Raw genomic sequence first — 55,291 nt, 5'->3', positions numbered from 1 at the left:
CCTGTTAACGGACACAGCACAATCTGCAACTGAACTAACCTCTGGCAACACTGTCATTAAACTGTAAGCATCTCGCCCTAAGAAGTAGCTTTGCTCTCTTAGGGCATCTTCTTGGATAAGAGGACATTATGGCTAGAGTAATCGAACTCACCGATCTCACTTTCAAATGGCACCCAGAACAAGCCCCCACACTCGATATTCCTTCACTCACTATAGAACAGGGTGAACATCTATTCTTAAAAGGACCAAGTGGCTGCGGGAAATCGACCTTATTGGGGCTACTCACTGGTATCAATACAGCAACCTCAGGCAATGTTGTCGCTCTGGGACAGTCACTACAATCCTTATCTGCCAGTGCTAGAGATAAATTTAGGGCGGATCATATAGGCTATATATTCCAACAGTTTAACCTGCTGCCGTATCTCTCTGTCATTGATAACGTCACTTTACCTTGCCGGTTTTCTCAAGTCAGAAAAAACAAGGTAGCGGGCCCTTTAGAGCAAGAAGCCAAGCGGCTGCTCGAACACTTAAGGCTGCCTTCACACCTTCTCAACAAACCGGTGATTGAGCTCAGTATTGGTCAACAACAACGTGTGGCCGCCGCACGTGCCTTAATTGGTCAGCCTGAATTTCTTATTGCCGATGAGCCAACTTCGGCTTTGGATCACGATAACCGAGAAGCTTTTATCGAATTACTTATGGAACAAGCCAACCAAGCTCATTCCACGCTGATCTTTGTCAGCCACGACCCGACGCTCGAATCCCTATTTACGCGAAGCGAAAATTTACTGGATATCAACCAAGCGAGAGCATTATGAGTATTACATTGAAACTAGCTTGGAAAAGTCTTCTCAACCGAAAAACCACCGCATTGTTAACCGTTATGACAGTGGCGATTTCGGTTATTCTTCTCATGGGTGTTGAACGTATTCGAACTCAAGCAAAAAGCAGCTTTGCCAACACGATTTCAGGCACAGACCTCATCGTCGGTGGTCGTTCTGGCCAAGTGAACCTGCTGCTCTACTCTGTCTTTCGTATTGGTAATGCCACCAATAATATCGATTGGAAAAGCTATGAAGAGTTTAGCCAACATCGCGCTGTTGACTGGGCAATTCCCATTTCTCTTGGAGACTCACACAAAGGTTTTCGAGTCATGGGAACTAATCACAGCTATTTCGAGCACTACCAATATGGACAGAAGCAACATTTAAGCTTCTCTTCAGGCCATGAATTTAATGGGCTATTTGAAACCGTGCTGGGCTCCGATGTTGCCAAATCCCTAGGCTATGATATTGGCAGTGAAATCATTATTGCGCACGGCATCAGCGATGTCGGCTTTAGCCGTCATGAAAACCTCCCTTTCAAAGTGGTCGGCATACTCGCCCCTACAGGGACACCAGTCGATAAAACCGTTCATGTTTCTCTTGAAGCAATTGAAGCGATACATGTTGGTTGGGAATCTGGTGCAAATCTGGGTAACACACCAAGCAAAGAACAGCTGGAACAGATTGACTTCCAACCTAAGCAAATCACGGCCATGTTGATAGGTCTTAAGAGCAAGATTCAGACCTTCGCTCTACAAAGACAGATTAATACCTATAAGCAAGAGCCACTAAGCGCCATTCTTCCAGGTGTCGCCTTGCATGAATTATGGGGCATGATGAGCGTGGCTGAACAAGCGTTGCTTATCGTCTCTATTTTTGTTGTCGTCGCAGGTTTGATGGGAATGCTCTCGAGCTTACTGACTAGTTTACAAGAGAGACGAAGAGAGATGGCGATACTACGTGCCATGGGAGCTAGACCACGACACGTGTTCACCTTGTTGGTCAGTGAGGCCACCGTTCTAACTTCTGTCGGTATCATTTGCGGTATTGGTGGCATGTATGCCATGCTAGCGGTCGCTGCGCCAATCATCACTGCAAACTACGGTATCAATATTGCGCTAACCGCAATTACTGCTCATGAGTGGATGTTGCTAGGGTTTGTTCAAATCGCAGGAATGATCATTGGATTCTTCCCTGCACTGCGCGCGTACCGACAATCATTAAGCGATGGCATGACCATCCGAATTTAGCGAGATTGACATGAAAATACTGCCTAAACTCGTTGGCATTCTATTATTAACGATAAGCATGCTAATGCCACATATGGCGTTAGCACAGGATGAATCTGATCTATTAAAACTCGATTGGATCGATTTGATCCCCGAGAAAGAACGCAACCAGTTTGATGCGATGGGCATGCCTGCCATTGATCACTCTGGCGGTGTAATGGAGCAATCAAAATTGGGCTCTGTCCGACAAGAGCTTAATGGCAGTATGGTCAAGATCCCTGGCTTTGTTATTCCACTTGAAGGCGATGAAGACATGGTGACTGAATTTCTATTGGTTCCTTACTTTGGCGCCTGTATTCACGTACCACCACCGCCACCAAACCAAATCATTTATGTAAAGTTTAAAGAAGGTGCACCTGTACATCGTTTGTGGGATGTTATTTACGTGGTAGGAACATTGAAGACGGAAACCATCAATTCTGAGCTCGCTGAAACTGCCTATCTGATTGATGGAATCCGTATTGAAGATTATGACGATGGTTAGAATGCACGCTGAATAGCGTAGAGGCGTTAAAAGTAAACATTTCGTTAACAGTGCTAGCTTGTCATATTGCCAATCAATCTTCTACTTAGCTGATGAAAGTAGATAGATAAGCTAGCACTCCGAGATAAACACATAGCAATAATGCTACCGAAACGTGTTTTTTAACTCTATTCTCTCCTGAGTGACTCATAAAGCCCTCCTTAGTTACACCTCAAATTTAACAAAAATTTATCATTTATCCCAGCATTTTTTACAATATGATGGCCGTTATTGTTAATTCGGAAAATAGCTCACATAAATAGAACTAGTCAGCACCATAAAATATCGCTAAATTGATGATCAATCGTACAATTTTACTGCCTATCTTGAATTCGTTTTTATGAGCAAATTACCTGTCGATCAGCAATCACAAACTACCGAGCCAAACACGCAGAACGAACAGGCTCACAAAAAAAGCCACCATATGAAGGACAGTGGCAGCAGAATACGTGCTATTGCTCAAGCACATAGTTTGGACGCATTGATTGCAGAGGAAACCCCAAGTAAAAGCCTATTTGAACGCGCCATGTTGCGCGAAAAGCAGAGTAAAGAGCAGCGACAAAAGAACTTAGAACAAATTGTGAAAGCCGCGCTGACATCGTGCAAGAATGAAGTGGCAGGAGAGCCAGACTTTGACTGGCTGGTGCGTTATTTCGACATGGCTAAGGAAATTCACAACAGCTCAATGCAAAAGCTATGGGCACAGGTGCTAAAACGGGAGGTGACCAATCCTGGTTCAACTTCAATGAAAGCTCTAAAAACCCTTAGAGACATGACGCCAAAAGAAGCACAAACTCTACAACGCGCAGCTTCTTTGGCTTGCAGTTTTGGTACCGATACTAGCCGAAAACTACTACTTGGTATTCGCCATCAGGCAGGGTTATTTAGCTTTTCTAAACGCGAAAGCCTTGATGAACTAAGCCTAGGTGAATTTCAATTTCCCTATTCCAGCCTGTTATTACTTGTTGAGCTAGGCATCCTGCTCGCCACCGAATTAGAGTCCGGTGAAATCACCAAAGAGCCCGCACTTAAGCTCAGTTATCAAGGTAAAGAAATGACGTTGCAGCCAAAGCATAAAGGCATCACGTTAACCTACTACCGATTTACCCCAACAGGTAACGAGTTGTGCCAATTGCTTGGAAACCGTAGCAATAACCAGTACCGCGATAAACTGCTAGAGTTACTGAATAGAAAGTTCATTGTGAAGGGTGACACGGCCAACTCGTTTCATCATACGGTTTAGCGAATGATACTTCGCTCAGTCAGTGCCTGAATACACTGTTCAACCAGTTCCTCAACTTTATATGCGTCGGCATTTAAATGAATTTCGGGTTCGATGGGTTGTTCATATTCAGAATCTATCCCGGTGAAATTCTTGATTTCTCCCGCTCGTGCTTTCTTGTATAACCCTTTAGGATCCCGCGCTTCACAAACCGCCAAGCTCGCATCAACAAAGACTTCCAAGAATTCACCTTGAGGTAATAGCTCACGCACTAAAGCTCGCTCTTCTCGGTGAGGAGAGATAAAGGCTGAGAGAACGATAAGACCCGCGTCCGCCATCAATTTTGTTAGCTCACCAACTCTTCGAATGTTCTCTCGTCTATCTTGCTGAGAAAAGCCTAGGTCTCGACAGAGCCCGTGTCGCACATTATCGCCATCTAGCAAATAGGTGTGATAACCGCGTTGCGTAAGTTCAGTTTCCAGAGCGCCTGCCACCGTTGATTTTCCAGCACCGGAAAGCCCCGTAAACCACAACACTACTGGCTGCTGATTTTTTAAGGTTGCACGCTCTGACTTGGTTACCTGGTGCTGATGCCAAATAACGTTTTCATCTTTGTTTATTTCGGCGCTTGCCAGTGCACTATTTGACATAGTAAGTCCTTGTAAAAATACTTAAAACGGGAAGAAATAGGGAATAAGTGCCAATACCAAAACGGAATAGACAATAGAGATAGGTATCCCAATTCTCATGTAATCTTTCAGTTGGTAATTACCAACGCTATAAACCAGTAGATTAGTCTGATAACCATAAGGGGAGATAAAACTCGCGCTCGCACCAAACAGCACAGCCATTATGAAGGGCATGGGATCAACGCCGTAGCCGACTGCCATACTGTAGCCAATGGGAAACGCCAATGCGGCGGCAGCATTGTTGGTCACCAATTCGGTTAGGATAAGTGTCACCAAGTAAGTGGCCACTAACGCTCCAAATACGCCCCAACCATTGAATAGCTCGATAAACATCGCCCCCATGCGCTCAGAGAGGCCAGTAGATATCATCAACTGCGCGATAGACAACGCCGAACCAACAATCACCACAATGTCGACCGGAAAGCGACGCCTTAGCTCGCCGATATTAACGATGCCAAAGGCCAGAACCGCAATTAGATACAGTGCTAGCCCCTTAATTATGGGGAGAATGTGAGTGAGTGCTAACGCAATCACAGCAACAAAACCAAGCAGCACGTAACTCGATTTAGCAAAATCAAGTTTGGCACTGGAATCTAAGTCATTGACCAGCACAAACTCTTTTCGATGTTGGCGACGAGCCTGTTCGAACCCTTTACCAGGCGCCAACACCAATGTATCTCCGGCCTGTAAGATAATATTGCCGAGACCACCTTCCAGTCGTTCATGACCACGCCGAATCGCCACCACAACCGCATCAAAACGGTCACGAAAATGGCTCGATTTAAGCGTGTTATTACAGAAGGTCGCCGATGAGCTGACCACCACTTCCAATAGGTTCTGTCCGTTGAGATGGTGCTGTCCGAAAAACGTCAAACCCTGAATTTCTTGAAGAGTAGCAACACTTTCCACATCACCACAAAACAGCAGACGATCCTTAGCTTGAAGGACAAAGTTAGGGTCCACTGAAGCCAGAGTTTCACCATCTCGTACCACTTCAGCCAAAAACAACTTTCGTAACGCCCTGAGATTGTTCTCTGCAATGCTTCGTCCCACTAGTGGTGAGCCAGGCTCCACTCGAGCTTCCAAAAAGTAGGGCAAATCATCTTGATTCGCATCATCATAATTAGGCAGAAGATAACTCAATGGAATCAGTACCAGTACTCCACCGACTAAGACACTAAGTCCTATCCAAGTGGGTGCGAAAAAGTCCAAACTTGGTAAGCCCACATCTTCAACGAAGCTATTGATTATAAGGTTGGTAGAAGTACCAATTAGCGTCAGTGTGCCTCCAAGGATAGCCGTATAAGATAAAGGAATAAGCAGCTTTGAAGGGGCATGACGCTGGTTGCGCTTAATAGCGCCAATTAATGACACAACAACAGCGGTATTGTTGGTAAAAGAAGAGAGCAAAGCAGTAGAAACCCCAAGCTTTGCCACTACAGAGCCTAAACGGCCTGTCGCAATGGAACGACTAACCCAACTGATCAATCGAGTTTTTTCTAACGCCGCAGACGAGAGAATCAGTAGCACCAAAGTTAATAGCGACGAATTAGTAAAATTGGTCGCTATCGCATTAAGCTCTAACATACCGGAAATAAACGCGATAAACGCAGCACCAGCAAAGATAAGGCTCGGTTTTATCTGGGTCGCGATCAAGCAAGCAATGATAGACATCAACAGTGCTAGCACTACTCCTTGTTCCCACATATCCTTCTCCCTACTGCTTAATGCTACGTTACATTGATTTCACGTCACAATGGTTCCAACTAACTAAGATGTTAGATATTGGCATCCCACTCAGGGAAGTGCTTCATAATGAGTGCTTTCAGTTCTTTCTCAAATGCCCCCATGCGCTCTTGAGGTGAACGTTGTTCTTCAGCTAATGCCTCACGAACCAAGCCTGCACCTACTGTGACATTAGTGAGTCGATCGATAACAATAAAACCACCCGTATCTTGCACCGCATCATAACTATCTACCGCAACCGACTCTGTAAGTGACCACTCACATAAACCAATACCGTTGAGAGGCAAAGCGTCAGTATCAAAAGACTTAAGTGTATTAATGTCATATTGATGACGAACACCTTCTAGCTGGCCCTGAGTTTTCTTACCTGCAATCTTGATGTCATAGCTTTTACCTGCAGCCAAAGGCTCATCAGTCATCCAAACCACATCAGCAAGCAGACGATTTGACGACACCACTTTCGCGTCTTGTTTCACAATCAAGTCACCGCGACTAATATCGATCTCATCACTTAAAGTCAGCGTTACTGCTTGACCAGCAAATGCGCGAGGCAAATCACCATCGAACGTCACAATACGTTCTACACGTGATGTTTTCCCAGAAGGTAGTGCTTTGATTTCATCGCCAACCTGTATTTCGCCTGAACCAATGGTGCCAGCAAAACCGCGAAAATCGAGGTTAGGTCTATTCACATATTGCACTGGGAATCGGAAATCTCCATTCTGCTTCTCTTGGTCGATATCGACTTTTTCTAGCAGATCAAGCAGTGGCTCTCCTTGATACCAATCCATGTTGTTGCTCAAGTCGACCACGTTATCGCCTTCTAGAGCAGAGATAGGAATCATCTGGATATTGATGTCTTTGCCTAAGTTTTCCGAAAACGTTAGGTATTCATCACGAATTGCTTCGTAACGCTGTTGAGAGAAGTCCACTAGGTCCATTTTATTCACCGCGACGATAAAGTGCTTAAGACCCAACAAGCTCGAAATAAACGAATGACGACGCGTCTGATCCAATACTCCTTTTCGAGCATCGATCAAGATAACCGCAAGATCACAGGTCGACGCACCGGTCGCCATGTTACGAGTGTATTGTTCGTGCCCTGGCGTATCGGCAATAATGAATTTTCGTTTCTGGGTTGAGAAATAACGGTAAGCCACATCGATGGTAATACCTTGTTCGCGCTCTGCTTGCAGACCATCAACCAATAAGGCTAAATCAGGCTTCTCACCCGTTGTTCCCACTCGTTGACTATCAGAGTGAACGGCCGCCAATTGATCTTCATAGATTTGCTTAGAGTCGTGGAGTAAACGGCCAATTAAGGTACTCTTGCCATCATCAACCGAACCGCATGTCAGGAATCGGAGTAAAGATTTGTGTTGATGCTGATTCAGGTAGCCTTCAATACCTAGTTCAGCAAGTTGTGCTTCTACTGCGCTATTCATAATCTGTTCCTTCGATCCTTAAAAGTAGCCTTGACGTTTCTTAAGCTCCATCGATCCTGACTGATCGTGGTCGATCGCTCGTCCTTGTCGCTCACTGGATGTAGCCACTAACATTTCTTCTATGATGCCTGTCAGTGTGTTCGCTTCCGATTCAACGGCACCCGTTAATGGATAGCAACCTAATGTTCTAAAGCGTACGCTCTTATGTTCCACAGTCTCATCAGAACCAATCTCCATGCGATCATCATCAACCATGATCAGCATGCCATCACGCTCGACAACGGGACGTGGGGCTGCAAGATAAAGTGGAACGATTTCGATATTCTCTAAGTAGATGTATTGCCAAATATCAAGCTCAGTCCAGTTAGACAATGGGAATACACGAATGCTTTCCCCTTTATTGATTTGACCGTTGTAGGTTTTCCACAGCTCTGGACGTTGGTTTTTTGGGTCCCAAGTATGGTTCTTATCACGGAAAGAGTAGACTCGCTCCTTAGCTCTCGACTTCTCCTCATCACGTCTTGCACCACCAAACGCTGCATCAAAACCATATTTATTTAACGCTTGCTTAAGTCCCTGCGTTTTCATGATATCGGTGTGCTTTGAAGATCCGTGTACAAATGGACTACACCCCATCGCAAGCCCTTCTGGATTCTTGTGAACCAAAAGCTCAAATCCATATTTCTCTGCAGTGCGATCGCGAAATTCGATCATTTCTTTGAATTTCCAATCGGTATCAACATGCAGCAAGGGAAATGGGATTTTTCCGGGATAAAACGCTTTGCGCGCTAAGTGCAACATGACAGAGGAATCTTTACCGATGGAGTACATCATCACCGGGTTATCAAATTCGGCCGCCACTTCTCGGATGATATGGATGCTTTCGGCTTCCAATTGTTTTAGGTGTGTGAGTCTTTCTTGGTCCATGTATTGTGCTTCCTTTTTCTATGTCAGCCACCCAGTGACTAACACAAGACTGATTCAGTAATAGCTATAATTAGGCACGCTGCCTTTCGACCCGCTGTTGTGGCTTCATCTCATCATGGTCTTGGCCAAACCACGAAAGTTCATCAGCAAGAGATACGACTTCTCCCACAACAATAAGTGCCGGAGATTCAGCGTGTTGTGCTAATTCCGGTAAATTCGATAAGGTGCCACGTAATACTCTCTGTGAACGCTGAGTCCCACGTTCGATAATCGCTACTGGAACAGTTTTACTACGACCGTGCGCCAGTAGTTGTTGCTGTATGTAGTCGGACTTCATTAACCCCATATAGATGACAAGTGTTTGATTACCTCTAGAGAGCGTTGACCAATCCATATCATCAGCGTCAGGCTTTAAATGTCCTGTGACGAACAGTGCAGATTGTGCGTAATCACGATGAGTAAGTGGGATGCCTGCGTAAGCTGTTGCGCCAGCGGCTGCGGTAATACCAGGAATGACTTGGAATTGAATACCTGCTGCTGCAAGCACTTGAAGCTCTTCACCGCCACGGCCAAATACAAAGGGATCGCCACCTTTAATACGTGCGACTTTATGCCCACTTTGTGCAAACTCTACCAATAATTGATTGGTCTTCTCTTGCGGAACACTGTGGTGACCAGCACGCTTGCCTACACAAACCAAAATGGTACTTTCCGGCACCAACTCCATGATGTCATCAGAAACCAGGTAGTCGTAAAGCACCACATCCGCTTGTTGAAGTAGATTAAGAGCCTTCAGGGTGAGTAACTCAGGATCGCCGGGACCTGCACCAATTAGCGCAACTTCACCCGCCCGTAATACTGAACTTGGCAACTTGGGCTTATGATAACTGCTCACCAAAGTTGGTGTGGCTACCTTGCCCTTTGGTAGTGGTTGAGACGAATCCATAATAACAATCCTTCGCTAGTCGAATGATGGCATTATGACCACTCCTCTATATTACCTGAAATTCTAAAATTTCATTTTTTATTCCAAAAGTCACTAAGAAGATTTTATTAGCGCAGAACAATGTGAATTTTTGATCCATCTTCCGCCCGATTTTGACGAATGGAACTAGGCTTGAAACAAAAGTTGCGAGATGTGTATCAGATTGCACTTGAGTGTGCATTTAAGATCACACTTTTTATGTATACGTAAACTTTCTTACACAACAAATTGCTACACTTAGCAAGTTTAAAATCAATTACCCCTACAAAGGATATGAAGATGAAAGTGGCAGTGAAACCTATTTCAATTGCAGTTCTTGGTGGCATGCTAGCGATGGCGGGCCCAGCAATGGCAGATGAAATTAAGCTCCGAATTATCGAAACAACTGACATTCACACCAATGTCATGGACTATGACTATTACAAAGATAAGCCAACTCAGAAGATTGGTTTAGCTCGAGCTGCCACACTAGTAAAAGAAGCGCGTAATGAAGTAACGAACAGTGTTCTCGTTGATAACGGTGACCTTATTCAAGGTAGTCCGATGGGCGATTATATGGCGTCTAAGGGCATCAAGCCTGGTGAAACACATCCAGTCTATAAAGCGATGAATCAATTGGACTACGATGTGGGTAACATCGGTAACCACGAGTTTAACTACGGTCTAGAGTTTTTAGCGACAACATTGGAAGGTGCTAACTTCCCGTACGTCAGCGCTAACGTATTTGATAAGAAAACGGGCGAACACTACTTCAAGCCTTATTTAATCAAAACACACACCTTCAAAGACACTGATGGCAATGCTCACGAAGTTAAAGTTGGTTATATCGGCTTTGTTCCACCACAAATCATGGTATGGGATAAGAAGAACTTAGAAGGTAAAGTTTTCGCCAAAGACATTAAAGAAACCGCTGAAAAGCTCGTCCCTCAAATGAAAAAGGAAGGCGCAGACATTATTGTTGCGATTCCTCACTCTGGCGTATCAAGTGACCCTTACAAAGCTGGCGCAGAAAACTCGACCTATTACTTATCTGAAGTAGACGGTATTGATGCCATTGCATTTGGTCACTCTCATGCCGTATTCCCTGGTAAAGGTTTTGACAATATTCAAGGCGTTGATAACCAAAAAGGTACAATTAACGGTGTTGCAGCGGTTATGCCTGGCCGTTGGGGTAGCCACGTCGGTGTGATGGATCTTGTGTTAGAACAAGACGGCGATAGCTGGAAAGTCGCGGAAGCGCAAACAGAAGCACGCCCTATTTTCGACGCTACCAATAAGAAACCACTTGTTGACGCTGATAAAGGCATCGTCAGCGCAGTCAAAGAAGATCACAATGCAACACGCGACTTCGTTAATCAACCTATTGGTAAAGCGAATGACGTGATGTACAGCTTCCTTGCTCTAGTTCAGGATGATCCTACGGTTCAAATCGTCAACTTAGCGCAAAAAGACTATGTAGAAACCATGATTCAAGGTGATCCGGACCTAGATGGTTTACCGGTACTTTCTGCTGCAGCTCCATTTAAAGCCGGTGGTCGTAAAAATGACCCAGCAAACTTCACTGAAGTAGAGTCAGGTCAGCTTACATTCCGTAACGCAGCCGACCTTTATCTCTATCCAAATACACTAGTTGCTCTGAAAGTAACCGGTAAAGAAGTCAAAGAGTGGCTTGAGTGCTCTGCTGGCCAATTCAAGCAAATTGATGTGACATCAAGCCAACCTCAATCGCTTATCGATTGGGATGGTTTCCGCACTTATAACTTTGATGTTATGGACGGGGTAAACTACCAGATCGATGTCAGTAAGCCTGCTCGTTATGATGGTAACTGCAAACTACTTGATGGTAACAGTGAGCGAATCGTAGATCTTACCTACAAAGGTAAACCAATCGACATGAAACAAACCTTTATCATTGCGACTAATAACTACCGTGCATACAGCAACAAGTTCCCAGGTACAGGCAGTGACTTTATTGCGTTTGATTCACCGGATGAAAACCGTACTATCGTGGCCAACTACATCTCTAAAGTTAGCCAAGAAAAAGGTGAAGTCACACCAAGCGCAGATAACAACTGGCGTTTTGCTCCTATCAAAGCGGATGTTGCATTAGATGTTCGTTTTGAAACATCACCATCGAATAAAGCGGCACAGTTCATCAAGGACAAAGGTCAATATCCAATGAAGAAAGTCGCTACCGATGATGTCGGTTTCGCGGTTTACCAAATCGATCTACAAAAATAATTAAGTTAATCGATAATAAGCCACGCATAATGCGTGGCTTTTTTTTTGCTGTCCGTTTAGTCTAAGAAAAAACAGTGACAAGTGAGAACTATGATTAATTGGAACACTAAAACCTTTACCCAGCTAACCACACTTGAGTTGTATGAACTGTTGAAGCTTCGAGTCGACGTGTTTGTCGTAGAGCAAACCTGCCCTTACCCTGAGTTGGATAATCATGACCAAGTTAACGGAGTTCATCATTTAATGGGCTATGATGGCGACACTCTTGTCGCATGTGCAAGACTATTACCCAAAGGCACTACTTACGACTATGTGAGTATCGGTAGAGTCGCAACTAAAGCATCACATAGAGGTGGCGGACTTGGTCATGATCTCATTGTTCAAGCTAAACTGGAGTGCCAGCGCCTTTGGCCTAATGAAACCATAAAGATTGGCGCACAATCTCATCTACAAAAATATTATTCGCGACACGGTTTTGAAGCTTGCTCTGAAGAGTATATGGAAGACGATATCCCCCATATAGATATGAAACTTCTAAAATAAACAAAGGGGCCAATATAGGCCCCTTTGTTTATTGAATTGCTCTTAATTACTTCGTTGTCACTTACTACGACCGAAGCCTCCATCTGATAGTCTAAAGAACATGATGGACTGATCGCCACGTTCAATTTGTAGAATATCTAGATTACCTTCTGGGCTGAATTTGAACCGAATCAACTGACCTTGCTTAATACGACTTAACGGTTTGTCGCTTCCTTCTATTCTTGCTAACGAATTCAGGTCGGCCATAGATAACTGGTTTTTACGAAACACCTGCGCCAGTGTGTCACCTTTTTTGACGGTATACTCACGCCAATTGGTTTCTACTAACTGCTCAGACTGTACGCTGGAGGGTTGTTCGCTAAGAGACTCGGTATTAACACTTACAGCGATTCGCTGATTGGCCTGAGTCGCTTGAGCGGGTTCGTTCTTTTTGGTTGGGATGAGTAGTAATACCACCAATAGAGGAATTAGAACGCTTAATAGACGTCGATGAAGACGTGGAAGTCTCATCCAGAACGCCTTAATTTTTGACGTCCATTGTGAAACATCAGGCTTATTTATTTTCTTTAAGCTCGAAAAGTCGAGAGCCTGCCATTTGTCCTTTAGCACTTGAACGTGGTCAACTTTTTGCTTCTTTCTTTGACGACGATTCATTACATTCCGTCTCCTAATAAACAACCGCTTCAGTTTAAAAAAACCTGCGTTTAGAGTATAGGAAAATCGCAGGAATTACCTTTTATAGCAGTCAAATGTCACAACTTTAACAACGAAAACGAATTAATTAGTAAAAGTTGGTTAGAGCGTTTCGGTTTCACACTAGAACTGGTATCCTTTCACCTTCATTCGAATAGCAAGAGAGACCGTCATGTCTGACGTGAAATTAGAAACTGTAGAACAGAAAGCAAGCTATGGTATTGGTCTACAAATGGGCCAACAACTTGCAGGTAGCGGCCTTGAAGGCCTAAACGTAGACGCAATCGCTAAAGGCATTGCAACTGCGCTAACTGGTGACATGCCAGAAATCGAAATCGACGCAATCAATGCAGCTCTTCAAGAGCTTCACACTCGTGCAGAATCAGCTCGTCAAGAAGCGGCGAAAGCAGCGGCAGCAGACGGCGAAGCTTTCCTAAAAGACAACGCTCTACGTTCAGAAGTAACTGTTCTTGAGTCTGGTCTTCAATACGAAGTAATTACTGAAGGTACTGGCGCAGTACCAACCGCAGAAAACACAGTACGTGTTCACTATCACGGTGAACTAACAGACGGTACTGTCTTCGACAGCTCAGTATCTCGCGGTCAGCCTGCAGAGTTCCCTGTGACTGGCGTAATCAAAGGTTGGGTTGAAGCACTTCAACTAATGCCTGTAGGTTCTAAGTGGAAACTATACATTCCTCAAGACCTAGCATACGGTGAGCGTGGCGCTGGTGCTGCTATCCCTCCATTTGCTGCTCTTGTATTTGAAGTAGAGCTTCTAGACATCCTAGCGTAATGTCACATTTAAATTGAATCTAAAAGCAGCGCTATTAAGCGCTGCTTTTTTTTACGCTATGCTTTAACTATCAATAATTAATAGGACAAAGCATGACTAAAAGTGTGATTTTAACCTTAGCGATAACTACCACCTTCTCATTTAATAGCTACGCCGAATTCGATATATCTGGCGTTAGTTCTGACTCTGCAAATAGTCTATTAAGTAGCGCCTCTCAATTGGCTCAAACCAACTCACCAGTTGTCGACAACTTAGTTAAAGAACTGTCGATTTCCCCACAACAGGCAGCAACAGGCGCCGGTGCACTGCTTTCTCTAGCTAAAAATCAGTTAGGCTCAGGACAAGGGAGTGAATTGAATTCACTAATTCCAGGGCTAAGTTCACTCACAAATAGTGGTTTACTCAGTTCAGTAGAGAACATGGAAAGTGTTAAAAATGCCTTTGCATCAGTTGGATTGGACCCTGCTTTGATCTCCCAATTCACGCCAGTGATATTGGATTATCTGGGCACACAAGGCGCGAGCAGTGGCTTAATGAACTCGTTGAGTGGCTTATGGCAGGAATAGGCAACATTGCTACGCGATGTTCTATCGATAGCAAATTCTATAGATACAAAAAAGCCGAGCATAAATGCTCGGCTTTTCAGTTCTTACGAACCTACTGATTACTCAGCAGCAGCTTCTTCAGATGCTTCTGGGCGATCTACAAGCTCAATGTAAGCCATTGGAGCTTTATCACCAGCACGGAAGCCAGCTTTTAGGATACGAGTGTAACCGCCCTGACGAGCAGCAAAACGTGGACCTAGTTCGTTGAATAGTTTCGCAACTACTTCGTTATCACGAGTACGTGCAAATGCTAGACGACGGTTAGCAACACTGTCAGTCTTAGCTAGTGTAATCAAAGGCTCAACTACGCGACGTAGCTCTTTTGCTTTAGGCAATGTAGTCTTGATTACTTCATGACGTACAAGAGAGCTAGCCATATTGCTGAACATCGCTTTGCGATGGCTGCTGTTGCGGTTGAGTTGACGACCACTCTTACGATGGCGCATGACCTAATCCTTCTAACTAGTATCGATTAATCTTCAGCGATAGACGCTGGTGGCCAATTTTCTAGGCGCATGCCTAGAGAAAGACCACGTGATGCAAGTACGTCTTTAATCTCAGTAAGAGATTTTTTACCAAGGTTTGGCGTTTTAAGTAGCTCAACCTCAGTACGCTGTACAAGATCACCGATGTAGTGAATCGCTTCTGCTTTTAGACAGTTAGCAGAGCGAACTGTTAGTTCAAGATCGTCTACAGGACGCAGTAGAATAGGATCGAACTCCGGCTTCTCTTCCTTCTCCTCAGGAACACGTACATCACGAAGATCTACGAATGCATCCAATTGCTCAGCTAGGATAGTAGCTGCGCGACGGATAGCTTCCTCAGGTTCTAGAGTACCGTTCGTTTCCATATCGATAACAAGCTTGTCTAAGTCAGTACGCTGCTCAACACGTGCCGCTTCTACAGCGTAGGCAATTTTGTCTACTGGGCTGTAAGTTGCGTCAACAAGCAAACGACCGATTGGACGCTCATCTTCTTCAGTATGGATACGAGCTGAAGCTGGAACGTAACCACGACCACGTTCAACTTTGATTCGCATAGAAATCTCAGCGTTGTCATCCGTTAGGTGACAAATAACGTGTTCTGGGTTAGCGATCTCTACATCACCATCATGGGTGATGTCACCTGCAACAACAGGGCCTGAGCCTGATTTGTTCAGTGTAATAAACACTTCATCTTTGCCTTCCGCGACGCGAACAGCTAGGCCTTTCAAGTTTAGAAGTATCTCAAGGATATCCTCTTGAACGCCTTCTTTAGTGCTGTACTCGTGCAGAACGCCTTCGATTTCAACTTCTGTCACTGCACAACCTGGCATAGACGAAAGTAAAATACGGCGAAGTGCATTACCTAGAGTGTGACCAAAGCCACGCTCTAATGGCTCAAGAGTTACTTTTGCGTGTGTCGTGCTGATCTGTTCGATGTCAACAAGACGTGGCTTAAGAAATTCTGTTACAGAACCCTGCATTGTGTCCTCTCTTTAGTTTAAACCTTACTTAGAGTAAAGCTCGACGATCAAGTGTTCGTTAATGTCAGCAGATAGATCTGAACGCTCAGGCATACGCTTGAATGTACCTTCCATCTTGCCAGCATCTACTTCAATCCAAGTTGGTTTTTCACGTTGTTCAGCAACTTCTAGAGCCGCTTTAATACGAGCTTGCTGTTTAGCTTTCTCGCGGATAGAAACAACGTCGTTAGCCGCAACTTTGAAAGAAGGAACGTTTACAACTTTACCGTTAACTAGGATAGCTTTGTGGCTAACTAGCTGACGTGCTTCTGCGCGAGTTGCGCCAAAGCCCATGCGGTAAACTACGTTATCTAGACGACCTTCAAGAAGCTGAAGTAGGTTTTCACCAGTGTTGCCTTTAAGGCGAGCTGCTTCTTTGTAGTAGTTACGGAATTGTTTTTCTAGAACGCCGTAGATACGACGAACTTTTTGCTTCTCACGAAGCTGAACGCCATACTCAGATAGACGACCGCGACGAGCGCCGTGTACACCTGGTGCGTTATCAATTTTACACTTGGTATCGATCGCGCGTACACCAGACTTAAGGAATAAGTCAGTACCTTCGCGACGGCTAAGCTTCAGCTTAGGACCCAAATATCTTGCCATGATTCTTCTCCAATTATCCTAGAAACGTTATACGCGACGTTTCTTAGGTGGACGACAACCGTTATGAGGGATTGGTGTCGCGTCAACGATGTTCGTGATGCGGAAACCAGCAGCGTTCAGTGCGCGAACAGTAGATTCACGACCTGGACCTGGACCCTTAACCATAACTTCCAAGTTCTTAAGACCGTATTCTTTAGCCATTTCAGCACAACGCTCAGCAGCAACCTGTGCAGCGAACGGAGTAGACTTACGAGAACCGCGGAAACCTGAACCACCTGCAGTAGCCCATGCTAGAGCATTACCTTGACGGTCAGTAATAGTTACGATTGTGTTATTGAAAGAAGCATGGATGTGCGCAACGCCATCTGCAACTTGCTTGCGTACGCGCTTACGAGCGCGAGTTGGTTGTTTAGCCATTGTACTCTACCTTCCCGATTATTTCTTGATCGGCTTACGCGGACCCTTACGGGTGCGAGCGTTGGTTTTAGTACGCTGTCCACGTAGTGGTAGACTGCGACGATGACGAAGACCACGGTAACAGCCAAGGTCCATAAGACGCTTGATGTTCATTGATACTTCACGACGTAGATCACCTTCTACAGTGTACTTAGCTACACCATCACGCAGTTGATCGATCTGCTCTTCAGTTAGTTCACTGATCTTAACATCTTCAGCAATACCCACTTCAGCTAGGATAGCTTGAGAGCGAGTTTTACCGATGCCGTAGATCGCAGTTAGTGCGATTACAGCGTGTTTTTGATCAGGAATGTTAATGCCTGCTATACGGGCCATTATTCACTCCTAGTGTTTCTTAAAAAGAATAGCCGCAGCAAAGCCCGTTATGGATACGCTGCGGAGTGCTACTTCTTTTGCACGCAAAAGGTAGGCCGAGGAATATACTCGACCATACCTTTAATTTCAAGTAAAAATTTCTGCTTAATTAGCCTTGGCGCTGTTTGTGCTTTGGCTCACTGCAGATAACACGCACAACACCGTTGCGCTTGATAACTTTGCAGTTACGGCAGATTTTTTTAACGGAAGCACGAACTTTCATTGCTAAACTCCGTAAATGAAATCTGAGACTACCGCCGGATTAACGGCCGTAACCTTTCAGATTTGCTTTTTTCAACACAGAATCATACTGTTGTGACATCAGATGAGTCTGTACCTGTGCCATAAAGTCCATAATTACTACCACTACGATTAGTAGTGAAGTACCGCCGAAGTAGAAACGAACGTTCCACGCGACCATCATGAACTCGGGAATCAGACAGATAAAGGTAATATATAGAGCACCTGCAAGGGTAAGTCTAGTCATTACTTTATCAATATACTTAGCTGTCTGCTCACCTGGGCGGATGCCGGGTACGAACGCACCAGACTTCTTCAAGTTATCTGCTGTTTCACGCGGGTTGAATACCAACGCCGTGTAGAAGAAACAGAAGAATATAATCGCTGCAGCATAAAGCATTACATACAACGGTTGACCTGGGCTAAGAGCCAATGACACGTCAGTTAACCAACCGAACGCGCTGCTCTCACCATTTTGGCCAAACCACTGAGCCAATGTTCCTGGGAACAGGATAATACTTGATGCAAAGATTGCTGGAATAACACCTGCCATATTGATTTTCAACGGTAGGTGCGTGCTTTGTGCAGCAAACACTTTACGGCCTTGTTGGCGTTTTGCATAGTTAACGACGATACGACGTTGACCACGCTCCATAAAGACCACAAAGTAAATAACTGCGAAAGCAAGTACAGCAATCAACAGCAGAAGAAGTACGTGCAGTTCACCTTGACGCGCTTGCTCGATTGTTTGACCGATTGCCGAAGGCAATCCAGCAACAATACCTGCAAAGATCAGAATGGAAATACCATTACCGATTCCACGCTCTGTAATTTGTTCACCTAACCACATTAAGAACATGGTACCAGTTACTAAACTTACGGTAGCAATTAGCGTAAACATGGTTTGGTTGATAACAACCAGATTATTGACCATGTTTGGAAGGCCAGTTGCGATACCTATTGCCTGGAATGTTGCAAGTACAAGCGTACCATAACGCGTATATTGGCTAATCTTACGACGCCCTGCCTCACCCTCTTTCTTGAGTTCGGCTAACGCTGGATGAACTACAGTTAGCAACTGGACAACAATCGAAGCCGAAATATACGGCATGATGCCCAGTGCTAAAATAGATGCACGCTCTAATGCACCACCGGAGAACATGTTAAACATTTCTACGATGGTACCTTTTTGCTGTTCGAACAAATCGGCAAGTACAGCCGCGTCAATACCAGGAATCGGCACAAAAGAGCCAGCGCGGAACACTAAAAGTGCACCAATTACAAATAAAAGGCGCGACTTGAGTTCGTTTAAGCCGCTCTTAGCACTACTAAAATCTTGTCCTGGTTTCTTAGCCATCTGTACCTCGTCCCTCGAGATTAATCCTCGATTTTACCGCCTGCAGCTTCGATTGCAGCTTTAGCGCCTTTAGTCACGCGTAGACCTTTAACAGTCACAGCTTTGTTGATTTCACCTGAAAGAACAACTTTTACAAATTCGATGTTCTTAGTGATAACGTTAGCTGCTTTAAGGCTGTTTAGGTCAACAACATCACCAGTTACTTTCGCTAGCTCAGCTAGACGAACTTCAGCAGACACTAGGCTCTTACGAGAAGTGAAACCGAACTTAGGTAGACGCTGTTTCAAAGGCATTTGACCGCCTTCGAAGCCTGGACGAACACTGCCGCCAGAGCGTGATTTTTGGCCTTTGTGACCACGGCCACCAGTTTTACCTAGGCCAGAACCGATACCACGACCTACGCGCTTCTTAGAAGGCTTAGAACCCGCAGCCGGTGATAGAGTATTCAAACGCATTCTGATTACTCCTCAACTTTAACCATGTAGTAAACCTTGTTGATCATACCGCGTACGCACGGAGTATCTTCAAGTTCTACTGTGTGGTTGATTTTACGAAGGCCAAGACCCTTTAGACACGCTTTGTGCTTAGGTAGGCGACCAATTGAGCTCTTAGTTTGAGTTACTTTGATAGTTGCCATGGTGTTCTTACTCCGAAATAGCTTCAACAGTTAGACCACGTTTAGCAGCAACCATTTCTGGTGACTTCATGCTGTCTAGAGCGTCGATCGTTGCACGAACGATGTTGATAGGGTTCGTAGAACCGTATGCTTTAGATAGTACGTTGTGTACACCTGCAACTTCTAGTACTGCACGCATCGCACCACCTGCGATAACACCCGTACCTTCTGCTGCTGGCTGCATGTAAACTTTAGAGCCAGAGTGGCGACCTTTCACCGGGTGGTGAAGAGTGCCTTCGTTAAGCGCTACAGTAACCATGTTACGACGCGCTTTTTCCATTGCTTTTTGAATCGCAGCAGGTACTTCACGGGCTTTACCGTAACCGAAACCTACACGACCGTTACCGTCACCAACTACTGTTAGTGCAGTGAAGCTCATGATTCGACCACCTTTAACCGTCTTAGAAACACGGTTAACTGCGATTAGCTTTTCTTGCAAATCACTAGCTTGTTGTTGTTCTTTAGCCATCTTCCAACCCTACCTTAGAATTTCAGACCAGCTTCGCGAGCAGATTCTGCTAGCGCCGCTACTCGACCGTGGTATTGGAAACCAGAACGATCGAATGCAACAGCAGATACGCCTTTCTCAAGCGCGCGCTCAGCAACAGCTTTACCTACTGCTTTAGCTGCATCGATGTTACCAGTACTCTTAACTTCTTCACGAATTGCTTTTTCTACCGTAGAAGCGGCTGCGATTACTTCAGAGCCGTTCGCTGCGATTACTTGAGCGTAAACGTGACGAGGAGTACGGTGTACTACTAGGCGAGTTGCACCCAGTTCTGCAATCTTACGACGTGCACGTGTAGCACGACGGATGCGAGATGCTTTCTTATCCATAGTGTTACCTTACTTCTTCTTAGCTTCTTTAGTACGCACATTTTCATCTGCGTAACGAACACCTTTACCTTTATAAGGCTCAGGCTCACGGTAAGAACGAATGTCAGCCGCTACTTGACCAACAAGTTGCTTGTCACAACCAGTGATCACGATTTCAGTTTGGCTTGGACATTCAGCTTTAATACCCGCTGGCAACTCGTGCTCAACTGGGTGAGAGAAGCCTAGTGTTAGACCTACAGCGTTGCCTTTGATAGCAGCACGGTAACCTACACCTTTAAGAGTTAGCTTCTTAGTAAAGCCTTCAGTAACACCAACAACCATGTTGTTTACTAGTGCACGAGCAGTACCTGCTTGTGCCCATGCGTTAGCAACACCGTCGCGTGGACCGAAAGTAAGGTTGTTCTCTTCTTGCGCAATAACTACAGCGTTGTTTAGAACGCGAGTTAGTTCGCCTTTAGCGCCTTTAACGGTAATTTCTTGACCGTCAAGTTTCACCTCTACGCCAGCTGGAATAGCGACAGGTGCCTTAGCAACACGAGACATAATCTACTCCTATTAAGCTACGTAACAGATGATTTCACCGCCAAGACCTGCTTTACGCGCAGCGCGGTCTGACATCAGACCCTTGGAAGTAGAAACAACAGCAATACCCAAACCGCCCATCACAGTTGGTAGCGAGTCTTTGTTTTTATAGACACGCAGACCAGGACGTGAAACACGTTTGATTTGCTCAATTACAGGTTTTGCTTGGAAGTACTTAAGTGTAACTTCTAGCTCTGGTTTTGCTTCGCCTTCAACAGCGAAGTCAACGATGTAGCCTTCAGCTTTCAGTAGTGCAGCAATTGCAACTTTAAGCTTTGAAGAAGGCATTTTTACAGCAACTTTGTTTGCTGCCTGACCGTTACGAACGCGGGTCAGCATATCCGAAATCGGATCTTGCATGCTCATAAGATTTACTCCAAATGATTAAGTGGCAATTACCAGCTAGCCTTACGAAGTCCAGGAATCTCGCCTTTCATGCAAGCTTCGCGAACTTTGATACGGCTTAGACCGAACTTACGTAGGTAACCGTGTGGACGACCAGTTTGGTTGCAACGGTTGCGCTGACGTGAAGCACTTGAATCACGTGGAAGAGACTGCAGTTTAAGAACCGCATTCCAACGATCTTCTTCAGATGCGTTTACATCGCTAATGATAGCTTTAAGAGCTGAACGCTTTTCAGCAAATTTAGCTACTAGCTTCGCGCGTTTTACTTCGCGCGCTTTCATTGATTGTTTAGCCATAACAGTAACCCTTCACCTTACTTACGGAATGGGAAGTTAAAGGCAGCCAGCAGAGCTCGGCCTTCCTCATCGTTTGCAGCAGACGTCGTAATAGTGATGTCTAGGCCGCGAACACGGTCTACTTTATCGTAGTCGATTTCCGGGAAGATGATTTGCTCGCGAACGCCCATGCTGTAGTTACCGCGTCCGTCAAAAGACTTAGCGCTAACGCCACGGAAGTCACGTACACGTGGAAGTGCGATAGAGATTAAACGCTCTAAAAATTCCCACATACGTTCGCCACGCAAGGTTACTTTACAACCAATTGGGTAGCCTTCACGAATTTTGAAACCTGCAACAGATTTACGCGCTTTAGTGATAAGTGGCTTTTGACCAGAGATCGTTGCCATATCAGATGCTGCGTTTTCTAGCAGTTTCTTATCGTTGATTGCTTCACCAACGCCCATGTTTAGGGTGATTTTCTCAATCCTAGGGACTTGCATGACGCTTGAGTAGTTGAATTGTTTGGTCAATTCAGCAACTACAGACGACTTGTAGTAATCATGCAGTTTCGCCATAGTAGAACTCCAAATTACTTTCTAATTAGTTAGAAACAGTTTCGCCGTTAGACTTGAAGAAACGAACTTTCTTGCCATCTTCGATACGGAAACCGATGCGGTCAGCTTTACCAGTAGCCGCGTTAAAGACTGCAACGTTAGAAGCATCAATAGCTGCTTCTTGTTCAACGATGCCACCTTGTTGACCAAGAGCCGGTACAGGCTTCTGGTGCTTCTTAACAAGGTTGATACCTTCAACGATAACTTTACCGGTTGCTAGAACCTTAGTTACTTTACCTTTCTTGCCTTTATCTTTACCAGCAAGAACGATTACTTCGTCATTACGACGGATTTTAGCTGCCATGTTGACGCTCCTTACAGAACTTCAGGTGCTAGTGACACAATTTTCATGAATTTCGCGTTACGAAGTTCACGAGTCACAGGACCAAAGATACGTGTGCCGACTGGTTGCTCAGTAGTGTCGTTTAACAATACACAAGCATTACGGTCGAAGCGAATGACAGAACCGTCTGGACGACGAACGCCTTTACGGGTGCGAACAACTACCGCCTTCAGAACATCACCTTTTTTAACTTTACCGCGAGGAATTGCTTCTTTCACAGTAACTTTGATGATGTCGCCGATGTGTGCATAACGACGGTGTGAGCCACCCAGAACCTTAATACACATTACCTTGCGCGCGCCAGAGTTATCTGCAGCGTCAAGTGTACTTTGCATTTGGATCATTGTTAGTGCTCCGCTAAATATTAAAAACTAGACCCTCTCGGGTCGGGCTGCCTCTTTAAAGGGACGCGAATTGTACCACCCTTTTTTGTGATTGGGTAGACAAAAAATAAGCGGCCCCAAAAAAAATTTGGAGCCGCTTGATTTTCATAAAAAAAACGATTAAATCTTCGCTTTTTCTACAATGCTAACCAAAGTCCAAGACTTCATCTTAGACAGTGGACGGCACTCACGAACTTCAACTGTGTCGCCAATGCCACACTCGTTGTTTTCGTCATGTGCGTGTAGTTTAGTCGTACGCTTTACGAATTTACCGTAAATTGGGTGTTTAACCATGCGTTCGATTGCAACAACAATAGACTTGTCGCCTTTGTTGCTAATTACACGACCTTGTTGAGTACGGATTTGTTCGCTCATTATGCGCCTGCCTTCTCAGTCAAAACAGTTTTCACACGTGCGATATCACGGCGTACAGCTTTCAGAGTATGAGTTTGCTGTAGCTGACCAGTTGCAGCTTGCATGCGCAAGTTGAACTGTTCGCGTAGCAAATTCAAAAGCTCAGCGTTAAGCTCTTCAACGTTTTTTTCGCGTAGATCTTGTGCTTTCATCACATCACCTGCTTAGTTACAAATGTAGTTTTGAACGGCAGTTTGCGAGCCGCTAGGCGGAACGCTTCACGTGCCAACTCTTCAGGTACACCGTCCATTTCGTACATAACCTTACCAGGTTGGATTTGGGCTACCCAGTACTCAACGTTACCTTTACCCTTACCTTGACGAACTTCTAGTGGTTTTTCTGTGATAGGCTTGTCTGGGAATACACGAATCCAGATTTTACCTTGACGCTTAACGTGACGCGTCATTGCACGACGAGCCGCTTCGATCTGACGAGCAGTAAGACGACCACGACCAACAGCCTTAAGACCGAATGTGCCGAAGCTTACGTCTGTACCTTTAGCTAGACCACGGTTGCGACCAGTCTGAACCTTACGGAACTTAGTACGTTTAGGTTGTAGCATCTGTCGACTCCTTACTTACGGCCTTTGCGCTGCTTCTTAGGCTTATCGCCTTTTGGCTCTACAGCGTTAGCTGCTGGCATACCGCCTAGAATCTCACCTTTGAAGATCCAAACTTTAATGCCGATCACACCGTATTGAGTGTGAGCCGAAGAAGTTGCGTAATCAATGTCAGCACGTAGAGTGTGTAGAGGCACACGGCCTTCACGGTACCACTCAGAACGTGCGATTTCAGCGCCGCCTAGACGACCGCTTACTTCCACTTTGATACCTTTAGCGCCAAGACGCATAGCATTTTGTACCGCACGCTTCATAGCACGACGGAACATAACACGACGCTCAAGTTGAGACGCGATGCTATCAGCCACAAGTTGGCCGTCTAGCTCAGGCTTACGTACTTCAGCGATGTTAATTTGCGCTGGTACACCTGCGATTTTAGCTACAGCTGTGCGTAGCTTCTCAACGTCTTCGCCTTTCTTACCGATAACAACGCCAGGACGAGCAGTGTGAATAGTCACACGGATGCTCTTAGCTGGACGCTCGATAACGATGCGTGAAAGAGACGCTTTTGCTAGTTCCTTAGTAAGGAACTGACGTACCTTGAAGTCGCCGTCTAGGTTGTCAGCGAATTCTTTGGTGTTAGCAAACCATGTAGCATTCCAAGGCTTAACGATGCCAAGACGAATACCATTAGGATGTACTTTCTGACCCATTGCTTATCTCCTAGTCTTAAGCGTCTGCAACAACAACAGTGATGTGGCAAGAACGCTTCAAGATACGGTCCGCACGGCCTTTTGCACGAGGCATAATACGCTTCATGATTGGGCCTTCATCTACGAAGATTTTAGCGACTGATAGATCGTCGATATCTGCACCTTCGTTGTGTTCCGCATTCGCGATTGCTGATTCAAGAACTTTCTTAACTAGTACAGCAGCTTTTTTGTTGCTGAAAGTTAGTAGTTCAAGAGCTTGATCCACGTTTTTACCGCGGATTTGGTCTGCAACTAAGCGAGCTTTCTGTGGAGAAATACGAGCAAAGTTATGTTTAGCGATAGCTTCCATCATCTACTCCTTATTTCTTCTTAGCTTTCTTATCAGCAGCGTGGCCGCGATAAGTGCGAGTTGGTGCAAATTCGCCCAGCTTGTGACCGATCATTTCTTCGGTTACGAATACTGGTACGTGCTGACGACCATTATGGACAGCGATGGTCAAACCAATCATTGATGGAATGATCATTGAACGACGGGACCAAGTCTTAACAGGCTTTTTGTCTCCGCTTTCCACCGCTTTCTCTACCTTCTTCAGCAAGTGTAGGTCAATAAATGGACCTTTCTTGAGAGAACGTGGCATGGCGATTCCTCTTTATAGATTACTTGTTACGACGACGTACGATGTACTTGTCAGTGCGCTTGTTCTTACGAGTCTTAAAGCCTTTAGTTGGCTGACCCCAAGGAGATACTGGGTGACGGCCACCAGAAGTACGACCTTCACCACCACCGTGTGGGTGGTCTACCGGGTTCATTACCACACCGCGAACGGTTGGACGAACACCGCGCCAGCGGCTAGCACCAGCTTTACCTAGTTCGCGTAGCATGTGCTCAGCATTACCTACTTCACCGATTGTTGCACGGCCTTCAGATAGTACTTTGCGCATTTCGCCAGAACGTAGGCGTAGAGTTACATATGCACCATCGCGAGCGATGATTTGTGCGTATGCACCTGCAGAACGAGCAATTTGTGCACCTTTACCAGGTTTCAGTTCAACACAGTGTACTGTAGAACCTACTGGGATGTTGCGCATCGGCAGAGTGTTACCTGCTTTGATAGGCGCATCAACACCAGACTGGATAGAGTCACCCGCTTGGATGCCTTTTGGTGCAATGATGTAGCGACGCTCACCGTCTGCGTACAGAACTAGAGCGATGTTTGCGCTACGGTTTGGATCGTATTCTAGGCGCTCAACTTTCGCTGGGATGCCATCTTTAGTACGTTTGAAATCAATCAAACGATAGTGATGCTTGTGACCACCACCGATGTGACGTACTGTGATACGACCGTTGTTGTTACGACCACCGTTCTTAGAGTTTTTCTCTAGAAGTGGAGCGTAAGGCTTACCTTTGTGTAGGTCAGCGTTAACAACTTTAACTACGTGACGACGACCAGGGGAAGTCGGCTTACATTTAACAATAGCCATTGTTTAACTACTCCTGTTATTCCGCACCGCCAACGAAGTCAAGATCTTGACCTTCCGCCAGAGTCACATACGCCTTCTTAACGTCGCTGCGGCGACCTTGACGTAGACCTTGACGTTTAGTCTTACCCTTAAGAATAAGAGTATTTACAGACTTAACTTCAACTTCAAATAGCTTTTCTACAGCTGCTTTGATCTCTTTCTTAGTTGCATCTTTAGCTACTTTGAAAACGATAGTGTTCGCTTTCTCTGCTGCCATAGTTGCTTTCTCAGAGATATGAGGAGCACGTAGAACTTTTAGGATACGCTCTTCAGTGATCATGCTAGCATCTCCTCAACTTGCTTAACTGCTTCTGCAGTAATTACAACTTTGTCGAACGCGATTAGTGAAACTGGGTCGATACCAGCAACGTCACGTGCGTCAACTTTGTATAGGTTACGAGCAGCTAGGAATAGATTCTCATCTACTTCGCTAGTCACGATAAGCGCATCTGTTAGCTCAAGCTCTTTTAGCTTAGCTACAAGCTCTTTGGTTTTTGGAGCTTCTACAGAGAAGTTATCAACAACGATTAAACGCTCTTGACGAACTAGCTCAGAAAGAATGCTCTTCATAGCACCGCGGTACATTTTTTTGTTTACTTTTTGGCTGTGATCTTGTGGTTTCGCAGCAAAAGTAACACCACCTGTACGCCAGATAGGGCTACGAATTGTACCAGCACGAGCACGGCCAGTACCTTTTTGACGCCATGGCTTAGCGCCACCGCCAGATACTTCAGAACGAGTCTTTTGAGCACGAGTACCTTGACGAGCACCTGCTGCAAAAGCAACAACTACTTGGTGTACAAGAGCTTCGTTGAAGTCACGTCCGAAAGTAGTCTCGGAAACAGTTAGTGCATCAGCACCTTTAACCATCAATTCCATTACTTACTCCTAGACGTTAAGCTTTAATAGCTGGTTTTACGATCACGTTGCCGCCAGTTGCGCCTGGGACTGCACCTTTAATAAGAAGCAGATTGCGCTCAGCGTCAACACGTACGATCTCTAGGTTTTGAGTCGTTACACGCTCAGCACCCATGTGACCTGCCATTTTCTTGCCTTTAAATACGCGACCTGGAGTTTGGCATTGACCAATTGAACCCGGAGCACGGTGAGACAATGAGTTACCGTGTGTCATATCTTGAGTAGCGAAGTTCCAACGCTTAACAGCGCCTTGGAAACCTTTACCCTTAGATGTGCCAGTAACGTCTACTTTTTTTACGTCGTTGAAAAGTTCTACGTTTAGCTCAGCGCCAACTTCAAACTCTTCACCGTTTTCCAAACGGAATTCCCAAAGACCGCGACCTGCTTCAACACCTGCTTTCGCAAAGTGGCCAGCTTCTGGCTTAGAAACACGGCTAGCTTTCTTTTCGCCTGCAGTTACCTGGATTGCTGCATAACCGTCAGTATCAAGTGTACGTACTTGAGTTACACGGTTCGCTTCAACCTCAACAACTGTTACAGGGATAGAAACGCCTTCTTCGGTAAAAATGCGGGTCATACCCACTTTACGTCCGACTAGACCAATCATTCTTCTAATCTCCCTTAACCTAGGCTGATTTGAACATCAACGCCAGCAGCAAGATCAAGACGCATTAGAGCGTCAACAGTTTTGTCTGTTGGCTCAACGATGTCGATCAAACGCTTGTGAGTACGGATTTCGTACTGGTCACGTGCATCTTTGTTGACGTGTGGAGAGATAAGAACAGTGAAACGCTCTTTACGAGTAGGTAGTGGAATTGGACCACGAACCTGTGCGCCGGTACGCTTAGCTGTTTCAACGATTTCCGCAGTAGACTGATCGATTAGTTTATAATCGAAAGCCTTTAGGCGGATACGAATACGTTGGTTCTGCATGAGACAGAGCTCCAATAATTAATTATTACACAAACAATATCGCCACTCATACTCGCGAAGGCGAGAGAATGCCGATTGATTTATGTGAAACCGTAGCACTCTAATTGAGCGCATTGTCAGCTAATTTTCGATTAGCCTACTATCAATGATAGCGGGTTAATTGTATTAACTGCGAACATAAGCTGAGTCTACGTTACTAAGTGATTTACCGAGGTAATCCACTTACTCCTCTTTGCTCATTGGTTCACAACTGGCTTAACCAGTGCGACGCATTATACAGATCACAAAAAGGTATGCAAGGGGTGAGGGAAAATTAATCAGAAATGTCATTTAAAAAGGGCTCAAGCTGGTTGCTTAAGCCCTTGGAAACCATTTGCGTCATTATTCTTCGTCGACGAACTGCGCTTGTAAGTAGTTTTCTATACCGACTTTTTCAATTAGTCCCAATTGAGTCTCTAGCCAATCGACATGCTCCTCCTCATCTTCGAGAATATCTTGGAACAGATCTCTTGAGACAAAATCGCGCGTATCTTCTGCATAAGCAATAGCATCTTTTAAGTCTGGTATCGCATCCATCTCAAGTTTAAGGTCGCACTCGAGCATCTCTTTGGTGTCTTCTCCGATCATGAGCTTCCCCAAGTCCTGGAGGTTGGGTAGACCTTCCAAAAATAATATACGTTCAATAAGATGATCTGCGTGTTTCATCTCATCGATAGATTCATGGTATTCCTTATCGGCTAGATGCTTTAGCCCCCAGTCTTTGTACATTCTTGCGTGAAGGAAGTATTGATTGATAGCAACGAGTTCATTGCCCAGTATTTTATTGAGATGTTGAATTATGATTGGATCGCCTTTCATGACAAAACCCTCCTCTTTGGCTCATTAATAACTGTAGAACCTATTGGAGAGGTGTCAAAGTGACCAGACGAAGGTCTTGAGGTTAGCTTACTTTTGCAAGCTGAAGCGTCTGTGTTTCGCTCAAGATTTCTTTAGCTTGTTTGACACACTTACCACATTGAGAGCCAAGAGAAGTGCATTTTCTGATGGTGCGCATATCGCTGATACCCTCTTCGATAGCAAGCTTACGCAGTTTTTTATCAGAGATGCCGTGGCAAAGACAAACAAACATAATACAACCTTAAACAATTCACGGATATAAATATAAACGAGAATTGTTAGCATTACTAGTGCTATTTTTGGTTGAACTGGCAGCAATCAGCTAACCCACTGAACAAGAAATACATTTAGTCGCACAAAAAAAGAGGAGCCTAAGCTCCTCTTTTTATGTTTATTGCGATTATCAACTAAATATTAGTCGAAGATCTTAGCAACAACACCAGCACCTACTGTACGGCCACCTTCACGGATAGCGAAACGTAGACCTTCGTCCATTGCGATTGGAGCGATTAGCTCAACTTGCATTTGGATGTTGTCACCTGGCATTACCATTTCTACGCCTTCTGGTAGAGAGATGTCACCAGTTACGTCAGTTGTACGGAAGTAGAACTGTGGACGGTAGCCTTTGAAGAACGGAGTATGACGGCCGCCTTCGTCTTTAGAAAGTACGTATACTTCTGACTCGAAYTTAGTGTGTGGGTTGATTGAGCCAGGAGCTGCAAGAACTTGACCACGCTCAACTTCGTCACGCTTAGTACCACGTAGAAGTGCACCAACGTTCTCACCAGCACGACCTTCGTCAAGAAGCTTACGGAACATCTCAACACCAGTACAAGTAGTAGTTGTAGTYTCTTTGATACCTACGATTTCTACTTCGTCACCTACGCGTAGGATACCGCGCTCGATACGACCAGTTACAACTGTACCACGACCTTGGATCGAGAATACGTCTTCGATTGGTAGTAGGAACGGTTGGTCTACTGCACGCTCTGGCTCTGGGATGTAAGAGTCTAGTGCTTCTGCAAGCTCAACGATTTTCGCTTCCCACTGCTCTTCGCCGTTTAGTGCGCCTAGTGCAGAACCTTGGATAACTGGTAGGTCATCACCTGGGAAATCATACTCAGATAGAAGTTCACGAACTTCCATTTCAACTAGCTCTAGAAGCTCTTCATCATCAACCATGTCACACTTGTTCATGAATACGATGATGTAAGGGATACCAACCTGACGGCCTAGTAGGATGTGCTCACGAGTCTGAGGCATTGGGCCGTCAGTTGCAGCAACAACTAGGATACCACCGTCCATTTGCGCAGCACCAGTGATCATGTTTTTAACATAATCCGCGTGTCCTGGGCAGTCTACGTGTGCGTAGTGACGAGTTGGAGTGTCGTACTCAACGTGAGAAGTTGCGATTGTGATACCGCGCTCACGCTCTTCTGGAGCGTTATCGATAGATGCGAAGTCTTTCGCTTCACCGCCGTACACTTTAGCTAGAGTAGTACAGATTGCAGCAGTTAGAGTTGTTTTACCGTGGTCAACGTGGCCGATAGTACCAACGTTAACGTGCGGTTTAGTACGTTCAAATTTTTCTTTAGACACGATCGTGTTCCTTCCTAGTTATGATTCGCCCCGAGAACGAATTTTGTCGGGGCGCGCCAGAATTTGCTATTTTATGCGTCAATTTTACTCAACGCAACAGATTCATTACTAAACAATAGCTGATTAGCTGCGCTGTGCAATAATCGCATCCGCCACATTCTTCGGAGTCTCAGCGTATTCGCTAAATTCCATCGAATATGACGCACGACCTTGGGTCGCACTACGCAAGTCAGTTGCGTAACCAAACATCTCAGAGAGCGGTACTTGTGCACGGATGATCTTAAGGCCAGCGTGGCCGTCATCCATACCTTCGATCATGCCGCGGCGACGGTTAAGGTCACCAACAACATCACCCATCCAATCTTCTGGAGTCGTTACTTCAACCTTCATCATTGGCTCAAGCAGAACAGGTTGTGCTTCAAGCGCACCTTTTCTGAAGGCCATCGAGCCGGCGATCTTAAACGCCATCTCGCTAGAGTCGACATCATGGTAAGAGCCATCATACAGTGTTGCTTTGACATCCAGTACAGGATAGCCAGCAAGAACACCGTTGTTCATCTGCTCTTCGATACCTTTCGATACCGAGCTGATGTATTCCTTAGGAACCACACCACCCACGATCTCGTCAACGAACACAAACCCTTCACCCGCTTCAGATGGCTCAAGCTTAAGCCATACGTGACCATATTGACCACGACCACCTGATTGGCGAACAAATTTGCCTTCAACTTCTGTGCTGCCGCGAATTGTTTCGCGGTACGCAACTTGAGGTTTACCCACGTTGCAATCAACACTGAATTCGCGCTTCATACGGTCAACGATGATGTCTAGGTGAAGCTCACCCATACCTGAAATTAGCGTTTGGCCAGTTTCGTCATCGGTTTCCACACGGAACGACGGGTCTTCTGCTGCCAGTTTACCTAGCGCAATACCCATTTTCTCTTGGTCAGCTTGAGAGCGAGGCTCTACCGCGATCTGAATAACTGGCTCAGGGAATTCCATGCGCTCAAGAATCACTTTGTGGTTCTGGTCACACAGGGTATCACCTGTTGTTACGTCCTTCAGACCAATCGCTGCTGCAATGTCACCCGCACGAACTTCTTTTACTTCTTCGCGCTTATTTGAGTGCATTTGAACGATACGGCCAAAGCGTTCACGCTTTTGCTTCACTGAGTTGTAAACAGCATCACCCGAGTTTACGACACCTGAGTAAACGCGCATAAACGCTAGAGTGCCTACAAACGGGTCGGTTGCAATCTTAAATGCAAGTGCAGCGAATGGTTCGTTGTCGTCCGCGTGACGCTCTACTTCGTTCTCATCATCGTCGATACCTTTAATCGCAGGTACGTCTACTGGAGAAGGAAGATATTCGATAACCGCGTCTAGTACCGCTTGCACACCTTTGTTCTTAAATGCACTACCACATGTTGCGAGTACAATTTCGTTATTTAGTGTACGAGTACGCAGACCCGCCTTGATTTCAGCTTCCGTTAGTTCGCCTTCTTCAAGGTATTTATCCATCAACTCTTCGCTTGCTTCTGCAGCGGCTTCAACCATGTTGTTGCGCCACTCTTCAGCTTCATCTTGCAGTTCTGCTGGAATCTCTTCGTAAGTGAAGGTCATGCCTTGATCGGCATCGTTCCAGTTGATTGCTTTCATCTTGATAAGGTCGATGACACCTTTGAACTCATCTTCTGCACCAATGTTTAATTGGATTGGAACTGGGTTCGCACCAAGACGATTTTTAATTTGGTCCACAACGCGTAGGAAGTCTGCGCCTGCACGGTCCATCTTGTTCACAAATACCATACGTGGAACGTGATATTTATCAGCTTGACGCCATACAGTTTCAGACTGAGGTTCAACACCTGATGAGCCACAGAATACAACCACTGCACCATCAAGCACACGCAAAGAACGCTCTACTTCGATAGTAAAGTCAACGTGTCCAGGGGTATCAATGATGTTTACGCGATGATCTTGGAATTGTGCTTCCATACCACGCCAGAAGGTAGTAGTAGCAGCAGATGTGATAGTGATACCACGCTCTTGCTCCTGCTCCATCCAGTCCATGGTTGCAGCACCATCGTGAACTTCGCCGATTTTGTGAGAAAGGCCAGTGTAGAACAGAATACGCTCACTTGTGGTTGTTTTACCTGCATCTACGTGAGCAACGATACCGATATTACGATAGCGCTCAATAGGAGTTTTACGAGCCACGATTGTATCCTCTTACTAAGGTTAACCTTAGAGTATAGAAAAGTGCTGCGAGAGAACCTCGCAGCACTGAAAAGGTATTACCAGCGGTAATGAGCAAACGCTTTGTTAGCGTCAGCCATGCGGTGAACGTCTTCACGTTTCTTAACCGCAGTACCTTTGTTCTCAGACGCGTCTAGCATTTCAGCAGCTAGGCGTTGAGCCATAGATTTTTCACCACGCTTACGCGCAGCTTCAACCAACCAACGCATAGCAAGTGCGTTACGGCGAACCGGACGAACTTCTACAGGTACTTGGTAAGTTGAACCACCTACACGGCGAGATTTAACTTCTACCGCTGGGCGAACATTTTCAAGAGCTTCTTCAAATACAGCTAAGTGGTCTTTACCAGACTTCTCAGCCATAGCTTCTAGTGCAGTGTAAACAATTTTCTCTGCAGTAGATTTCTTTCCGTCAACCATAAGGATGTTAACGAACTTTGCCAGCAATTCAGATTTGAACTTAGGATCTGGAAGGATCTTACGCTGACCAATTACGCGACGACGTGGCATGGATATTCTCCGTTGTCTTCTTCAGGTTATCCAAAACTTTACAGTTTCTTCAAAAATTAAAAATAATTTAGTGTTTGGCCTTACTTAACGGAATCCATTAAGACTTAGGACGCTTCACACCGTACTTAGAACGACCTTGTTTACGGTCATTTACGCCAGCACAGTCTAGTGCGCCGCGAACAGTGTGGTAACGTACACCCGGAAGGTCTTTAACACGACCACCACGGATTAGAACAACACTGTGCTCTTGAAGGTTGTGACCTTCACCGCCGATGTACGAAGTCACTTCGAAGCCGTTCGTTAGACGAACACGACATACTTTACGAAGTGCTGAGTTAGGTTTTTTAGGTGTAGTAGTGTAAACACGAGTACATACACCACGTTTTTGTGGGCACGCTTCTAGTGCAGGCACGTTGCTTTTAACAACTTGCTTTGCACGAGGCTTACGTACCAACTGGTTAATAGTTGCCATTAACTAGCTCCTGATTTACTTGAAAGTAAGCTTTGTGAAAAATCTAGCCCTAACCGCCAATGGCAATTAGGGACGCAAAATTCTATGCAGCAGTGGGAGGTGTGTCAAGAAATATACAGATCTTTTTTAGATTAACTGCCGGGTTTTCATGTTTACAGCAAGCGATATGAAACGACTACTCCCAAGTAGTACTATTAACATGTCGTTCGGTGAGTTCAACAAACCCATTAAAATCCACAACTTGAGTTGATTCTGATACTAGAGACATCAACCCTCTGGCACTAAGATCCGGTTGCAACACGAAACATGCCGAAGGTAACGTTAAGTTTTTGTCAGTGATTAAATAACACGCATTTTCGACCAAAATTACTTGGTCATCTTGCGATAAATAGCAAAGTGCTTGTTGGTAGCCAATTTCGGTTTTGATGATATGAAGCATAAAGGGAGACCTAGAACGTTAATACTTTATGACAAAGACTCAACTGTTTGGCAATTTCACCCGTTTCAACTACTTGTGCACCAATAACCAGTTGCTCGGAGTCTAGCTGATATTGCAGCATACTCTGCTCGCAGACAAAGACGTCTTCAATGTCATACAACTCCATCAGCTTAAATGCGCTGATGTAGTCACGTGATAACACGTCGGCACTGTGTTGGTTTTGTCTGAGCTGATTAACACCTGCGCCAACAAAGAATACTTTGATGTCTTCAGTAAACGCTGATGTCGCCAACAGTGCATCTAGTCCTTCACGCCCTTTTGCTGTTGAATGTGGTAATGAGTTAAATACAAACGCTAGTGTTGTCAAAACTGCACCACCCTGTCTTGCGTTAACATAGCGCTGGCGAGGCTACCCAACCCCGCGAGTTCAAAGCCTTGAGCTAAGTTATCGACATCGCGCGTATGTTGTGAGGCTTCGTCAACACCCAAGACACCACGTCGCAAAGAGGCGGCAACGCACGTTTCTAAGCGTACACCATAATCTTGTGCCAAACTCTGCCACTCAGCTGTCAAATCTAGCTCATCATTCGCAGGTACCACAAGGCGCGACGCATTGTGAATCCCATCCTGATAAAAGAACACACTCACTAGCTTATGTCCTCTAGCAATAAGAGCCTTAGCAAAGAGCAACGCGTTACGTGCAGACTGAGTCCCATAAACCGATCCATTGATAACTAATGTATAGGTTAACGCAGACACGTTATTCGTCCTCAGTCTTACGCTGACGGATATAGAGATAAACGGTGTGTTTTGAGATATTGAGACGATCTGCGACACGATTTATCGCATCTTTAATATCAAAAATACCTTTGTCGTAGAGCTCCATAACAATCTGGCGGTTCTTAGTATTGTTCGATACCGATTTATCCGCATTGATGTCTTCGATAGTGCGTTCTACGGTTTGGTCTACTAGCTCTTCTACATCACTGGCAAAGTTCACTGAAGATGCGGCATCTTTTGCATCTTGTGTAGGCATAAAAGATTGAAGGATTTGCGAGAATGGCGCATCTAAGTTCACGTTAATACACAGCAAACCAATGACACGATTATCACCATTGCGAATCGCAATAGTAATCGACTTCATCAGCACGCCACCTTTAGCGCGAGTGAAGTATGAGCGAGAGAAGTTACGCTCAGAGCCTTCGATATCTTTGAGCATCTTAAGAGCTAGGTCGGTTATTGGTGAGCCAACTTGACGCCCTGTATTTTCACCGTTGGCAATTTTCACCGCGGAAGTATTTAACGACTCCAGTGAGTGCAGAACGATTTCACAAAATGGACCAATTAAACTCGCTAATCCATCGACCACGGCCTCATAGGACTTAAGGATGATTTTGTCATGCTCGCTAAATGGCGCCACATCGACTGACTCCATTTCAAGCAGCTCATCGGGATTGGTAATTTCAGTCACTGTACTTTGACCCTAGAGATAACTTAAAAAAATTACCGTAAGTTTATCAGAAAATTTGAAGCTGACCTCTAAGTATGTCTCTAACAAGTGATTTAGGGCAAAAAAAGTGCAGTTTTTTATCTACCGTGGCTTTCATCAAACTAAAAAAAGACCCACCGTAGTGAGTCTTTATCGTTCATTGCATTAATTATTGAGTTGCTTGAGCGTCATCGCCATCGATTTTTAGCAGCTCTACTTCAAATACCAATGTAGAGTTCGCAGGAATCGTTGGTGTGTCTTGCTCGCCATAAGCTAACTCTGGTGGGATAACGAACTTGTATTTAGAACCCACTTTCATTAGCTGAACACCTTCAGTCCAACCTGGAATAACACGGTTAAGCGGGAATGTCGCTGGTTGACCACGATCGTATGAGCTATCAAATTGAGTGCCGTCAATCAAAGTACCTTTGTAGTGTACTTCTACTGTGTCAGTCTCTTTTGGTTGCGCACCAGTACCTTCTGTTTCTACTTGGTACAGTAAGCCAGAGTCTGTTTTAGTCACACCATCTTGTTTCTCGAATTCAGCACGGAAATCGTCACCAGCTTTCTTAGCTGCAGCCGCTTTTTCTTCTGATTGCTTCTGCATAGTTTCAGCAACACGCTTGTCTAAACCTTCCAGTGCAGCACGAATTTCATCTTCTGTCAGTTCAGCTTTACCCGCAAACGCTTGTTCTATACCTTTAAGAACCAGTTCTTTCTTCAGCTCGATGCCAAACTCAGCCGGTTTTTCAATGCTCGTGCTTAGGTAGTTAGCGAAAGAAACGCCGATTGCGTAAGCTGCTTTATCATCTTCTGTCTTAAAGTGAACCGCTTTGCCTGTCTCCGCTTGAACTTGCTCTTGCGCCGCTGGCTCTGCTTTTGGTTCTTCTTTTTGACAACCGACTGCCAACATTACTGTCGCAGCAAGTAGCGACACTTTAAATAGTGATTTCATTTAATTCTCCGATTATGGAATTCAACGCCTACTCATACTTATTAAACTTGTCTTTCAGCGCAGCATGCGTAACTATCTCAATCTAGTAACTATTTCTACATAGCTCAAGCTTTAAATATACTAGCTTAAACTCAAGACTCAACGTGGAATAACGCTAATGATGCGAATAATATCTCATTCTGTGCTGTGGTTAATTGTCATCAGCCTGTTAAATGGCTGCTTTTTCTCCAGTGATTCAGAGAGACAATGGGACCTAGCGCTAGAGGGAACCAGTGCCATTGCGTTAAGCCGCGATGCCAGATTCGCCTTGCTTTACTCCAAGCAGCAGCACCTTCAGCTATGGGACCTCAACCAAAACAAACTGTTAGCTCGCTTGGGCATTCAAGATCCTGAGCAGAATATTATTTCCCTCATTCGTTTTAGCGATAATGGCCGCTTTGCTGTCACTGCCACACAAACCAACTTCGCCGTCTGGGATTTAGCCTGGTCTCAATCTACCGGACTTTGGTCTATCTCTGACGGACTCATACAAGACATCGCTTTGGGCGATAATGGCGATGAAGTGCTTATTGGTCTCAGTAATGGTAAAGCCATATTCATCGATTTAGTCACTGGAAGACGCCTAGAGTTCCTCGCTCACGTAGAAAAAGTGAATTCTGTTTCACTATCGCCTAATGGAAAATACGCACTATCAGGAGGCAACGACCATAATGCTTACTTCTGGAGCACCGAATCTGGTCAAATATTACAGCAATTTGAACATGAGCAACGGGTCGGCACAGTGGAACTACAACGCGATGGTTTATACGCCCTCACTTCAGGTAGTGGAAATAATGCCATTATTTGGGATCTGAAAACTGGCAAAGAGGTCAGTCAGCTAAGCAGCTGGACTCGACAGCTTATCTTCTCCTCTGCGCGCTTTTCCGATGACGGCACTCGTTTAGTCACCGGCTCTCCCTCTTCTAGAATGGTCATCTGGGACACGCAATCTGGTAAACGGATAGAAGGCTTCGAAGTTGAGATGTTAAAAGATGTTCGTCCGCCTCGAGGAGTAGTGTATGATGCCGCTTTTGAGAGCAACCAACGCGTCCTCTCAGCCTCTTCTGCCGGTGTTGTGCAGGCTTGGAATTTGAGTGAGTAGAGATTATGAGTAATAAAGAAGTTCAGGCTCTCGAAGAGAGAATTAACGATATGGAATGCAAAATGGCATTCCAAGAGCAGACCATCGAAGAGCTCAATGACGCCTTAACTCAACAACAGCTACTGATCAGTAAAATGCAAGATCAAATGAAGTATGTTGTTGGTAAAGTGAAAAATATGGATACGTCCAACCTTGCCGATCCTTCAGAAGAAACGCCCCCTCCTCATTACTGATTGTCCAGATATAAGAAAGCCCCTGCGTAATGCTGGGGCTTTTGGATTATCTATAAGTCCTGCTAAATCACTAAAGCGCGCGTTGGCGTACCGCTTCAAATAAACAAATCCCCGATGCTACCGAAACGTTCAAACTTGATACCGAGCCCGCCATTGGAATTTTAATCAGATCGTCACACGTCTCACGAGTTAAACGGCGCATACCGTCACCTTCCGCACCCATAACAATCGCTAAAGGTCCATCAAGTTTCGCTTGGTAGATATCGTGAGTAGCTTCCCCAGCAGTCCCTGCAATCCAGATTCCTTGCTCTTGCAATGATCGCATTGTACGAGCGAGGTTAGTTACGCGAACCAAAGGAACGGTCTCGGCGGCACCACAGGCCACTTTACTGACAGTGGCCGTTAATGGCGCAGAGCGATCTTTCGGCACAATAACAGCAGCAACACCTGCCGCATCGGCATTACGTAAACAAGCACCCAAATTATGAGGGTCAGTCACACCATCAAGAATTAGCAATAGTGGCTGAGCATGCTGGCTTAGAATACTGTCTAGATCATTCTCATTGAGCTGCTTAGCTGGTTTTACTTTCGCAATGATTCCCTGATGATTGGCACCACGTGCTTTGTCATCAAGCGTCTTACGGTTCATTTGCTGAATCGACACACCAATTTGAGTCAATTCATTCAGCACTGGCATCAAGCGCTCATCTTGACGCCCCTTTAATACGTACGCTTCTATAAAACGTACTGGATCTCTTTCCAATACAGCTTTCACAGCATGTATGCCGTAGATAAATTCGTTACTCATGGTTTAACCTTGAATTCTATTTTTTCTTCGCTCGACCCGCTTTACTGCGCGCTTTGTTCTTGCGAGCTTTTTCGGCTTTGGACTTTTTGCGCTTATGCGGCAATACGTCTTCTTGTCCGTCAGGCCTTTTCGTTGCTTCGACAAGAGGCTTAGCTTTTGCGCCTCGCTTACCTCTTACTTCTGCGACACGTTGTTTTGCCTTCGCTTTTTTCTTCTCAGCTTCAGCAACACGTTTTTTAGCCGTTTTTCCTTTGCCGCGTAGCTTACGACTTGTTTCCTCTAATTCAAAGTCTATTTTCTTCTCATCAAGGTTAACCGCCAGCACTTTTACTTTTACCGCATCACCTAATCGATAAATCGCACCAAAGCTTTCACCGATAAGTCTTTGACCTATTGGATCAAACTGATAGTAGTCATTAGCAAGTGAGGAAATATGTACCAAACCATCAATGTGCAATTCCGTTAAACGTACAAAGAACCCAAAACCGGTGACATTCGCAATAACACCATCAAGAACTTCGCCAACATGGTCTTGCATGTACTCACACTTGAGCCAATCTGCCACATCACGTGTCGCATCATCCGCTCGGCGCTCTGTCATCGAACATTGCTCACCATAGAAGTCCATATCATCGAAGGAATAATGGTAGCCACCGGTTGGTGTCCATCGATCGGTGTTGCGACCTTCTTGCTTAGCAATTAGATACTTAATCGCTCGATGCAGCAACAAGTCAGGATAACGACGGATTGGAGAAGTAAAGTGCGCATAGCGTTTGAGCGCTAACCCAAAGTGACCTGCATTATCTGCGTTATACACCGCTTGCTTCATTGAGCGTAATAGCATGGTCTGGATCAACTCTTTGTCTTGGCGCTGCTGGATTTTTCGAATCAGCTCAGCGTAATCCGTTGGTGACGGGTCTAAACCACCAGATAAATCTAAGCCAAGCTCCCCCAAGAAATCTCTAAAGCCTTGCAGTCTTTCCTCTCCCGGAGTCTCGTGAATGCGATACAGGGCCGGCTCTTTGGCTTTCTCAACCAGAGAAGCGGAAGCAATGTTTGCCAATATCATACATTCTTCGATGATCTTATGGGCATCATTGCGAATCACAGGTTCGATGCGGTCAATTTTACGCTCTGCATTGAAGATAAATTTGGTTTCTACTGTTTCGAACTCAATTGCACCACGATAGTCACGTGCCTCTTTCAGCACTTGATACATATTGTGGAGCTCATGCAAGTGTGACACTAACGCACTATAGCGTTCACGTAACTCTTCGTTACCCTCTAAAATATCACTCACTTTGTTATAGGTCAGGCGAGCATGAGAGTTCATCACAGCTTCGTAATGCTTATAACCTGAAAGTTTGCCCGTTTCCGAAATGGTCATTTCGCACACCATACATAAACGGTCTACTTGAGGGTTAAGCGAACACAATCCGTTCGACAATACCTCAGGTAACATAGGAACCACCTGAGATGGGAAATAAACAGAGTTACCACGTATGATGGATTCTTTATCTAGAGGGGAATCCGGACGAACATAATAGCTGACATCCGCGATCGCAACCCATAAGCGCCAACCACCACTTTTTTTACGTTCACAGTAGACGGCATCATCAAAGTCACGAGCATCTTCACCATCAATCGTGACAAGAGGCAACTCGCGTAGATCGACGCGGCCCTTTTTAGCCTCTTCAGGTACAAATTCGCCAAATTGCTGAACTTGCTTTTCAACTTCAGCTGGCCACTCATGAGGAATTTGATGAGTGCGAATTGCTATTTGGGTTTCCATGCCAGGCGCCATGTTCTCGCCGAGCACTTCAACTACTTGCCCCATCATTCCACGAGATCGGCTGCCGCGGTCAGTCACTTCAACCACAACAACATTGCCCATTCGGGCACCGCCTCGGTGTTCGTTCGGGATTAGGATATCTTGGCTAATACGAGAATCATCAGCAACGACATAGGCGTAACCGTATTCTAGGAAAAATCGGCCTACGACTTGCGTCTTGCGCTCTTCCAACACACGTACGAGTCGCCCTTCCTTTCGACCACGTTTATCGGTGCCAGATGGCTGTACTAATACAAAATCGCCATGCAATAGTGTACGCATTTGGTGATGAGGAAGCAGAACATCATTGTCCTTATTCATGCTTCCTTCAGGTCTCACCCAGCCATGTCCATCTTTATGACCTATGACATAGCCTTTAATCATTTCTAATTTATCTGGTAAGGCATAACACTGGCGTCGAGTAAAGACCAACTGGCCATCACGCTCCATAGCACGTAAACGACGACGCAGCCCTTCATAATGCTCTTCGCCTTCAAGCCCTAATGCTTCAAACAGATCATTTCTGTTCATTGGTACATTAACGCTTTCTAAGAAATCGGTGATGAATTCTCGGCTTGGAATTGGGTTGTCGTAGTTTTGGGACTCTCTTTCTGCAAAAGGGTCGTCTACTTTGATATCGCTAGGCTTGTTCGACATAGTCTGACCTATATTTTAGGAGGGATACGTCGATTATAACTGACAGAGCAGATAAGCTACAGAAATGCTTTGAATTTCTCGTATTGCTGAAAGATTACCAGAACGTCGTTCGACGCTTTGCCCTTGCGATAATGTTTTCAGGCATACGTTGCTCTAAGCCACGTCTTAACATAGAGATACGTTTATGCTTACGACTATCGGGAGTCACCGAGTTGTAGAGCCAACGATATGCATCTTCGTAGTCCAGAGGGCTACCAAAATCTCGAAGCAACAATTCTGCAAGTTGAATCCTCGCATCAATATTGCCCATTGACGCCGCTTCTCTAAAATAGGGAATGGCTCGCTCTTTATCTTGCTGCACAAAAGTACCACGAGAGTAATAGCGGCCTAGCTGTTCAAGCGCTACCGGTAATCCTTGATGGGCTGCATTTTCCATGTAGTACAGACCCAACTCAACATCTTGAGGCACACAAACACCCCAAGCAAGCATATCGCCATAAAGAAATTCATAGGAAGGTAAGTTGATGCGGGTCGCGCGCGCCATAATATCTTCAACCAGCTGACAGTTATCTGCTTTGACTCGAGCTAGATGTCGATTTTCTTCAATTAAACCAATCAGTTCATCTTCAGAATAGATAGGGATCGGAGCCCCCACTTCTTTGGCGTGAAGTGTTTTTACAGAGCCAAGTAGCGCCATGCAAACAAGTGCTGCTAGTTTGTGTCGCTTAATCACTGTGTAACTACTCCTCATACGCAAGTACCAAAGCCAACCAACGCTTATGGATGGTTTAACTTTTATCGGCAGTTACTCGCCTCGCTTTAGAGAAAAAATGGGAAAAGTGGCAATATATTGCCACTTTTGAATAGCTGAAGTTCAAAGACGTCAAAACCTTGGCACAAGATCACATTTGCTCAATGTTCATCACCAATAAAAAAAGCCAGCGTAAATGCTGGCTTTTTAGAACTTTCAATCGATTAAGCCTCGAATGGCTGAACCTTAATGATCGTTTCGTTACGATCTGGACCTGTAGAGATAATATCTACTGGTACGCCTGTCAGTTCTTCAATACGCTTGATGTAGTCTAGAGCGGCTTGAGGAAGTTGCTCGATAGACGTTGCACCAAATGTTGTTTCAGACCAACCAGGCATAGTTTCGTAAATTGGTGTTGCTTCTTCAAAAGCTTCAGCAGCCATTGGAGAAACTTCCAAGATAGAGCCATCTTTCATCTTGTAACCAGTACAGATTTTCAGCTCTTCTAGACCGTCAAGCACGTCTAGTTTAGTTAGACAGAAACCTGAGATAGAGTTGATTTGTACTGCACGACGCATTGCTACGGCATCAAACCAACCAGTACGACGTAGACGACCTGTTGTAGCACCGAACTCGTGACCAACATCACCAAGGTGCTTACCTACTGGGTCTTGCTTATCTAGGCCATCGTAAAGCTCTGTCGGGAATGGACCTGAACCAACACGAGTACAGTAAGCTTTAGTAATACCTAGAATGTAACCGATATGACGAGGACCAAAACCTGAACCTGCCGCAACACCGCCAGCGGTAGTGTTTGAAGACGTTACATAAGGGTATGTACCGTGGTCGATATCTAGAAGCGTACCTTGAGCACCTTCGAACATGATCTTGTCACCACGTTTACGCGCTGCATCAAGTTCATCAGTTACATCAATAACCATTGAAGTTAGAAGGTCTGCATAACCCATGCATTGTTCTAGAACTTCGTCATAGCTTACTGTGTCTGCTTTGTAGAAGTGCTCTAGTTGGAAGTTATGGAACTCCATGACTTCTTTTAGCTTCTCAGCGAAGACTTCTTTATCGAAAAGATCACCAACGCGTAGACCGCGACGTGCAACTTTGTCTTCGTATGCTGGACCGATACCACGACCAGTTGTACCAATTGCTTTATTACCACGAGCGATTTCACGCGCTTGGTCAATAGCAATGTGGTAAGGAAGAATTAGAGGACAAGCTTCAGAAACGAAAAGACGCTCGCGAACCGGAATACCACGTTCTTCTAGAGGCTTCATTTCTTTAAGAAGTGCTTCTGGTGAAAGAACAACACCATTACCAATAACACACTTAATGTTATCGCGAAGAATGCCTGATGGAATCAAATGAAGAACGGTTTTTTCACCGTTAATGACTAGAGTGTGACCTGCATTGTGACCGCCTTGGTAGCGAACCACGTACTTTGCATCTTCAGTTAAAAGGTCTACGATTTTACCTTTACCTTCGTCACCCCATTGGGTGCCCAGAACGACTACGTTATTACCCATCTTTCCAAATCTGATTGCTAGTTAAAAAAGGATTCTAGCATCGAAATCACAAATTTGCAGTCATTTTTTAAGCATTGGAATCCCGCTTTGTGGTAAGTGACTGATGCTGGCTAATAAAAAAACGATATTGTGGCTAGTTTAGCATCATGAAGGTAATTACAGCACCTGCCACAACAAGACAGCCGCCGATTCTTCTTAAATTCTCATCAGGCTGCTGAGCTAATTGGGAAACCATGTTTCGCCAACCTCGCGGGGCAAGTAGGGGTCCTAGTCCTTCGACAACTAACACTAAACCCAAGGCAATCCATAACGACTGTGACATTGTTTTTCTCCCAAAAAATAGGGCTCCCTTGAGGAGCCCTATTACGGTATAGCGTAAGATTATTTAACTGGAGCGCCGTTCATATCGTTCATGTAACGGAAGAACTCACTCTTAGGATCAAGAACTAAGATATCGCTCTTGTCAGAGAATGACGTCTTATACGCCGATAGTGAACGTAGGAAGCTAAAGAACTCTGGGTCTTTGTTATACGCCGAAGAGTAGATAGCTGCTGCTTTTGCGTCTGCACCACCTCGAGTTACACGAGCTGTTTTGTCTGCTTCAGCCAATAGTGTTGCCACTTCTAGCTCAGCTTGAGCACGAATAACTTCTGCTTTCTCACGACCTTGAGAACGGTGCTTACGAGCTACTGACTCACGCTCAGCACGCATACGACGATAAATCGATTCACTGATTTCATCAGGAAGGTTGATTTTCTTCATACGGAAGTCAACAACACGAACACCTAAATCTTTCATCGCGCTTTCACGGGTATCGCGAAGCACGTTGCTCATGATCTTATCGCGTTCGCCATCAATCTCTAGAGCTTGCTTAGCCGCTTCAGTGGTGACTTCTTCACTGTCTGCACTTTCAGGAAGTACATCGTTGTTACGAGGACCAGAAACAATCTGCTTGATCTCACGAGCACCGATTTCAGAACGTAGCACATCGGTAACCTTACGTTCTAAAAGCGCTTGCGCAGTAAGAGCATTACCGCCACCCGTTGCCAGATAGTATTGACGGAAATCTTCAATCTTCCACTTAACATAAGTGTTGATAATGACGTCTTTTTTCTCTGACGTTACGAAACGGTCACCGCGGCCATCCATTGTCTGGATACGTGCGTCCAATGTTTTCACTCGATCGAACAGTGGCATCTTGAAATGCAAACCAGGTTCGTAGATGCGAGATACTTGGTTGTCATCGGTAAGAACACGACCAAATCGAATTACGATGCCACGCTCACCTTCAGGGATGACGAACAAAGACATCAGCATCAATGCTAAGGCAACGACTAATACTGGTATCATCAATTTACGCATTATTAGTATCTCCCTTGACGCGTCGAGTTATTGCGAGACGTATTGTTGCTTGAAGAAGTATCGCTGGCCGACGGATCTAATTGAATCTGTTCATAAGCCGATGTTTCCTTTGGCTTACGTGACTTAGATGTACCTTCTTGACCTGCTAGCTTATCGATAGGCAAGTACAACAGGTTACCACTTGATTCAGAGTCAATAAGAACCTTAGATGTATTTGAGTACACTTCTTCCATCGTATCTAGGTACAGACGGTTACGAGTAACCTCAGGCGCCGCTTGATATTCTGGGAGTAGTTTTTCAAACTGAGCAACTTGACCTAGCGCTTCGTTGGTTATTCTCTCGGAATAACCTTGAGCTTCTTTCTTCAAACGCTCAGAACGACCTGTCGCTTTAGGAATAATCTCGTTTTTGTACGCTTCTGCTTCTCGAATGAAACGCTCTTCATCCTCTCGAGCAGCGATCGCATCATCAAATGCATCTTTAACTTGCTCTGGTGGACGAGCTGACTGGAAGTTGACGTCAACGATGGACAGACCCATATCGTAGTTATCAATGATCTCATTCAGCGTTTCTTGAGTGCTTTGACGAATCTGTTGACGACCACTGGTCAGGATACTATCCATCAGTGAATCACCGATTACTGCACGTAGAGCCGAGTCAGTTGCTTGGCTTAAGCTGTCATCAGCGTTAGTGACAACAAACAGATACTTGTATGGATCAGAGACGCGGTACTGTACGTCCATTGAAACTGAAACTACGTTTTCGTCTTTTGTCAGCATGGTACCTGATGCACGTAGCGAGCGAATTGCTTGCACGTTAACAGGTTGGTATTCGTCGATAAAGCGAGGACGCCAGTTCAGACCTGGGTCGACGATTCGATCGAATTTACCGAGACGGAGAACGACACCTCGCTCACCTTCACTAATGGTATAGAAGCCAGAAAAGAACCAAATAGCGACTGCGATTAATGCAATGACACCAAAGCCTATTGCACTACCACCACCGCCAATTGATGGGCCACCATTACCACCACGTTTACCAAACTTACCACCGATTTTCTGACTCAGCTTATTAAAGACTTCATCTAAATCAGGCGGTCCTTGATCACGACCACCGGAGTTCCGGTCACCACGATTGTTATTACCCCATGGGTCTTTATCGCGGCCGTTGTTTCCATTGTTATTACCAGGCTCATTCCACGCCATTAGGAAGCTCCATCATTTAGTATGACGTTATACTGTAGCAGTCCTTTAAGTAACTATAAAGTCACTCAAAACTGCCCCTTCTCTTTTTTCAAGTCTAGACCAATCTACTTGTTGCATCCGAATATCAATCAACAAGTTACCTTCTTCGTCGTATTCTTCACGTTGAATACAATTCATCTGGAAAAATGTACTACGAAATCGCCCTTGAAACTGCGGCGGAATTCGCAATTGATATTGAACCATTTGGCTCGCTAAGCGCTCTGTTAGCGCTTCGAACAACAGTTCGATTCCTTGCCCTTCCATGGCAGAAACCCAAACGGCTCTCGGAATTCCTTCGCCATTACGTTCTATACGTGGACGTTGGCCATCTAGATTATCTATTTTATTCATCACAACGAGAGAAGGCACTTCATGTGCATCTATCTCTTCTAGCACGTCATGAACAGCTTGAATATTCTCACGAAATCGGTCATCACTGGCATCGACAACATGTAACAAAATGTCAGCTTCCTGCGTTTCTTGCAGTGTTGCCTTAAATGCCGCGACTAAATCATGCGGTAGATGACGGATAAATCCTACCGTATCCGCAAGGATAGCCGGACCGACGTCCGCTAGTTGTATTTTTCTTAAAGTGGGGTCGAGTGTTGCGAATAACTGGTCAGCAGCATACACCCCTGCTTCAGTAATACGGTTAAACAGTGTTGATTTGCCCGCGTTGGTATAACCTACTAGGGAAATCGTTGGGATTTCAGCTCTGTTTCGGGCTCGTCTGCCTTGTTCACGCTGTTTTGCGACTTTTTCTAGACGACGCAAAATCGCTTTAATTCGATCACGCAGAAGTCGACGGTCGGTCTCTAACTGAGTTTCGCCGGGACCACGTAAACCAATACCACCTTTTTGCCTTTCAAGGTGCGTCCAACCTCGAATCAATCGAGTCGATATGTGACGCAACTGTGCTAGCTCTACTTGCAACTTACCTTCGTGGGTACGTGCTCGCTGAGCAAAAATGTCGAGGATCAGACCAGTGCGATCCAAGACTCGACATTTACACAGACTTTCTAAATTACGCTCTTGGGCAGGAGAAAGGGCGTGATTAAAAATCACAATGTCAGCACCAGTTAACTGCACTGTCTGCGCAATCTCCTGAGCTTTACCTTCTCCAACATAGTATTTCGGGTGAGGGGACTGCCGGCTTCCGGTTACTACCTGTAACGCATTAACGCCTGCAGAAGATACGAGCATCTCAAATTCGCTAAGATCTTCCCACTCACCTTCTTGCGTGAAGTTGATATGAACAAGTACAGCTTGCTCCCCCGATTCATAACGGTCAAACAAGCTACCAACTCCTATTTAATTGTCTTGTTTTATTAAATTCGGTATTAATCGTCAGATTTCTCTTGTTGACGATCACCAGCTGGACGCTCACCACTATGATGGCTAACCGCACGAGCTGGAACAACCGTAGAAATCGCATGCTTATAAACCATTTGATTTACGGTGTTTTTCAAAAGGATCACAAACTGATCGAAAGACTCAATTTGACCTTGTAGCTTGATCCCGTTTACAAGGTAGATTGATACTGGAATACGCTCGCGACGTAGTGCATTTAGGAATGGGTCTTGAAGAGATTGCCCCTTAGCCATTTTTATTTTCCTTATATTAATATTGTAGTTTTAATTATTTAGCTATTGGTGCACTGCAATGTTAGGTGCTGCCTTTGCATCTGAGCTAAACCAATGAAATACCCCTTAGTTTTATAATCATAGAACAACTATTGCCTTTGAAAACAAAACTCAGTTCCTTTTTGGGTACAAATACGCAAAAGCGACCACATTATACACAGTTAATGCCATCAGATGCTATGGCATCTGTGAGAGTTTTCATTGAATCCTCAACATGTTCGCTGTCTAACCAAACCAAATCATCCCAACTCCTTAACCAGGTGATTTGACGCTTGGCCAATTGGCGAGTCGCACAGATCCCGCGAAAGATCGCGTCATCTAAAGTGCTCTCTCCGTCCAAATATTCCCACATCTGACGATATCCGACACAACGAATAGACGGCAGATCTGGGTGAAGATCTTCACGAGCATATAACGCTTTGACTTCATCTTCAAAGCCTGCTTGTATCATTTTCTCAAAGCGCAATTCAATTCGTTTATGTAACAAAGCACGATCTTTGGGCGCTACCGCAAATTGTTTAACACGAAATGGTAAAGGCTCGCCTTTGGTTTCAGTCAATTCTGTCAATGACTTACCAGAGATACGATACACTTCAAGCGCACGTGATAGTCGCTGAGGATCATTTGGATGTATCCTCTCTGCTGAGACAGGATCTATCGCTCGAAGTTCATTATGAAGTGCTTGCCACCCTTTTTCTGTGGCTTCTTGCTCGATCTGTTTGCGGATTTCCGGGTTCGCTGCAGGTAACGGCGATAGGCCTTGTAATAGTGCTTTAAAGTACAGCATTGTGCCACCAACCAGCAGCGGGATCTTACCTTCAGCGTGAATTTTGGCAATTTCGTTCAAAGCATCGCGTCTAAAATCCGCCGCAGAATACGCCTCTGCTGGATCCAAAATATCGATTAAGCGATGTGGCGCTAGTGCAAGCTCATCGGCATCTGGCTTTGCGGTACCAATATCCATGCCCTTGTATATTAAGGCTGAATCAACACTGATGATCTCCACAGGGTATTGCTGACGAAGACGAATGGCTAAGTCGGTCTTACCGGATGCGGTTGGACCCATTAAAAACAAAACGAGTGGTAATTTTTGATTCATGATGAAAATGCTGCAATTGTGGCCGTAAAATCGACAGGTCGAACAAATTTAGGGTCGCTTAACGGTAGCTGACCTTCGTAGAGCTGTTCAAGGTTGCCAAGCAACTGAACGGATTCAGATAAAGTGTAGCTACTTTTCACTTGCAGCACTTTTTTCGCTAACCAAAGGCTTAACTGACTGGTGGTTTGATCATGCTGCTCAAGGGTTGCCAAGTATGACAGCATTTCATCAATTAACAATTGCAAATTTTGCTGCCTTAATGGTGAAGGCACCCCCATCACCATTGCAGTTTGTTTATTGCGTACCTTAATATCGATTCCAAAGTTCAACATAAGCTGCTCATGAGTCTCAACCGCTTTTAATTGCCCTTCATTGACTTTCAATGAGAGTGGCACCAACAGTGGCTGCATGGTCAACGCACTTGTTTTTGGGCTCAATTGAGCGAACAGTTTGTAAAAGTCAGCCCGGCGCAAAGACACCACCGCGCAAATGGGCTCCGCCTTCACTAGCACATAACATTGTTCGACAATGGCAATGGCCTTACCAATTCGCTCAATATTCACGTCTATCTGGTTTGGCTTTTGCATTTCAGGTTCAGGCAACTGATGGACGTTAGTTTCAATATCGGGCGTTTGCATCAACTCCTGATAGACTCGAACTTCGTCGGCCGTTGGCGCTTTTTCTATGACACGAGCCGAACTCTTATTGCTAGAAGTCTTCGCACCACGCTCAGATACCCAGTCGCTACGAGGAGAATGCTCTGCAATTTCATGACCTACCGAAGTACTTTGCACAGCATACTCTGATTGACTATCACGTCTTTGATAATCCGCTCTACCAGGATAGGCAGGTATGCTTTCCACAGCACTAAGCGTAGCATCGTCGACATCAATTCTCGATGTTTGCTCCGGCTCTCGGTGTGCGGTGACTTTTGCTTCATTTTGACTGTTAGCCGATGTGCTAAAAGCTGCTGGAGAAACTGGCTGAGCGTCAATAGACTTAGCCTGAACCAAAGCATCACTCAGAGCTTGGTATATAAAGTCGTGAACCAGACGAGCTTGATGAAAGCGAACTTCATGTTTTGCAGGATGCACATTCACGTCCACTTGATGAGGGTCGATATCAATAAACAAGATATAAGCAGCAAACTGCTCTGGGGCTAGACTGTTTTCGTAGCTTTGACGAATCGCATGATTGATGAGTTTGTCTTTCATCATACGACCATTCACATAGCAATATTGCAGATCACTTTGAGCTCTGGCACCTTCCGGGGTGGTAATCCAGCCATGTAATTTCAAATCATTATGCTGCAACTCAATCTTAAGCATATTGCGCACAAATGGTGCTCCACACACGGCTGCTATTCGCTTCTCTGTTTGCGCATCGGTCTTTGCAGCACGGTACTGCCTTACTAACTTACCGTTGTGCTTCAGGTTGATCGAGACGTCAAAACGGCTCAAGGCGATCCGTTTTAATAGCTCATCAATATGAGTGAATTCCGTTTTCTCAGTACGTAAAAACTTGCGTCTTGCTGGTGTGTTGAAAAACAGGTCAAGGACTTCAAGTGTAGTACCAATGGGATGTGCAGCAGGTTTAAGCTTCACTGCCATGTCACGCCCTTCGGCATATGCACTCCAAGCTTGTTCTTGCGTGGCTGGACGAGAAGTCAGTGTCAATCGAGCCACAGAGCTTATACTTGCTAATGCTTCACCGCGAAAGCCTAGGCTCATAATGGCTTCAAGATCATCCAAGGTATGAATCTTCGACGTCGCGTGACGACTAAGTGCCAGTTGCAACTCATCTTTAGCAATCCCTTTGCCGTTATCACGAACGCGGATAAGTTTGGCACCACCTTTTTCGATATCAATATCGATACGAGTCGCACCAGAATCAAGACTATTTTCGACTAACTCCTTTACTACCGAAGCTGGTCGTTCCACCACTTCACCCGCGGCAATTTGGTTAGCCAGTCGAGCGGGGAGTATCTTAATCGTCACTTATCTTCTCCAAAATGAGCTACATCATTCTTGTTTACTTATTAGGTATCAACAAGACTTGGCCTACAGCCAATGAGTCTGAACGTAGCTTGTTCGCATCTCGTATACTTTGAACGGTCACACCATACTTAGATGCAATCTTGCCTAAGAACTCCCCTCGCTGCACTTTGTGCTTACGAAGAGGTAGGTCTTTTAAACTGACTGTGATTTTGAGTTTCTGCCCCAGTTTCAATACATCAGATTTGAGGTTGTTCTCACGTTTAATATCCGCAACGGAGACTTTGTATTTGTTGGCAATCTTACCCAAGTAGTCACCTTTGGCCACAGTATGGGTTACCGTTTTAGTTTCAACCGTATTTACCTTGCTGCTGACCTTCACTGGTGCGCTGCTCCCAGGAATCACCAACGTTTGTCCTACCGCCAGCGAAGTACTCTTCAAGTTATTGGCACTCTTAATAGCCGAGACCGACGTCCCATAATTTTGAGCAATCACAGATAAGGATTCACCACGCTTCACGGTATGTTTTTTCTGCTGGCCGCGATTGGCAAACAAAGTCCCTTCCGGCGGATTCGCTTCAAAATACTGGACGATCGCTTTGGCTAAGGCACGCGCCAATTTATCTTGGTGACTACGAGTCGTCAGCAAGCGCTCTTCTGTTGGGTTGGAAATAAAGCCAGTTTCAACCAGAACCGAAGGAATATCCGGTGATTTCAACACCGCTAGGCTCGCATTAACAGGCTCTTTCTTATGAAGATGCGCAACTTTACCCATCTCTTTTAAAATCTTAGTTGCGACTTTGTAGCCCTCTTTTTGAGAGTGACTAAATTGCAAATCTAAGAGTGTTTGACTGACATTTCTATCGTTGGTGTTCTTCGATAACACCTCACCAGCACCGCCCAATAATTCAGATTGCTGCTCGTGATTCTCTACCCAGCGCGCAATCTCGGTGTTCGCTCGTCTAGTATTCAGGACAAACACTGACGCACCACGAGGTTGTGGCGTTCTAAACGCATCGGCGTGAATTGAAACCAATAAGTGTGCTTTATTCTTACGTGCAATCTCAGAACGTTTATTAAGATTGACAAAATAGTCACCACGGCGAGTCAATACTGCCTTCATGCCCGGAATAGCATCGATCTGTGCAGCCAGTTTTTTCGACACGCTCAAGGTCACGTGTTTTTCGTATTTCTTAGTTGGTCCAATCGAACCCGGATCTTCACCGCCATGGCCAGCATCAATTGCAACGATAATATCTGCTGTGCCTCTCAACTGAGAAGCATCACGACTTACTGCCGTTTTACTGCTTGGTACCGTTGCTTTAGGTTGGTTACTCGCTTTACCGTGAGGCAAGTCGATAACCAGACGATGTCCGTACTGCCCCCCCGGTGTGGGATTCAGTTTAAATATTTGCGGCGTTGAAGACTTCTTTAACTCGAACACCAAACGATAGGTCCCTTTGCTAGGGGGTGAGCTTTTACGAATTTTGCTCAGCACCGGGCTATCGGTTACGTTCATTGGTAACTTGGTGTTTAAGGTTGTGTTTTTAAGATCCACTACAATTCGGCTTGGGCCCGATAGTGAGAAATAACTGTAGTCCGCTTCAGACTTAAGGTCGATAACAACACGCGTTTCGTCCGGTGACGGCCAAACGCGGAGACCCTCTAACGCATTGGCTAAAGTAACGGTAGGAAACATCAACAAGATTGGCAGCATGACTTTAACCATGCTGCTAAGAAAACGACTGATCAATTTAACTCCAACTGACTTATTAATTCTCTTCCATAATCGCTATTTGCGGTGAAGGCAATCTCTCTTGCCTCGCCAACATACTTAATCTCGATATCAATATCGGCATCAGGTAAGACGCCAATTCCTTTTTCAGGCCACTCCACTAAACAGATGGCATCATCCGAGAAGTAATCACGAATACCCATGAACTCAAGTTCTTCAGGATCCGCTAAGCGATATAGGTCGAAGTGATATACGTTCCAACCATCAAGCTGATAGGGCTCTACCAAGGTATAAGTCGGGCTTTTTACATTACCCCTATGTCCGAGACTCTGAATAAAGCCACGACTGAATGTGGTCTTCCCAGCGCCAAGATCACCATGCAAATAAATCGTTGTCTGTTTTGAACAGAGATTGGCCAGTTTAGTTCCAATTAAAATCGTTGCGGATTCATCTGCTAAGGTAAATTTTTTAGTGCTCATCACATTTTTCTCTGAGTGGTGCCTTTGAGAGTCGAAATAGTAAACTGTGTCGCTTTTCGTAGACAAGTGATCTTATGTAAGTAATCAGAAAATTTACCATTATTTTATCGTTATCCCTACTGTGCATACACAAAATAGTCGATGAAAGTTTGTTCTAAAGTAGATTAAGGACTTTTTGGTGCTCATACTTGGGTTAGTATTGGTTTTGAGTATAGAATACGCGTCCTTTTCTATTTGAGTAATCATGATGGACTTAAACAAGCTTGCCAGTGACATCAAACAATGGGGACAAGAGCTCGGTTTTCAAAAGGTCGGTATTAGTGATATCGATTTGCAAGACCAAGAAACTGTTCTCAAAAACTGGTTGGCCGCTGGATATCATGGTGATATGGCTTGGATGGAAACACACCAAGATTTAAGAATTCACCCAGATAAGCTACATCCAAATACCTGTCGAATTATCAGTGTCAGAATGGATTACCTTCCGGAAGACGCGAATTTTGCATCCAATTTAGAAGATAAGCACTCGGGTTATATCAGTCGGTATGCTCTTGGACGTGATTACCACAAACTGATTCGTAATCTACTCAAAAAACTAGGTCAAAAAATAGAACAAGAAGTCTCAGAGCTTGGTTATCGTCCATTTGTCGATTCAGCCCCCGTTTTAGAACGCCCTCTAGCAGAAAAAGCCGGATTAGGGTGGATAGGAAAACACTCATTATTACTGGATAAAGAAGCTGGCTCTTGGTTCTTTTTAGGTGAACTATTTATCGACTTGCCTCTTCCTACGGATAACCCGGTAAATAACGAGTGTGGAAAGTGTCGAGCGTGCGTAACATCCTGCCCTACTGGTGCGATTTTGGAAAACGGCGTTATTGATGCTCGCCGCTGTATTTCCTACCTCACCATCGAATACAAAGGGGTCATTCCACTAGAATTTCGCGAAGCGATGGGAAACCGAATCTATGGGTGCGATGACTGCCAACTGGTTTGTCCTTGGAATCGTTATGCAGAGCTCAGCCAACGACAAGACTTTCAAAGACGCAATAGTTTTGCCGATACCAATCTCGACATTTTGCTTTCCTGGGATGAAGCCACTTTCCTTAAAAATATGGAAGGCTCAGCCATTCGAAGAATCGGTCACGAGCAATGGCAACGAAATATCATCATCGCGATGGGGAATGCGCCTTTCTCTCAAACTTATATCGAGCAGCTAGAACAGATAGAGGGACAATCCGACCTTCTAGATCCACACATCGAATGGGCCTTGCAGAAACAGCTCGGGCAGCTACCTGTGAATCTAGATACCAGCCTTCATACTAAAAACCAACGTCTCATCCGTATCGTAAAAAAAGGGTTACCCCGAGACGCATAGCCATCAATGGTTGTAGAAAAATCAAATTAATTTTCTTGACTAATATCTCAAATCTACATTTGTGGAAAAACTACATTTTCATTAGCGGTTAGTCGTTGAGAAATCAGGTTAAACACAGTTTCAATATATGACTAGGATCAAAAAAACGTCACTTGCTGATCATTTTGCTGTCAAGAAAAAAACAACAGAACGCCACTTATTTTATTTAATTTCAATCACTTAGTAACAAATATCAATCTTTAGCATTACCAATATCGGTGTAAAGATCTTTCAAGCCCCCTACCTTAAGGACCTTCAAATACAATTTATCAACCAAGTTATCCACAAAATAAAAATGTGGATAAGTCTGTTAATTTAACTGTGACAGAATCGCAACAAAGGCAGACGCCTAGTGCTGTTCAGGTGTGTAGAAATTAGATACACAGTTCAGTGCATTGCGTTACTTATGAGTAATGCAATAACTGAATGACTTAATTTTTGGGAGTGATGCTTCTCAGCATTAGGAAAGAGCATGCGGTGAAGGGACGAAGTTTCTCA

70 protein-coding genes (1 of these 70 only partly in view) are annotated in these 55,291 nt (G+C 45.0%); 12 read left to right on the top strand and 58 right to left on the bottom strand.

Translation table 11 applies throughout. From position 1 onward, the window contains the following. The 5 genes from zrgA to HOP38_RS00915 form a co-directional block, all read left to right on the top strand. A protein-coding gene (gene zrgA, locus HOP38_RS00935) for a zinc uptake protein ZrgA (RefSeq protein ID WP_198557257.1) crosses the window boundary here: on the top strand, positions 1–67 show its 3' end. 674 nt of this gene lie to the left of the window's left edge; 67 of the gene's 741 nt are visible here — the last part of the coding sequence; its start codon lies off the left edge, out of view; its stop codon occupies positions 65–67. A gap of 61 nt (positions 68–128) precedes the next feature. Beyond that, a complete protein-coding gene (locus HOP38_RS00930) occupies positions 129–818 on the top strand; it encodes an ABC transporter ATP-binding protein (protein WP_062462302.1) in 690 nt (229 codons plus the stop codon). Then, complete coding sequence (locus HOP38_RS00925; RefSeq protein ID WP_006073230.1) at positions 815–2,074, top strand: ABC transporter permease; 1,260 nt, start codon at positions 815–817, stop codon at positions 2,072–2,074. Before HOP38_RS00930 ends, HOP38_RS00925 begins: the two co-directional genes overlap by 4 nt. Positions 2,075–2,132: 58 nt before the next feature. After that, positions 2,133–2,597, top strand: coding sequence for a DUF3299 domain-containing protein (locus HOP38_RS00920; protein ID WP_050798639.1), 465 nt, complete (start codon positions 2,133–2,135; stop codon positions 2,595–2,597). Between the two features lie 379 nt (positions 2,598–2,976). Then, positions 2,977–3,879: a TIGR03899 family protein gene (locus tag HOP38_RS00915; RefSeq protein WP_006073223.1), complete on the top strand. Its 903-nt coding sequence runs from the start codon at positions 2,977–2,979 to the stop codon at positions 3,877–3,879. On the opposite strand, the gene cysC is transcribed toward HOP38_RS00915, so the two are convergent. The 5 genes from cysC to cobA all read right to left on the bottom strand — a co-directional run bounded on the left by cysC (position 3,876) and on the right by cobA (position 9,611). Beyond that, entirely contained in the window at positions 3,876–4,508 is a 633-nt protein-coding gene (gene cysC, locus HOP38_RS00910; protein WP_006073221.1) for an adenylyl-sulfate kinase, read from the bottom strand. The two genes, HOP38_RS00915 and cysC, sit on opposite strands and share 4 nt — an antisense overlap. Before the next feature lie 21 nt (positions 4,509–4,529). Beyond that, positions 4,530–6,254 carry an SLC13 family permease gene (locus tag HOP38_RS00905; protein WP_198557256.1) on the bottom strand — a complete coding sequence of 575 codons (1,725 nt, stop codon included), beginning with the start codon at positions 6,252–6,254 and terminating at the stop codon, positions 4,530–4,532. A gap of 71 nt (positions 6,255–6,325) precedes the next feature. After that, positions 6,326–7,738, bottom strand: coding sequence for a sulfate adenylyltransferase subunit CysN (gene cysN / locus HOP38_RS00900; protein ID WP_088876604.1), 1,413 nt, complete (start codon positions 7,736–7,738; stop codon positions 6,326–6,328). An 18-nt stretch (positions 7,739–7,756) separates the two neighbouring features. Further along, positions 7,757–8,665: a sulfate adenylyltransferase subunit CysD gene (gene cysD, locus HOP38_RS00895; protein WP_006073216.1), complete on the bottom strand. Its 909-nt coding sequence runs from the start codon at positions 8,663–8,665 to the stop codon at positions 7,757–7,759. A 70-nt stretch (positions 8,666–8,735) separates the two neighbouring features. Beyond that, positions 8,736–9,611 (bottom strand): uroporphyrinogen-III C-methyltransferase, encoded by an 876-nt coding sequence (cobA, locus tag HOP38_RS00890; RefSeq protein ID WP_198557255.1) that lies wholly within the window; start codon positions 9,609–9,611, stop codon positions 8,736–8,738. Positions 9,612–9,929: 318 nt separating this feature from the next. Here cobA and cpdB point away from each other — a divergent pair, with 318 nt between their 5' ends. Beyond that, on the top strand, positions 9,930–11,891 hold the full coding sequence (gene cpdB, locus HOP38_RS00885; protein WP_198557254.1) for a 2',3'-cyclic-nucleotide 2'-phosphodiesterase: 1,962 nt from the start codon (positions 9,930–9,932) through the stop codon (positions 11,889–11,891). Between the two features lie 90 nt (positions 11,892–11,981). After that, positions 11,982–12,434 carry a GNAT family N-acetyltransferase gene (locus tag HOP38_RS00880; RefSeq protein ID WP_124940544.1) on the top strand — a complete coding sequence of 151 codons (453 nt, stop codon included), beginning with the start codon at positions 11,982–11,984 and terminating at the stop codon, positions 12,432–12,434. 57 nt (positions 12,435–12,491) lie between these two features. On the opposite strand, the gene HOP38_RS00875 is transcribed toward HOP38_RS00880, so the two are convergent. After that, a complete protein-coding gene (locus tag HOP38_RS00875; protein ID WP_124940543.1) occupies positions 12,492–13,088 on the bottom strand; it encodes a LysM-like peptidoglycan-binding domain-containing protein in 597 nt (198 codons plus the stop codon). Positions 13,089–13,299: 211 nt separating this feature from the next. Here HOP38_RS00875 and HOP38_RS00870 point away from each other — a divergent pair, with 211 nt between their 5' ends. Further along, positions 13,300–13,923: a BamJ family beta-barrel-assembly machinery protein gene (locus HOP38_RS00870; protein WP_038228857.1), complete on the top strand. Its 624-nt coding sequence runs from the start codon at positions 13,300–13,302 to the stop codon at positions 13,921–13,923. Between the two features lie 92 nt (positions 13,924–14,015). Continuing rightward, on the top strand, positions 14,016–14,489 hold the full coding sequence (locus HOP38_RS00865; protein ID WP_124940542.1) for a DUF2780 domain-containing protein: 474 nt from the start codon (positions 14,016–14,018) through the stop codon (positions 14,487–14,489). Between the two features lie 98 nt (positions 14,490–14,587). On the opposite strand, the gene rplQ is transcribed toward HOP38_RS00865, so the two are convergent. The 39 genes from rplQ to fkpA all read right to left on the bottom strand — a co-directional run bounded on the left by rplQ (position 14,588) and on the right by fkpA (position 36,861). Continuing rightward, positions 14,588–14,974, bottom strand: coding sequence for a 50S ribosomal protein L17 (gene rplQ / locus HOP38_RS00860; RefSeq protein ID WP_031493230.1), 387 nt, complete (start codon positions 14,972–14,974; stop codon positions 14,588–14,590). A gap of 26 nt (positions 14,975–15,000) precedes the next feature. Then, positions 15,001–15,993, bottom strand: coding sequence for a DNA-directed RNA polymerase subunit alpha (locus HOP38_RS00855; RefSeq protein WP_038228852.1), 993 nt, complete (start codon positions 15,991–15,993; stop codon positions 15,001–15,003). A gap of 24 nt (positions 15,994–16,017) precedes the next feature. Continuing rightward, on the bottom strand, positions 16,018–16,638 hold the full coding sequence (gene rpsD / locus HOP38_RS00850; protein ID WP_031493229.1) for a 30S ribosomal protein S4: 621 nt from the start codon (positions 16,636–16,638) through the stop codon (positions 16,018–16,020). Between the two features lie 27 nt (positions 16,639–16,665). Then, a complete protein-coding gene (rpsK, locus tag HOP38_RS00845; protein WP_001118870.1) occupies positions 16,666–17,055 on the bottom strand; it encodes a 30S ribosomal protein S11 in 390 nt (129 codons plus the stop codon). 18 nt (positions 17,056–17,073) lie between these two features. Then, the gene (gene rpsM, locus HOP38_RS00840) at positions 17,074–17,430 is read right to left on the bottom strand and encodes a 30S ribosomal protein S13 (protein WP_005450559.1); all 357 of its coding nucleotides are present in this window, start codon (positions 17,428–17,430) and stop codon (positions 17,074–17,076) included. A gap of 148 nt (positions 17,431–17,578) precedes the next feature. Continuing rightward, entirely contained in the window at positions 17,579–17,692 is a 114-nt protein-coding gene (gene rpmJ, locus HOP38_RS00835; protein ID WP_000868186.1) for a 50S ribosomal protein L36, read from the bottom strand. Positions 17,693–17,731: 39 nt separating this feature from the next. Continuing rightward, positions 17,732–19,066: a preprotein translocase subunit SecY gene (gene secY / locus HOP38_RS00830; protein ID WP_006075579.1), complete on the bottom strand. Its 1,335-nt coding sequence runs from the start codon at positions 19,064–19,066 to the stop codon at positions 17,732–17,734. 20 nt (positions 19,067–19,086) lie between these two features. Continuing rightward, a complete protein-coding gene (rplO, locus tag HOP38_RS00825) occupies positions 19,087–19,521 on the bottom strand; it encodes a 50S ribosomal protein L15 (RefSeq protein ID WP_006075578.1) in 435 nt (144 codons plus the stop codon). A gap of 5 nt (positions 19,522–19,526) precedes the next feature. Further along, the gene (rpmD, locus tag HOP38_RS00820) at positions 19,527–19,703 is read right to left on the bottom strand and encodes a 50S ribosomal protein L30 (protein WP_004410429.1); all 177 of its coding nucleotides are present in this window, start codon (positions 19,701–19,703) and stop codon (positions 19,527–19,529) included. A gap of 7 nt (positions 19,704–19,710) precedes the next feature. Beyond that, positions 19,711–20,211: a 30S ribosomal protein S5 gene (gene rpsE / locus HOP38_RS00815; RefSeq protein WP_006075577.1), complete on the bottom strand. Its 501-nt coding sequence runs from the start codon at positions 20,209–20,211 to the stop codon at positions 19,711–19,713. A gap of 14 nt (positions 20,212–20,225) precedes the next feature. Next, entirely contained in the window at positions 20,226–20,579 is a 354-nt protein-coding gene (gene rplR / locus HOP38_RS00810) for a 50S ribosomal protein L18 (RefSeq protein WP_038228845.1), read from the bottom strand. 9 nt (positions 20,580–20,588) lie between these two features. Further along, positions 20,589–21,122, bottom strand: coding sequence for a 50S ribosomal protein L6 (rplF, locus tag HOP38_RS00805; protein WP_038228841.1), 534 nt, complete (start codon positions 21,120–21,122; stop codon positions 20,589–20,591). Between the two features lie 12 nt (positions 21,123–21,134). Next, positions 21,135–21,527, bottom strand: a complete 393-nt coding sequence (rpsH, locus tag HOP38_RS00800; protein ID WP_004738788.1) for a 30S ribosomal protein S8 — start codon at positions 21,525–21,527, stop codon at positions 21,135–21,137. A gap of 29 nt (positions 21,528–21,556) precedes the next feature. Next, positions 21,557–21,862: a 30S ribosomal protein S14 gene (gene rpsN / locus HOP38_RS00795; protein ID WP_038228838.1), complete on the bottom strand. Its 306-nt coding sequence runs from the start codon at positions 21,860–21,862 to the stop codon at positions 21,557–21,559. Positions 21,863–21,879: 17 nt separating this feature from the next. Then, entirely contained in the window at positions 21,880–22,419 is a 540-nt protein-coding gene (gene rplE / locus HOP38_RS00790; RefSeq protein WP_038228835.1) for a 50S ribosomal protein L5, read from the bottom strand. A 25-nt stretch (positions 22,420–22,444) separates the two neighbouring features. Next, positions 22,445–22,762: a 50S ribosomal protein L24 gene (gene rplX / locus HOP38_RS00785; RefSeq protein WP_006075571.1), complete on the bottom strand. Its 318-nt coding sequence runs from the start codon at positions 22,760–22,762 to the stop codon at positions 22,445–22,447. Between the two features lie 11 nt (positions 22,763–22,773). Continuing rightward, a complete protein-coding gene (gene rplN, locus HOP38_RS00780; RefSeq protein WP_006075569.1) occupies positions 22,774–23,145 on the bottom strand; it encodes a 50S ribosomal protein L14 in 372 nt (123 codons plus the stop codon). Positions 23,146–23,304: 159 nt separating this feature from the next. Beyond that, positions 23,305–23,559 carry a 30S ribosomal protein S17 gene (gene rpsQ / locus HOP38_RS00775; protein WP_006075722.1) on the bottom strand — a complete coding sequence of 85 codons (255 nt, stop codon included), beginning with the start codon at positions 23,557–23,559 and terminating at the stop codon, positions 23,305–23,307. Further along, entirely contained in the window at positions 23,559–23,750 is a 192-nt protein-coding gene (gene rpmC, locus HOP38_RS00770; RefSeq protein WP_004736737.1) for a 50S ribosomal protein L29, read from the bottom strand. The genes rpsQ and rpmC overlap by 1 nt, the downstream gene beginning before the upstream one ends. After that, positions 23,750–24,160 carry a 50S ribosomal protein L16 gene (rplP, locus tag HOP38_RS00765; protein WP_006075723.1) on the bottom strand — a complete coding sequence of 137 codons (411 nt, stop codon included), beginning with the start codon at positions 24,158–24,160 and terminating at the stop codon, positions 23,750–23,752. Before rplP ends, rpmC begins: the two co-directional genes overlap by 1 nt. A gap of 11 nt (positions 24,161–24,171) precedes the next feature. Continuing rightward, positions 24,172–24,870, bottom strand: coding sequence for a 30S ribosomal protein S3 (gene rpsC / locus HOP38_RS00760; RefSeq protein ID WP_006075724.1), 699 nt, complete (start codon positions 24,868–24,870; stop codon positions 24,172–24,174). A gap of 16 nt (positions 24,871–24,886) precedes the next feature. Then, a complete protein-coding gene (rplV, locus tag HOP38_RS00755; RefSeq protein ID WP_031495620.1) occupies positions 24,887–25,219 on the bottom strand; it encodes a 50S ribosomal protein L22 in 333 nt (110 codons plus the stop codon). Positions 25,220–25,229: 10 nt separating this feature from the next. Continuing rightward, entirely contained in the window at positions 25,230–25,508 is a 279-nt protein-coding gene (gene rpsS / locus HOP38_RS00750) for a 30S ribosomal protein S19 (RefSeq protein ID WP_031495622.1), read from the bottom strand. A gap of 19 nt (positions 25,509–25,527) precedes the next feature. Next, the gene (rplB, locus tag HOP38_RS00745; RefSeq protein WP_031495624.1) at positions 25,528–26,352 is read right to left on the bottom strand and encodes a 50S ribosomal protein L2; all 825 of its coding nucleotides are present in this window, start codon (positions 26,350–26,352) and stop codon (positions 25,528–25,530) included. Positions 26,353–26,368: 16 nt separating this feature from the next. Continuing rightward, the gene (gene rplW / locus HOP38_RS00740; protein WP_031495626.1) at positions 26,369–26,671 is read right to left on the bottom strand and encodes a 50S ribosomal protein L23; all 303 of its coding nucleotides are present in this window, start codon (positions 26,669–26,671) and stop codon (positions 26,369–26,371) included. Further along, the gene (gene rplD / locus HOP38_RS00735; RefSeq protein ID WP_038228833.1) at positions 26,668–27,270 is read right to left on the bottom strand and encodes a 50S ribosomal protein L4; all 603 of its coding nucleotides are present in this window, start codon (positions 27,268–27,270) and stop codon (positions 26,668–26,670) included. The genes rplW and rplD overlap by 4 nt, the downstream gene beginning before the upstream one ends. Positions 27,271–27,286: 16 nt before the next feature. Continuing rightward, positions 27,287–27,916 carry a 50S ribosomal protein L3 gene (gene rplC / locus HOP38_RS00730; protein WP_006075756.1) on the bottom strand — a complete coding sequence of 210 codons (630 nt, stop codon included), beginning with the start codon at positions 27,914–27,916 and terminating at the stop codon, positions 27,287–27,289. Between the two features lie 14 nt (positions 27,917–27,930). Continuing rightward, entirely contained in the window at positions 27,931–28,242 is a 312-nt protein-coding gene (gene rpsJ, locus HOP38_RS00725; RefSeq protein ID WP_031495630.1) for a 30S ribosomal protein S10, read from the bottom strand. Positions 28,243–28,623: 381 nt separating this feature from the next. Beyond that, positions 28,624–29,100: a bacterioferritin gene (gene bfr / locus HOP38_RS00720; protein WP_038228832.1), complete on the bottom strand. Its 477-nt coding sequence runs from the start codon at positions 29,098–29,100 to the stop codon at positions 28,624–28,626. A gap of 82 nt (positions 29,101–29,182) precedes the next feature. Beyond that, on the bottom strand, positions 29,183–29,371 hold the full coding sequence (locus HOP38_RS00715; RefSeq protein WP_062462315.1) for a (2Fe-2S)-binding protein: 189 nt from the start codon (positions 29,369–29,371) through the stop codon (positions 29,183–29,185). A gap of 182 nt (positions 29,372–29,553) precedes the next feature. Continuing rightward, positions 29,554–30,738: an elongation factor Tu gene (gene tuf, locus HOP38_RS00710; protein ID WP_062462317.1), complete on the bottom strand. Its 1,185-nt coding sequence runs from the start codon at positions 30,736–30,738 to the stop codon at positions 29,554–29,556. A 123-nt stretch (positions 30,739–30,861) separates the two neighbouring features. Beyond that, positions 30,862–32,958: an elongation factor G gene (gene fusA, locus HOP38_RS00705; RefSeq protein WP_038224544.1), complete on the bottom strand. Its 2,097-nt coding sequence runs from the start codon at positions 32,956–32,958 to the stop codon at positions 30,862–30,864. Positions 32,959–33,035: 77 nt separating this feature from the next. Then, on the bottom strand, positions 33,036–33,506 hold the full coding sequence (gene rpsG, locus HOP38_RS00700) for a 30S ribosomal protein S7 (RefSeq protein ID WP_031493416.1): 471 nt from the start codon (positions 33,504–33,506) through the stop codon (positions 33,036–33,038). A 97-nt stretch (positions 33,507–33,603) separates the two neighbouring features. After that, complete coding sequence (gene rpsL, locus HOP38_RS00695; RefSeq protein ID WP_004399892.1) at positions 33,604–33,978, bottom strand: 30S ribosomal protein S12; 375 nt, start codon at positions 33,976–33,978, stop codon at positions 33,604–33,606. A 175-nt stretch (positions 33,979–34,153) separates the two neighbouring features. After that, entirely contained in the window at positions 34,154–34,417 is a 264-nt protein-coding gene (gene tusB / locus HOP38_RS00690) for a sulfurtransferase complex subunit TusB (RefSeq protein WP_031493415.1), read from the bottom strand. A gap of 10 nt (positions 34,418–34,427) precedes the next feature. Next, a complete protein-coding gene (tusC, locus tag HOP38_RS00685; RefSeq protein ID WP_062462320.1) occupies positions 34,428–34,784 on the bottom strand; it encodes a sulfurtransferase complex subunit TusC in 357 nt (118 codons plus the stop codon). Beyond that, complete coding sequence (gene tusD, locus HOP38_RS00680) at positions 34,781–35,176, bottom strand: sulfurtransferase complex subunit TusD (protein WP_038224549.1); 396 nt, start codon at positions 35,174–35,176, stop codon at positions 34,781–34,783. Before tusD ends, tusC begins: the two co-directional genes overlap by 4 nt. Position 35,177: 1 nt before the next feature. After that, positions 35,178–35,852, bottom strand: a complete 675-nt coding sequence (locus HOP38_RS00675; protein WP_051647237.1) for a helix-turn-helix transcriptional regulator — start codon at positions 35,850–35,852, stop codon at positions 35,178–35,180. 223 nt (positions 35,853–36,075) lie between these two features. Beyond that, positions 36,076–36,861, bottom strand: a complete 786-nt coding sequence (gene fkpA, locus HOP38_RS00670) for an FKBP-type peptidyl-prolyl cis-trans isomerase (RefSeq protein WP_038224550.1) — start codon at positions 36,859–36,861, stop codon at positions 36,076–36,078. Between the two features lie 160 nt (positions 36,862–37,021). Between fkpA and HOP38_RS00665 the strand changes: the two genes are divergently transcribed. Together HOP38_RS00665 and HOP38_RS00660 are read left to right on the top strand one after the other, a co-directional pair. Further along, entirely contained in the window at positions 37,022–38,002 is a 981-nt protein-coding gene (locus HOP38_RS00665) for a WD40 repeat domain-containing protein (RefSeq protein WP_198558233.1), read from the top strand. Between the two features lie 5 nt (positions 38,003–38,007). Continuing rightward, positions 38,008–38,235 carry a SlyX family protein gene (locus HOP38_RS00660; protein WP_006075239.1) on the top strand — a complete coding sequence of 76 codons (228 nt, stop codon included), beginning with the start codon at positions 38,008–38,010 and terminating at the stop codon, positions 38,233–38,235. 70 nt (positions 38,236–38,305) lie between these two features. Here HOP38_RS00660 and rlmB read toward each other — a convergent pair whose 3' ends face one another. The 13 genes from rlmB to tsaE form a co-directional block, all read right to left on the bottom strand. Then, positions 38,306–39,043 carry a 23S rRNA (guanosine(2251)-2'-O)-methyltransferase RlmB gene (rlmB, locus tag HOP38_RS00655; protein ID WP_006075240.1) on the bottom strand — a complete coding sequence of 246 codons (738 nt, stop codon included), beginning with the start codon at positions 39,041–39,043 and terminating at the stop codon, positions 38,306–38,308. 16 nt (positions 39,044–39,059) lie between these two features. Next, positions 39,060–41,531: a ribonuclease R gene (rnr, locus tag HOP38_RS00650; protein WP_198557253.1), complete on the bottom strand. Its 2,472-nt coding sequence runs from the start codon at positions 41,529–41,531 to the stop codon at positions 39,060–39,062. Between the two features lie 94 nt (positions 41,532–41,625). Next, on the bottom strand, positions 41,626–42,282 hold the full coding sequence (gene motX, locus HOP38_RS00645) for a flagellar protein MotX (RefSeq protein WP_216613809.1): 657 nt from the start codon (positions 42,280–42,282) through the stop codon (positions 41,626–41,628). Positions 42,283–42,506: 224 nt separating this feature from the next. Then, complete coding sequence (locus HOP38_RS00640; RefSeq protein WP_006075243.1) at positions 42,507–43,823, bottom strand: adenylosuccinate synthase; 1,317 nt, start codon at positions 43,821–43,823, stop codon at positions 42,507–42,509. A 133-nt stretch (positions 43,824–43,956) separates the two neighbouring features. Next, positions 43,957–44,145, bottom strand: coding sequence for a DUF2065 domain-containing protein (locus HOP38_RS00635; RefSeq protein WP_124940541.1), 189 nt, complete (start codon positions 44,143–44,145; stop codon positions 43,957–43,959). Positions 44,146–44,204: 59 nt separating this feature from the next. Then, on the bottom strand, positions 44,205–45,185 hold the full coding sequence (gene hflC, locus HOP38_RS00630; RefSeq protein WP_006075245.1) for a protease modulator HflC: 981 nt from the start codon (positions 45,183–45,185) through the stop codon (positions 44,205–44,207). Positions 45,186–45,187: 2 nt separating this feature from the next. After that, positions 45,188–46,390, bottom strand: a complete 1,203-nt coding sequence (gene hflK / locus HOP38_RS00625) for an FtsH protease activity modulator HflK (RefSeq protein WP_006075246.1) — start codon at positions 46,388–46,390, stop codon at positions 45,188–45,190. A gap of 45 nt (positions 46,391–46,435) precedes the next feature. Further along, positions 46,436–47,725, bottom strand: coding sequence for a ribosome rescue GTPase HflX (gene hflX / locus HOP38_RS00620; RefSeq protein ID WP_198557252.1), 1,290 nt, complete (start codon positions 47,723–47,725; stop codon positions 46,436–46,438). A gap of 44 nt (positions 47,726–47,769) precedes the next feature. Further along, on the bottom strand, positions 47,770–48,033 hold the full coding sequence (hfq, locus tag HOP38_RS00615; protein ID WP_006075248.1) for an RNA chaperone Hfq: 264 nt from the start codon (positions 48,031–48,033) through the stop codon (positions 47,770–47,772). A 190-nt stretch (positions 48,034–48,223) separates the two neighbouring features. Next, on the bottom strand, positions 48,224–49,171 hold the full coding sequence (miaA, locus tag HOP38_RS00610) for a tRNA (adenosine(37)-N6)-dimethylallyltransferase MiaA (protein ID WP_006075249.1): 948 nt from the start codon (positions 49,169–49,171) through the stop codon (positions 48,224–48,226). Then, positions 49,168–51,168: a DNA mismatch repair endonuclease MutL gene (mutL, locus tag HOP38_RS00605; protein ID WP_198557251.1), complete on the bottom strand. Its 2,001-nt coding sequence runs from the start codon at positions 51,166–51,168 to the stop codon at positions 49,168–49,170. The genes miaA and mutL overlap by 4 nt, the downstream gene beginning before the upstream one ends. A 34-nt stretch (positions 51,169–51,202) precedes the next feature. Beyond that, entirely contained in the window at positions 51,203–52,894 is a 1,692-nt protein-coding gene (locus HOP38_RS00600; protein WP_006075251.1) for a LysM peptidoglycan-binding domain-containing protein, read from the bottom strand. A gap of 20 nt (positions 52,895–52,914) precedes the next feature. Further along, positions 52,915–53,379: a tRNA (adenosine(37)-N6)-threonylcarbamoyltransferase complex ATPase subunit type 1 TsaE gene (tsaE, locus tag HOP38_RS00595; RefSeq protein WP_006075252.1), complete on the bottom strand. Its 465-nt coding sequence runs from the start codon at positions 53,377–53,379 to the stop codon at positions 52,915–52,917. Between the two features lie 247 nt (positions 53,380–53,626). On the opposite strand from tsaE, the gene queG reads away from it, so the two are divergent. After that, entirely contained in the window at positions 53,627–54,754 is a 1,128-nt protein-coding gene (gene queG, locus HOP38_RS00590) for a tRNA epoxyqueuosine(34) reductase QueG (protein ID WP_006075253.1), read from the top strand. Positions 54,755–55,291: the final 537 nt, after the last annotated feature.

The sequence above is a fragment of the Vibrio mediterranei genome (assembly GCF_013364395.1).
Classification (GTDB): domain Bacteria; phylum Pseudomonadota; class Gammaproteobacteria; order Enterobacterales; family Vibrionaceae; genus Vibrio; species Vibrio mediterranei.
Note: the sequence above shows the minus strand (reverse complement) of the source record. Positions and strands in the feature narration are given on the sequence as shown.

Excerpts from the sequence above, each read along its gene's own strand:
- HOP38_RS00930 (WP_062462302.1), top strand. The coding sequence starts at position 129 with ATGGCTAGAGTAATCGAACTCACCGATCTCACTTTCAAATGGCACCCA.
- HOP38_RS00925 (WP_006073230.1), top strand. The coding sequence starts at position 815 with ATGAGTATTACATTGAAACTAGCTTGGAAAAGTCTTCTCAACCGAAAA.
- HOP38_RS00920 (WP_050798639.1), top strand. The coding sequence starts at position 2,133 with ATGCTAATGCCACATATGGCGTTAGCACAGGATGAATCTGATCTATTA.
- HOP38_RS00915 (WP_006073223.1), top strand. The coding sequence starts at position 2,977 with ATGAGCAAATTACCTGTCGATCAGCAATCACAAACTACCGAGCCAAAC.
- cysC (WP_006073221.1), bottom strand. The coding sequence starts at position 4,508 with ATGTCAAATAGTGCACTGGCAAGCGCCGAAATAAACAAAGATGAAAAC.
- HOP38_RS00905 (WP_198557256.1), bottom strand. The coding sequence starts at position 6,254 with ATGTGGGAACAAGGAGTAGTGCTAGCACTGTTGATGTCTATCATTGCT.
- cysN (WP_088876604.1), bottom strand. The coding sequence starts at position 7,738 with ATGAATAGCGCAGTAGAAGCACAACTTGCTGAACTAGGTATTGAAGGC.
- cysD (WP_006073216.1), bottom strand. The coding sequence starts at position 8,665 with ATGGACCAAGAAAGACTCACACACCTAAAACAATTGGAAGCCGAAAGC.
- cobA (WP_198557255.1), bottom strand. The coding sequence starts at position 9,611 with ATGGATTCGTCTCAACCACTACCAAAGGGCAAGGTAGCCACACCAACT.
- cpdB (WP_198557254.1), top strand. The coding sequence starts at position 9,930 with ATGAAAGTGGCAGTGAAACCTATTTCAATTGCAGTTCTTGGTGGCATG.
- HOP38_RS00880 (WP_124940544.1), top strand. The coding sequence starts at position 11,982 with ATGATTAATTGGAACACTAAAACCTTTACCCAGCTAACCACACTTGAG.
- HOP38_RS00875 (WP_124940543.1), bottom strand. The coding sequence starts at position 13,088 with ATGAATCGTCGTCAAAGAAAGAAGCAAAAAGTTGACCACGTTCAAGTG.
- HOP38_RS00870 (WP_038228857.1), top strand. The coding sequence starts at position 13,300 with ATGTCTGACGTGAAATTAGAAACTGTAGAACAGAAAGCAAGCTATGGT.
- HOP38_RS00865 (WP_124940542.1), top strand. The coding sequence starts at position 14,016 with ATGACTAAAAGTGTGATTTTAACCTTAGCGATAACTACCACCTTCTCA.
- rplQ (WP_031493230.1), bottom strand. The coding sequence starts at position 14,974 with ATGCGCCATCGTAAGAGTGGTCGTCAACTCAACCGCAACAGCAGCCAT.
- HOP38_RS00855 (WP_038228852.1), bottom strand. The coding sequence starts at position 15,993 with ATGCAGGGTTCTGTAACAGAATTTCTTAAGCCACGTCTTGTTGACATC.
- rpsD (WP_031493229.1), bottom strand. The coding sequence starts at position 16,638 with ATGGCAAGATATTTGGGTCCTAAGCTGAAGCTTAGCCGTCGCGAAGGT.
- rpsK (WP_001118870.1), bottom strand. The coding sequence starts at position 17,055 with ATGGCTAAACAACCAACTCGCGCTCGTAAGCGCGTACGCAAGCAAGTT.
- rpsM (WP_005450559.1), bottom strand. The coding sequence starts at position 17,430 with ATGGCCCGTATAGCAGGCATTAACATTCCTGATCAAAAACACGCTGTA.
- rpmJ (WP_000868186.1), bottom strand. The coding sequence starts at position 17,692 with ATGAAAGTTCGTGCTTCCGTTAAAAAAATCTGCCGTAACTGCAAAGTT.
- secY (WP_006075579.1), bottom strand. The coding sequence starts at position 19,066 with ATGGCTAAGAAACCAGGACAAGATTTTAGTAGTGCTAAGAGCGGCTTA.
- rplO (WP_006075578.1), bottom strand. The coding sequence starts at position 19,521 with ATGCGTTTGAATACTCTATCACCGGCTGCGGGTTCTAAGCCTTCTAAG.
- rpmD (WP_004410429.1), bottom strand. The coding sequence starts at position 19,703 with ATGGCAACTATCAAAGTAACTCAAACTAAGAGCTCAATTGGTCGCCTA.
- rpsE (WP_006075577.1), bottom strand. The coding sequence starts at position 20,211 with ATGGCTAAAGAACAACAACAAGCTAGTGATTTGCAAGAAAAGCTAATC.
- rplR (WP_038228845.1), bottom strand. The coding sequence starts at position 20,579 with ATGGATAAGAAAGCATCTCGCATCCGTCGTGCTACACGTGCACGTCGT.
- rplF (WP_038228841.1), bottom strand. The coding sequence starts at position 21,122 with ATGTCTCGTGTTGCTAAGGCACCTGTCGCTATTCCAGCTGGCGTAGAG.
- rpsH (WP_004738788.1), bottom strand. The coding sequence starts at position 21,527 with ATGAGCATGCAAGATCCGATTTCGGATATGCTGACCCGCGTTCGTAAC.
- rpsN (WP_038228838.1), bottom strand. The coding sequence starts at position 21,862 with ATGGCTAAACAATCAATGAAAGCGCGCGAAGTAAAACGCGCGAAGCTA.
- rplE (WP_038228835.1), bottom strand. The coding sequence starts at position 22,419 with ATGGCGAAACTGCATGATTACTACAAGTCGTCTGTAGTTGCTGAATTG.
- rplX (WP_006075571.1), bottom strand. The coding sequence starts at position 22,762 with ATGGCAGCTAAAATCCGTCGTAATGACGAAGTAATCGTTCTTGCTGGT.
- rplN (WP_006075569.1), bottom strand. The coding sequence starts at position 23,145 with ATGATCCAAATGCAAAGTACACTTGACGCTGCAGATAACTCTGGCGCG.
- rpsQ (WP_006075722.1), bottom strand. The coding sequence starts at position 23,559 with ATGAGCGAACAAATCCGTACTCAACAAGGTCGTGTAATTAGCAACAAA.
- rpmC (WP_004736737.1), bottom strand. The coding sequence starts at position 23,750 with ATGAAAGCACAAGATCTACGCGAAAAAAACGTTGAAGAGCTTAACGCT.
- rplP (WP_006075723.1), bottom strand. The coding sequence starts at position 24,160 with ATGCTACAACCTAAACGTACTAAGTTCCGTAAGGTTCAGACTGGTCGC.
- rpsC (WP_006075724.1), bottom strand. The coding sequence starts at position 24,870 with ATGGGTCAGAAAGTACATCCTAATGGTATTCGTCTTGGCATCGTTAAG.
- rplV (WP_031495620.1), bottom strand. The coding sequence starts at position 25,219 with ATGGAAGCTATCGCTAAACATAACTTTGCTCGTATTTCTCCACAGAAA.
- rpsS (WP_031495622.1), bottom strand. The coding sequence starts at position 25,508 with ATGCCACGTTCTCTCAAGAAAGGTCCATTTATTGACCTACACTTGCTG.
- rplB (WP_031495624.1), bottom strand. The coding sequence starts at position 26,352 with ATGGCTATTGTTAAATGTAAGCCGACTTCCCCTGGTCGTCGTCACGTA.
- rplW (WP_031495626.1), bottom strand. The coding sequence starts at position 26,671 with ATGATCACTGAAGAGCGTATCCTAAAAGTTCTACGTGCTCCTCATATC.
- rplD (WP_038228833.1), bottom strand. The coding sequence starts at position 27,270 with ATGGAATTGATGGTTAAAGGTGCTGATGCACTAACTGTTTCCGAGACT.
- rplC (WP_006075756.1), bottom strand. The coding sequence starts at position 27,916 with ATGATTGGTCTAGTCGGACGTAAAGTGGGTATGACCCGCATTTTTACC.
- rpsJ (WP_031495630.1), bottom strand. The coding sequence starts at position 28,242 with ATGCAGAACCAACGTATTCGTATCCGCCTAAAGGCTTTCGATTATAAA.
- bfr (WP_038228832.1), bottom strand. The coding sequence starts at position 29,100 with ATGAAAGGCGATCCAATCATAATTCAACATCTCAATAAAATACTGGGC.
- HOP38_RS00715 (WP_062462315.1), bottom strand. The coding sequence starts at position 29,371 with ATGTTTGTTTGTCTTTGCCACGGCATCTCTGATAAAAAACTGCGTAAG.
- rpsG (WP_031493416.1), bottom strand. The coding sequence starts at position 33,506 with ATGCCACGTCGTCGCGTAATTGGTCAGCGTAAGATCCTTCCAGATCCT.
- rpsL (WP_004399892.1), bottom strand. The coding sequence starts at position 33,978 with ATGGCAACTATTAACCAGTTGGTACGTAAGCCTCGTGCAAAGCAAGTT.
- tusB (WP_031493415.1), bottom strand. The coding sequence starts at position 34,417 with ATGCTTCATATCATCAAAACCGAAATTGGCTACCAACAAGCACTTTGC.
- HOP38_RS00675 (WP_051647237.1), bottom strand. The coding sequence starts at position 35,852 with ATGGAGTCAGTCGATGTGGCGCCATTTAGCGAGCATGACAAAATCATC.
- fkpA (WP_038224550.1), bottom strand. The coding sequence starts at position 36,861 with ATGAAATCACTATTTAAAGTGTCGCTACTTGCTGCGACAGTAATGTTG.
- HOP38_RS00665 (WP_198558233.1), top strand. The coding sequence starts at position 37,022 with ATGCGAATAATATCTCATTCTGTGCTGTGGTTAATTGTCATCAGCCTG.
- HOP38_RS00660 (WP_006075239.1), top strand. The coding sequence starts at position 38,008 with ATGAGTAATAAAGAAGTTCAGGCTCTCGAAGAGAGAATTAACGATATG.
- rlmB (WP_006075240.1), bottom strand. The coding sequence starts at position 39,043 with ATGAGTAACGAATTTATCTACGGCATACATGCTGTGAAAGCTGTATTG.
- rnr (WP_198557253.1), bottom strand. The coding sequence starts at position 41,531 with ATGTCGAACAAGCCTAGCGATATCAAAGTAGACGACCCTTTTGCAGAA.
- motX (WP_216613809.1), bottom strand. The coding sequence starts at position 42,282 with ATGAGGAGTAGTTACACAGTGATTAAGCGACACAAACTAGCAGCACTT.
- HOP38_RS00640 (WP_006075243.1), bottom strand. The coding sequence starts at position 43,823 with ATGGGTAATAACGTAGTCGTTCTGGGCACCCAATGGGGTGACGAAGGT.
- HOP38_RS00635 (WP_124940541.1), bottom strand. The coding sequence starts at position 44,145 with ATGTCACAGTCGTTATGGATTGCCTTGGGTTTAGTGTTAGTTGTCGAA.
- hflC (WP_006075245.1), bottom strand. The coding sequence starts at position 45,185 with ATGCGTAAATTGATGATACCAGTATTAGTCGTTGCCTTAGCATTGATG.
- hflK (WP_006075246.1), bottom strand. The coding sequence starts at position 46,390 with ATGGCGTGGAATGAGCCTGGTAATAACAATGGAAACAACGGCCGCGAT.
- hfq (WP_006075248.1), bottom strand. The coding sequence starts at position 48,033 with ATGGCTAAGGGGCAATCTCTTCAAGACCCATTCCTAAATGCACTACGT.
- miaA (WP_006075249.1), bottom strand. The coding sequence starts at position 49,171 with ATGAATCAAAAATTACCACTCGTTTTGTTTTTAATGGGTCCAACCGCA.
- HOP38_RS00600 (WP_006075251.1), bottom strand. The coding sequence starts at position 52,894 with ATGGTTAAAGTCATGCTGCCAATCTTGTTGATGTTTCCTACCGTTACT.
- tsaE (WP_006075252.1), bottom strand. The coding sequence starts at position 53,379 with ATGAGCACTAAAAAATTTACCTTAGCAGATGAATCCGCAACGATTTTA.
- queG (WP_006075253.1), top strand. The coding sequence starts at position 53,627 with ATGGACTTAAACAAGCTTGCCAGTGACATCAAACAATGGGGACAAGAG.